The following is a 53,660-nucleotide window of genomic DNA, read 5'->3' as shown; positions in this document are numbered from 1 at the left end:
CCGGTCTACAGCGCCAAGGCGATGAAGGGGCTGATCGCCCTGGCGCGGAAGGGCGCGTTCAGGGGCGAGACGGTGGTGTTCCTGCACACCGGCGGGGCGCAGGGGCTGTTCGGCTATGAGAGCGTGGTGGGGGCCGGGCTGTAGGGGGCCGCCGCGGACCGGAGGATCAGGCCGCGACTGTCGTGCTCTGCGGGTCCGGCGCCCCCAGAGCCTCATTGATGGCTGCGAAGAGCGAGGCGGGGGTGATCGGCTTGGTCAGGTGGCCGTCGGCGCCGGCCTGCCGTCCGGCCCGGACGTGCTCCGGAAGGGCGTTGGCGGTGAGCATCACGATCGGAGTGCGAGGGGCCCCGAGCCGGGCTTCGGCGGCGCGGATTTCGGCGGTGGCGGTCAGGCCGTCCATCACCGGCATCTGCATGTCCATAAGGATCAGGTCGTAGCCCCCGAGGCCGTGGGCGCGCACCGCCTCCAGTCCGTTGTCGACCGCGGTGATCTGTATGCCGGCCCCGGCGAGGATGATCTCGACCACCTTCCGGTTGGTGGGATGATCGTCGGCGATCAGCAGGCGGAGCGCCGGGGCGAGCGCGGAGCCCGCAGGGTCGTCGGCGGCCGTCGGCGCGGCGGCCGTCGCCTCGTCCGCCGGGGGCAGGGCGAGGGTGAACCGGAACTCGGAGCCCTGGCCCGGCGTGCTGTCGCAATCGAGGAGGCCGCCCATCATGTCGGCCAGTTGCTTGCAGATGGCGAGGCCCAGGCCGCTGCCCCCGAAGCGGCGGGTGATGGATCCGTCGGCCTGCTGGAAGCGGTCGAACAGCCGGTCACGGAAGGACGTCTCGAAGCCGACGCCGGTGTCGGACACGATGAACCGCAGCCGGCACTCGTCGTCGAGTTCCAGACGCAGATGAACGTCGCCGGCGTCGGTGAATTTCACCGCATTCGAAAGCAGGTTGAGGATCACCTGCCGAACCCGGATGGCGTCACCAAGCCAGACGCGATCCGCCGCCGGATCCACCGCGACGGTGAGGCGGACGCCCTTTTCCTCGGCCTTGGCGCGGCAGAGCCTTCCGGCGTTGCGTGTCAGCTCGCCGGCATGGAACGGAACGGCCTCGATTTCCAGCTGGCCCGCCTCGACCTTGGCGATATCGAGAATGTCAGACAGCAGCCGCTCCAGCATTTCGCCGGACGCGCAGATCAGCGCCGCCGCCTCCTTCTCGCGCGGCGGCAGATCGGCCTTCTCGAGCACATGCGCCATGGCCAGGACGCCGTTCAGCGGGGTGCGGATTTCGTGGCTCATATTGGCCAGGAACTCGCTCTTGGCGAGGCTGGCGGCCTCGGCTTCGCGCTGCTTCTCGACCAGGGCGAGGGTAGCCTTCTCCAACTCGCGGTGAGACTTCCACGCATTGGCTCCGGAACTGGCCGCATAGACCAGGACCAGCATCAGGGAGCCGAACAGGCCCACCGTTTCGGTCAGGGTGGCGCCGGTGAAGGATAGATAGAGCAACACGGTCGCCGGAGGGGCGCCGGCGGCGATCATCTGCACCAGCGAGCGGTGGCATCCCCGGACCACATAGATCAGCGTTCCGCCCAGCAAGGCCACGGCGACGGCCTTGGTGTGATCCCCCGGCGAAAACCACCATAGCGCTCCGACGGTCGCCCAAGCGCTGGACGAGACGGCGGTCGCCAGCAGACGCAGACTCCGGAAGAGCACGGGCCGCCGGGCCTGGTTGCGGGGGTCTGTCGCGAACCAGAGCGTGATGTCGCCGCTCGCGAAGGCGGCGGCCCAGGCCAGCATGGCCGGGAAGGGAATGGCCGTCAGACCCGTGGCGAACACCATGATGCAGATGGCGGCGCGGGCAGGCGCCTGACGGCGCGTCTGAACCGCCGTGCGATCGAACGCCGCGTCGAACCCCCACAGGCCCTGTTTCATTCGCCAACCCCAAATAGCCCGCACATCAAATACTTGCAGCGATGAAGCGCGAGTTAATCAGGAGTTGTGCAGGAGGCGGGGCGGCCCTGTGTGCCCGTCTTCCGGCCCGGTTATCCCGCCCCGGCCGCGATCTGCATCATCACCAGGCCGGTGAACCAGGCCGCCGCCGTGCCGATGATGTAGCCGACCACGGCCAGCAGGACGCCGACCGGCGCCAGCGACGGGTGGAAGGCGGCGGCGGCGACGGGGGCGCTGGCGGCGCCGCCGATGTTGGCCATGGAGCCGACGCCGAGGAAGAAGCTGGGCGCGCGGATCAGGAAGGCCATGCCGAACATCAGGGCTACGTGGACCAGCATCCAGACGCCGCCGATCAGGAAGTAGACGGGGCTGTCGAGGATGGCGCCGATGTTCATGTTCAGGCCGACGGTGGCGACCAGCACATAGACGAAGACCGAGCCGACCTTGGCCGCGCCGGGACCCTGCAGCCTGCGCGCCGGGGTGAAGGACAGGACCACGCCGATGACGGTGGCGATCAGCACCAGCCAGAAGAAGCTGGAGTCGAACGACAGCCGCTGGGCCCACGGGTAGCTCTCGCCGAACCAGACGGCCAGGGGGTCGGCGATGGCGTGGGCCAGGCCGACCGACCCGAAGGCCACGGCGACGATGAAGATCAGATCCTTGAGCGAGGGGATGCGGGCGTTCTCGAGCTCATAGGCCTCGGCCTTGTCGCGCACCCGGTCGACGGCGGTGGTGTCGGCGCGGAACAATTTGTCCATGCGGGCCTGGTTGGCGGCGATCCACAGGACGACGGCCATCCAGATGTTGGCGACGACGACGTCGACGGCGATCCAGATCGAGAAGGTGTCCGGGCCGGCCTCGAAGATCTCGTACAGGGCGGCCTGGTTGGCGGAGCCGCCGATCCAGCTGCCGGCGACCGTGGCCATGCCGCGCCAGATGGCCTCGGGCCCGGCGCCCATCAGGTCGGGGGCGATCCAGCTGGTCAGCAGCAGGGCCACCGGGCCGCCGATCATCACTCCGACCGTGCCGGTGAAGAACATGATCAGCGCCTTGGGGCCCAGTCCCATCACCGCCGGCAGGTCGGCCGAGACGGTGAGCAGCACGAGGGCGGCGGGCAGCAGGAAGCGCGAGGCGATGAAATAGAGGCGCGAGGTCTCGGGATCGACCACGCCGAAGGTGGTCAGCAGCGACGGCAGGAAATAGCACAGCAGCAGGGCCGGGATGACGGTGAAGAACCGCTTCACCCAGGGGTGCGACAGGTTCGAGGCCCAGAACACCCCGCCGAGGATGACGACGAGCAGGCCGAGGACGACGGCGTCGTTGGTGATCAGGGCCGTCGCGGCCTCGGCTTCGGTCGGCATTGGCGTCCCTTGGTGGTTTCGGCGCATAAGGGCGGCTGAACGTCCGGTTGGCAAGGCGTCGATCGGAGACGGAGGCGAGATGGCCAGACGAACCCTGGGTGTATTGGGCGGCATGGGACCGGCGGCGACGACCGCCTTCCTGGCGCGGGTGCAGGCTCTGACGCCGGCCGAAAAGGACGCGGACCACATCCGCATCCTCGCCGACATCAATCCGCAGGTGCCGGACCGGCAGCGGGCGGCCGACGCGGCCGAGGCCGTGCTGGGACAGATGGCGATGCGGCTGCGCGACGCCGGGGCCCAGGTGCTGGCCATGCCCTGCAACACGGCCCACGCCCTGACCGCGAGCATCCGCAAGGTCGGCCTGCCCTTCATCGACATGATCGAGGAGACGACGGTGGCCGCCACGGCCGGCGGGGCCAGGAAGGTCGGGGTGCTGGCCACCCCGGGCGGCGAGGCGCTGTACACCCGCGCCTTGCAGGCACGGGGCGTGAAGATCCTGCGGCTGACGGGACCGGACCGCGAGGCGGTGATGGGCTGCATCAACGCGGTCAAGGCCGGCGACCTCGGGGAGGCGCGACGGGTGGAGATGCGGCGGCTGGCGGCGGCCCTGGTCGGGGCCGGGGCCGAGGTGGTCATCGCCGGCTGCACCGAGGTGCCGCTGTTGCTGACGGCGGACGAGGTGTCGGTTCCGCTGGTGGATTCGGCCGAGGTGCTGGCGGCGGCGTGCGTGAAGGCGTGCCGGTGACCAAAGCGTAAGTTGAGCGGCGCGCCGGGGCGGGGCAGGAATACGGCTCCAGACCGGAGACGCCCGATGCGCACCCTCGCCGCCGCCCTGATCCTCGCCCTCCTGCCGGGCGCCGCCCTGGCACAGGAGGCGCCGACCTATCCGCTGCGTCTGCCGAGTTCCGGGGGCGAGGTGATCATCCCGTCGCGGGGCGGGCAGTACGCCCATGATGAGGTCGGCTACGCCCCGGCCCGGCGGGCGGGGGATACGCTCTACGTCTCGGGCGCGATCGTGTTTCGGGCCGAGGGCGAGGGGACCGATGAGGCGGCCTTCGAGGCCCAGGTGCGGCGGACGCTGACGAACCTGAACCGGACGCTGGAAGCGGCCGGGGCGAGCATGGACGACGTGGCTCTGATCAACAGTTTCCACGTCTGGGAGGGCCCGGACTTCGCCGGGTCGCGCAACGATCAGATCGAGGTGATCTCACGGGTCTGGCGCGAGTTCGCGGACGGGCCCCGCCCGGCGTGGACCGCGGTGGGAACGACCGGGCTGCTGGGGACCGGCGGGATCGTCGAGATCCAGCTGACCGCGCACGCGCCGGCGCGGGCCGACTGACAGGCCGACTGACGGGCCGCTTGCGGGCGGGCGCGGCGCGCGGCAGTGATGCCGGGTGAACAAGCAAGCTCTCATCATCGATTGCGATCCCGGCGTGGACGACGCCGTGGCGCTGATGCTCGCCTTCGGCGCGGGCGCGTTCGACCTGCTGGCCATCACCGCCGTGGGCGGCAATGTGCCGGTGCAGAAGACGGCGCGGAATGCGCGGATGCTGCGCCAGATCGCGGGGCGCGAGGATGTGCCGGTGTTCATGGGCGCGGACCGGCCGCTGCGGCGCGAACCGGCGGGGGCGGGCGAGTTCCACGGGGCCGAGGGCCTGGGCGACCTGACGCCGTTCGAGCCGGAGACTCCGTGTGCGGAGGGTCACGCCGTGGACGCCCTCATCGATCTGGTGATGGCGCGGCCGGAGCGGTCGGTCGCGATGGCCGTGCTGGGACCGATGACCAATCTGGCGCTGGCGCTGCGGCGGGAGCCGGGGTTGGCGGAGCGGCTGGGGCCGGTGGCGGTCATGGGCGGGGCGCGGTCCGAGGGCGGCAACATCACCGCCTCGGCGGAGTTCAACATCTGGGCCGATCCCGACGCGGCGGCCGAGGTGCTGGCCAGCGGCTGCGACGTGGTGCTGTTCGGACTCGACGCCACCCATCAGGTGCGGGCGACGGAGGACCGGATCGCCGCCGTCGAGGCGATCGGGACGGCGATGGCCGATACGGCCGCGTCGATGATGCGCTTCTCGCAGCGGATCGAGCGCGAGATCGTCGGCTGGGACGCGCCGCCGGTGCACGATCCGTGTCCGGTCGCGTGGCTGTTGCAGCCGGCGTTGTTCGAGCTGGCGCCGTGCCGGATCCGGGTGGAGACGCAGAGCGACCTGACCCGCGGGCACACGGCCGTGGAGTTCCGCGACGCCGTGGCCGGCGGCCTGCCGCACCGCTGGGCGACGGCGGCCGACTCGGACGGTGTGTTCGCCCTGATCGCCGCCGCCGTGGGGCCCGGCCGGACAATCTGACGCAGCCCGCTACGGTCAAGGTTTGCGCCCGCGCAAGGCCCGGGCCGCGCCGCGCGCCCATGAGCCGTCCCGACGCTTTCACCGGCCGCATGTCGCCGCCGGACGGCGTCGTGGAAGACGACGATGAAACGGAAACTCACCCTGGCCGCCGCCGCCCTGGCGATGACGCTGGCGAGCGGCGCCGCCGGCGGCGCCATGGCCCAGAGCACGGACTGGCAGGTCGCGCGCAAGGGCGATCTGATCGTGACCGGCCGGATCACCCAGGTGTCGAGCGACGCCGACGACGCCATCACCACTGCGGCCGGCGCGGCCTCGGGCCTGAACGTCGAGGTCGGCGACGACATCATGCCGACGCTGGGCTTCACCTATTTCCTGACCGACCACATCGCGGTCGAGGCCATCCTCGGCGCCACGCAGCATGAAATCCGGGCCCAGGGCGGCGCCACCGACGTGGCCGTGCACGAGACCTGGGTGCTGCCGCCGGTGGTGACCCTGCAGTACCGGCCGATGCCGGAAGCGCGCGTCAGCCCCTATGTCGGCGCGGGCGTGAACTACATGCTGTTCTTCGACGGCGAGGACAAGAACGGCTTCACGGTCGAGCTGGAGGACGGCTTCGGCTACGCCCTGCAGGCCGGGGCGGACGTCGCCCTGACGGGTCCGTGGACGCTGAACCTGGACGTCAAGAAAGTGTGGTTCGACACCGAGGCGACGATCAACGGCGGCACGCTGAAGAGCGATGTGGGCCTCGACCCGTGGGTCGTGTCGCTGGGCGTGGGACGCAAGTTCTAGGGGCGTAAATTCCAGGCCTCTGACGGGGCGAGTGGCGGCGGGGTCGCGGCCGGGGCTATATGCTCCGGTCGGGCCGCGCCGTGCGGCCGCTCGCGGGAGCGCGCCTTGAGGATCACCGTCGTCGGTTCGATCAATCTGGATCTGGTCGCCAGCGCGCCGCATCTTCCGCGCGCGGGCGAGACCGTGACCGGGGCGACGCTGGCGCGGCATCCGGGCGGCAAGGGCGCCAACCAGGCGCTGGCGGCGCGGCGGCTGGGAGCCGAGGTCTGTCTGGTGGGCCGGGTCGGCGACGACGCCATGGCCGGCGAGGCGATCGCCCTGCTGGACGCCGGCGGGGTCGACCTGTCCGAGGTCGATGTCGATCCGGCGGCGCCGACCGGCGTGGCCCTGATCGCCGTCGACCCGTCGGGGGAGAACCAGATCGTCGTGGCGGCGGGGGCGAACCACTTCGTGACCCCCGAACAGCTGCCGGCGCGGATCGAGGCGCCGCTGATCGTTCAGCTGGAGCTGCCGGTCGAGACGGTCGAGGCGGCGGTGGGGCGGGCGACGGATTTCGTCTGCGTCAACCTGGCCCCGGCGGCGCCGGTGTCGGACCAGTTGCTGCGCCGGGCCGATCTGATCGTGGTCAATGAGACCGAGGCGGCCTTCTATGGCGACCTGCTGCACCATGGCGGCGGCCGCGTGGTGACGACCCTCGGTTCGAGAGGCGCGGTGATGCACCAGCGCGGGGCCGAGATCGCGCGCGCTGCGCCGCCGAAGGTCCGGGCGGTCGACGCCACGGGGGCGGGCGACGCCTTCGTCGCCGCCATCTGCGTCGCCCTGCTGGAGGGGATGGAGCCGGAGGCGGCGCTGGGGTTCGCCTGCGCGGCCGGGGCGCTGGCCGCGACGCGGCCAGGGGCGCAGCCGTCGTTGCCGACGCGGAGCGAGGTTGAGGCGATCATTACAGGGTCGTAACTATGGCTCGCCGCATCGGCTGATAGGGTCCCGGTCCGCTGTTCAGTTGCTGACCGAGGGACCACCCGAATGACCCGCACCGCCGCGCTTCTGGGGGCCTCGCTGCTGGCCCTCGCCCCGTTCGCCGCCGGGCCGTCCCTGGCCCAGGACGCCGCCTCGATCAGCGTGCCGCCGCTGGAATACACCCATCGCGAACTGGCCAACGGGCTGGACGTCTACGCCATGCCGGACCCGAGCGCGGGCACGGTGACGGTGACCCTGTGGTACGACGTCGGCGGCAAGGACGACCCGCAGGGTCGCAGCGGCTTCGCCCATCTGTTCGAGCACATCCTGAGCCGGAAGACGGTCAACCTGCCGTACGGCCAGATCTCGACCATGGTCGAGAACGCGGGCGGCAGCCGCAACGCCTCCACCGGGCAGGACTTCACCAACTATTACGAGACCGTGCCGCCGCAGTATCTGGAGCGGATGCTGTGGACCCATGCCGAGCGGATGGCGCGGCCGGTGGTCGACCAGGCGGTGTTCGACGCCGAGCGCTCGATCGTCAAGGAAGAGCTGCGCCAGCGCGTGCTGGCCCCGCCATACGGCCGCTTCCAGCGCTTCGTGATCGGCGACAACAGCTTCGACGAGAGCATCTATCGCCGCAGCGTGATCGGTTCGATCGAGGAGCTGGACTCGGCGGTGATCGAGGACGCCCGGGCCTTCCACGAAGCCTATTACCGTCCGGCCACGGCGACGATGATCGTGTCGGGCAATTTCGATCCGGCCGAGCTGAACCGGCTGGTCGACCAGTATTTCGCCGACATCCGCAATCCCGACCGCCCGGTGCCTGTGTTCGAGCGGCCGGTGGAGACGCCGCGGACGGCGCCGCGGATGGTCGAGGCCTATGCGCCGAACGTGCCGCTGCCAGCCGTCGGGGTCATCTATCCGGGCGTGCCGGCCAACCATCCGGACGCCGCGGCGCTGGAGGTGATGTCGGGCATCCTGTCGCGGGGCGAGAGCTCGCGGCTGCACCAGGCGCTGGTCTATCGCACCGAGCTGGCCGCCAACGCCGGTCTCGGCGTCGGCAGCAACGAGGAGGACGGCACGATCGTCGCCACGGCGACCGTGGCGCGCGGCAAGGCCATCGCCGACGTCGAGGCGGCGCTGAACGCCGAACTGGCGCGGATGCGGGACGAGCCGGTGACGGCGGCCGAATTGGCGGAGGCCAAGATGGAGATCGTGGCCGGCGAGCTGCGCCAGCGCGAGACGGCTTCGGGGCGGGCCTTCATCCTCGGCCAGGCCATCGTCAGCGAGAACGATCCGAAGGCGCCGGACGAGAATCTGGCCGCCATCCAGGCGGTGACCGCGGCCGACGTGCAGCGGGTGGCGCGGACGTATCTGAACGACCAGGCCCGGGTGTCGCTGCGCTATCAGGACGAGAGCGCCCGGCCGGAAGGCGTGCCGGAGGACAGCTGGCGCAACCCGGCCCCGGTCCCGACCTTCCTGACCGTGCCGCCGGCGGTGCTGCCGCCGAACGAACTGCTGCCCGAGGGCCAGCGCATGGCCCCGCCGGCGCTGGGCGAGGCGCGGGCCGTCGTCGCCCCCTCGGTCGCCGAGCGCGTCCTGCCCAACGGGCTGCGGATCATCGCCGCGAAATCGACAGACCTGCCGATCATGAACGCCCAGCTCGTGCTCGGAGGAGGGGCGGCGGCCGATCCGGCCGACCGGCCGGGGCTGGCGACGATGACGGCGGCCCTCGCCACCCAGGGGGCGGGCGGCCGCTCGGCCCCCGAGATCGCCCGGACGCTGGAGGCGCTGGGCGCCAACGTCGGCGGCAGCGCCGGCGCCGACGCCACCCAGATGTTCGTGTCCGCCCCCATCGCCGCGGCGACCGAGGTGGGCGCCGTGCTGGCCGACGTCGTGCAGCGCCCCGACTTCGTCGAGGCCGAAGTGGCGCGCAGCCGCACCCAGGCGGTCAACGGACTTCGCGTCAACCTGAGCCAGCCGGGCCCGCTGGCCTCGTTGGTGCTGAACCGGCTGGTCTATGGCGCGGCCCCCTATGGCGCGCCGAGCTCGGGCACGCCGGAGTCGGTGGAGGCGATCACCCGCGAGGAGATCGTGGCCTTCCATCAGCGCTGGTGGCGGCCAGACAACGCCACGGTGATCGTCACCGGCGGCATGGAGCCGGAGGCGGCCTTCGCCTGGGCGGAACAGGTGCTGGGCGGCTGGGACCGGCCCTCGACTCCGAAGCCGACGGTCGGCGAGCGCGCCGGGGCGCCGACAGGTCCCCGCGTGGTGGTGGTCGATATGCCGGGCGCGGGGCAGGCGGCTGTGACGGCGGCGGTGCGCGCGCCGCGCCGGGCCGACGACGCCTACTATCCGCTGGCTGTGGCCAATGCGGTCATGGGACAGGGCCAGAACGGGCGGCTGTTCCAGGAGGTCCGGGCCAAGCGCGGGCTGAGCTATGGGGCCTATTCCACGCTGGGCGCCCGGGCCGAGGGCGGGGCCCTGATCGCCTCGACCCAGACCAAGAACGAGAGCGCCGCCGAGGTGGTCGGCCTGGTGCTGGCCGAGTTCGACCGGCTGGCGCGCGAGCCGGTCGACGACCAGGCCGTGACCGACCGCGAGACCTTCATCACCGGCGGCTTCCTGCGCTCGCTGGAGACCACCGGCGGACTGGGCGGCCTGCTGGCCGGCGCGGTGGTCGATGGCCTGCCGCTGTCGGAGATCGAGACCTATCCGGAGAAGATCGCCGCCACCACGCCCGACAGCCTGCGCGAGGCGGCGGGGATTGTCAGCGCCGAGGACGCCATCGTGGTGGTGGTCGGCCAGGCGGATATGTTCATCGACGCCCTGCGCGCGGCCCATCCGGACGTGGTGGTGATCCCGGCGGCCGAGCTGGACCTGAACAGCCCGACGTTGGGGCTGATGCAGGTGCGGACGGCGGAGTAGGCGCTTTCCTCCCCATTGCTGCGCAATGGGGAGGGCAGGCCGGAAGGGGCCTGTCCCGGGTTGATCAGCGTCCGCGGAACTTCGCGATGGCGTCCACCGTCTTGCGGACCTCGGCCTCGATGGCGGTCCAGGCGCCGGACTTCACGGCCGCGTCGGCGATCAGTTTCGAGCCCATGCCCGCGGCGACGATGCCGGAGCCGAACCATTTGGCGATCGAGGCCTCGTCGGGGTCGACGCCGCCCGTAGGCATGATCTTGGTCCACGGCATCGGGCCGAGCACGGCCTTGACGAAGTCGGGGCCGCCGACGCTGGCCCCGGGGAACAGTTTGACGATCTCGCAGCCCAGCTCATGGGCCTGGCCGATCTCGGTGACCGAGCCGCAGCCGGGGAAGTACGCGGCCATGCGCCGGTTGCAGACGCGGGCGACCTCGGGAACGAGGCAGGGGCTGACCACGAAACGGGCGCCGCGGTTGAGGTAGAGGGCGGCCGTGCCGGCGTCGATGACCGAGCCGATGCCGAGGATGACGTCCGGGTCGGTCCTCTGCAGTTCGCGGGCGATGTCCCCGAACAGGTCGACGGCGAAGTCGCCGCGGTTGGTGAACTCGATGGCCTTCGCCCCGCCGCGGGCGCAGGCGCGGATGACCTCAAGGCAGACGTCGGCGTCCGGGTGGTAGAAGACGGGCGCCACGCCCTGACTCTCGAGGGCGGTGAGGACGGCGAGGCGGTCGTGACGCATGGAAGTCTCCCTGATCGGTCCTGACTCGGCCCGGCGGCCGGGCGCGTCAAGTCGGCGGGCTTCAAACCGTGTGACCGGCCGCGGAACCGGAGCGGCCGACGGGACTTCTTCCGTCCATGATCGGCGCCGTGTTGACACTTTTCCTGAACCCCGCGCCGCAGGAAGCGTCCGCGCCGGCCCCGCCGACGGAACCCGACATCAGTCTTTCGATCACCGCGCGGGCGGACGAGGTGCGCTGGCGCCAGGTCGGCTCGGTCTCCGTCCGGGCGTGGAGCGAACCGGCCGGGACGGTGGTCGAGGAAAACCTGACGACCGGCCTGCCCCGACCGATTCCGGGGCAGCGAACCTTTCGCGATGTCGAATGGCGGCTGCGGGGCGAGGCGACGATCGCCGCGCCCGCGCCGCGGGTCGAGGTCGAGGCCGGCGCGCCGCCGGCGACACAACAAACCCCCGAGGGAGACCCTGAATGAAGTGCTTGCTGACGGGCGGCGCCGCCGCCGCAGTCCTGTTCGCCGCCGGCGCGGCGGCGGCCCAGTCGTCCCCGTCCGGTCAGGTCCCGCCGGTGGAGCCGGTCTCCAGCCAGGCGTACGCCGCACCGCCCTCCACCGATCCGTCAGCGGAGCCGGACGTGCTGCTCGACGTGCCGAACCTGTCGGTCGAGGAGATCACCATCGAGGTGGAGAACCTCGAGGCGCGCCTGGCGCTGGAGGCGCGGCTGGCCAATTTGCTGTTCCTCAAGGCCGGCGCCGACGTGTCGGTGGACAAGGTCAAGATCACCATCAAGGGCGTCGAGGCCCAGGTGCTGCTGAAGGTGCGGCTCGACAATGTGCGGCAGATCATCGACCGGACGCTGACCACCATCGACCGCAATCCCGAGATTCTGGAACGGCTGCTGACCACGGTCGACAACACGGTCGGAACGGTGGGCGATGTCGCCAACACGACGCTGCAGCCGGGCGGGGTGGTGGACAATACGGTCGGGACTGTGGGCGAGGTGGCCGGACAGGCCGTCGAACCGCGGCGCTGACCGCCCAAGGCTACGACCCGCGGCGGGGCGGCGGAGCGATCCCTACCCCCGCCGTTCCAATCCTGTTTTCCGGGACCCATCTTCTACCGCTCGGGGTTCGTCGGGGATTGACATCGTCTGCCCAAAATATGAAAGTGAATTCACTTTCATAGAAAGGCCGCTGTCATGAGCGCCCCCTCCGTTTCTTCCGCCGTCAAGGCCCCACGGTCCGGCCTCCGCCGTCAGGCCGTCTTCCAGGCGGCGGCGATGGCTGCTTTTGTCTTCGCCCTCTCGTTCCCGCTGTCGCCGAGCGACGTCGTTGGCGCGGGCTACGGTCCGAAGCTGGCCCTGCTCGGCCGCATGGCGCTGCTGGTCGCGGTGGCGGCCTGGATGCTACGCGCCGCCGGACGGCACTGGTCGGACGTCGGCCTGCGCGCGCCGCCCCGGTGGTGGTCGATCCCCGTCGCCGTGGTCGTCGGCTATCTGGCCCTGGGCGCCGTGGCGGGGGCGATGCAGATGGCGATCCTGCCGGCCCTCGGCCTGTCGGGGCCGGACCTGTCGGCCTTCGCCGCCCTGAGAGGCGACCTGCCGGAATACCTTTTCTGGGCCCTGCCGGTGGCCCTTGGCTCGGCCGCCGTCGGCGAGGAACTGGTGGCGCGGGGCTTCCTGACCGACCGCATTGCGGCCGTCCTGGGAGGAGCCGCGCCGAACGGGGTCGTGCTCTTCGCCGCAGTGATCCTTCAGGGCGCGCTGTTCGGCGCCTGCCACGCGTATCAGGGTCTGGGCGGCGCGCTGCTGACCGGGGCGGTGGGCATGGTCATCGGCCTGGTCTGGCTGTGGAGCGGCCGCAATCTGTGGGCCGCGATCATCCTGCACGGACTGGTGGACTTCGTTAGTATGACGGCCTTCTACACCGGAGCCGTCGGAGGGGCCTCTTGACCATCGAGCCGGAAGGCCCGCGCCCGCCGCAGCAGAAGCGGAGCGAGGCGACCCTCGCCCGCATCCTCGGGGCGGCCAGGACCCTGCTGGCGACGCGCGACCTTGACGACATCACGGTCGAGGACATCGCGCGCGAGGCGGGGGTGTCGGTCGGCGCGCTCTACACCCGCTTCAAGGGCAAGGACGAGCTGCTGACCCATCTGCTGGACGCGACCCAGCGCGAGCAGGTGGGGCGGCTGGCGGAAGTTCTGGCGGCGGAGCGATGGGCCGGGGTTGACCTTGCCGGGCGGCTGGACTGGCTGGTGGAGACGCTGCAGGCGAGCGCGCGGGCGAATCCCGGGCTGATCCGGGCGGTCTTCGGACGGCTGCTGTCGCAGTCCGCCGAACTGAACGCCGGGCCGGCGGCGCTGAATGCGCGCAGCGTGGCGCTGATCGCCGACTGGCTGCTGGCGTCCGCGGACGGGGTGACGGCGCCGGAGCCGGAGACCGCCGCGGCGGTCACGACCGCCTGGCTGTCCTATTCGGTGCACATGGCGATGCTGTATCCGTTCGCCTTCCCGGGACAGGATGGCGAGGCGGTGACGTGCGAGCTGCGGCGCGCGGCGCTGGCGGCGCTGAGACCGGGCGTCGGCGGATAGTTCAGCGCAGGCCGGCGAGCTCGACGATGCGCTTCACCAGCGCGCTGTCCTTGTCGAACAGCGGGTCCAGCACGGTGAAATGGTTGAGGCCGGGGAGGGCTTCGTAGCGGGTCTCGACGCCGCGGGCGCCCCAGAGGTCGGCCATCATCTTCGACTGGCGCAGGAACTCCGGGCTTTCGTCAGCGCCGACGAGGCAGTCCAGCACCGTGCCGCCGGGGGTCGATCCGTCCGGGACGGGCCAGTGGATCGGCGACAGGGCGGCGGCCTCGGCTTCGTCGAGGCGCAGGGCGACGTTCAGCGAGGTCGGGATCAGGGGGGCGAGGTCGAAGACGCCGCTGATCGCCACGGCGGCCGAGGCGCGGCCTTCGCTGAGCATGCACGCGGCCATGTGGCCGCCGGCGGAATGGCCGAAGACGACCGGGCGGGCGCCGGTGCGCTGGCGGACGGCGTCTACAGCGGCGCGGACCTGACGCAGTATGTGGCCGAGGCGGACGGCGGGGGCGAGGTCGTAGGAGGGGATGGCGAGGCTGACGCCGTGGGCCGCCAACGCCGGGGCGAGGCCGGAGAACCAGCTGCGGTCCAGCGCCTGCCAGTAGCCACCGTGCAGGAAGACCGCGACCGGCGCCCGGTCCCCGGCGGAGAAGAGGTCCATGATCTCGCGCTCGCCGGGACCGTAGGCGATCTCGAGCGGCGGATGAGCGGAGCGGGCCGCCTCGGCGGCGCTCCGCCAGCGCAGCATGACCGCCTGATGGTCGGGCACGCGGGCGCGGTTGTTGTATTCGGCCTCGAGATCGATCGCCGCTTCGCCCTTACCCGCCACGCTGTCATCCGCTAGAGGAAGCCCTCGAACCTGAGGGACCGCCGCCATGATGACCGCCATCTTCGTCTTCATCAAATGCGAGCTGGGCCACGCCAACGACGTGGCGGCGGATATGGTCGACAATGTCGAATACGTCTCGGAGGTCTATTCGACCTCGGGCCAGTACGACCTGCTGGCCAAGTTCCAGCTGCCGAAGGACATGGACATCGGCTCCTTCGTGACGAAGTCGGTGCAGACGCGGCCGCATATCCGCGACACCTTCACGGTGATCACCTTCTCGCCGTTCCTGCCGACGAAATAGGCGGGGCCGGCAGCCCCTCCACCGCTGCGCGGTCCCCCTCCCCATGAAATGGGGAGGAGACGCTGACGCTACGTCACCGCTGAATCGCTGCTAACGTCGTCGGGACGGAGGCGCTGATGACCGATCTCGAGACTTTCCGCGCGGAGACGCGGGCGTGGCTGGAGGCGAACTGCCCGGCCGAGTGCCGCGGGCCTGTGGCCAGCGACGAGGACAGGGTGTGGGGCGGGCGCAATGCGGTCTTTCCGACGCCAGCGCACAAGACCTGGCTGGAGACCATGGGCGCGCGCGGCTGGACCGCGCCGGAATGGCCGAAAGCGTATGGCGGCGGCGGGCTGAGCCGCGAGGAGGCCAAGGTGCTGGCCTCGGAGATGCGCCGGATCGACGCCCAGGCGCCGCTGGCCAGCTTCGGGGTCTGGATGCTGGGGCCGGCGCTGCTGGCCTTCGGCACCGAGGAACAGAAGCAGCGCTTCCTGCCGGAGATCGTCCGCGGCGAAATCCGCTGGTGCCAGGGCTATTCCGAGCCGGGCGCGGGGTCGGACCTGGCCTCGATCCAGACCCGGGCGGAAGACAAGGGCGACCACTGGATCGTCAACGGCCAGAAGGTCTGGACCTCCTACGCAGACAAGGCCGACTGGATCTTCTGCCTGGTGCGGACCGATCCGGAGGCGCCCAAGCATCTGGGCATCTCCTTCGTGCTGTTCGACATGGCCACGCCGGGCGTCAGCACGCGGCCGATCACCCTGATCAGCGGCAAGAGCCCGTTCTGCGAGACCTTCTTCGACGATGTGCGGGTCGAGAAGGCCAATCTGGTCGGGACGCTGAACCGCGGCTGGGACGTGGCCAAGGCGCTGCTGGCGCACGAGCGGACCATGATCGGGGCCATGGGCGAGATCGCCGGGGGGCGGCCGGTGGGGCAGGTGGCGAGCGGGTCGATCGGGCTGGACGAGGATGGGCGGCTGGACGAACCGATGCTCCGGGCCCGGATCGCGGAGCTGGAGGTCGATGCGGCGGCGTTCAAACTGGCGCTGGAGCGGACCGGCGACCTGGCCAAGGCCGGGCAGGCCCATCCGGCCATCGCCTCGATGCTGAAATACTACGGCTCGGAGCTGAACAAGCGGCGCCATGAGCTGCTGATGGCGGCGGGCGGGTCAGAGGCGCTGGAGTGGGAGGGCGAGCGGTCGCGCGACGGCGCGACGGCCCGCGACTGGCTGCGGACCAAGGCCAATTCGATCGAGGGCGGGACCAGCGAGGTCCAGCTGAACATCATCGCCAAACACCTGCTGCAGCTGCCGGGAGCCTGACGGATGCCGCTGATCCTGACCGAAGAGCAGACCATGCTGAAGGAGGCCGCCGACGGCTTCCTCAACGAGAAGGCGCCGATCGCGCATCTGAGGAAGCTGCGCGACAGCCGCGATCCTGACGGGGTGTCGCGCGAACTGTGGCGGGCGTTCGGCGAGATGGGGTTCGCGGGCGTGATCATTCCGGAGGCGCACGGCGGCTCGGGCCTGGGCGCGGTCGAGGCCGGGGTGATGGCCGAGTCGCTGGGGCGGACGCTGACGCCGTCGCCGTTCCTGGGCTCGGGCGTGCTGGCGGCGAAGGTGTTGGTCGAGGGCGGGTCGGAGGCGCAGCAGGCGGCGTGGCTGCCGAAGATCGCGGCCGGCGAGGCGATCCTGTCTCTGGCCGTGGACGAGGGGCCCAAGCACGCGCCGGCGCGGATGACGACGACGGCGGAGCGGTCGGGCAACGGCTTCAAGCTCAATGGGGCCAAGGGCTTCGTGCTGGATGGCCATGTGGCGGACGCCCTGATCGTGGCGGCGCGGACCGAGGGCGGGATCGGCCTGTTCCTCATCGATCCGTCCACGGACGGTGTGGCGGTCGAGCGGACGGTGATGGTCGATGCGCACAATGCGGCGCGGGTGACGCTGAGCGATGTCGAGGTCGATGCGGATGCGTTGATCGGGTCGGTCGAGGCCGGCGAGGCGCTGCTGGAGGGGGCGCTGAACCTCGGCCGGGCCTGCGCGGCGGCGTCGCTGACCGGGGCCGGCGATCAGGCCTTTCAGACGACGCTGGCGTATCTGCGGACGCGGAAGCAGTTCGGCAAGCTGATCGGCGAGTTCCAGGCGCTGCAGCACCGGGCGGCGCATCTGTTCAGCGAGATAGAGATCGCCCGGGCGGCGGTCATGGGCGCGCTGCAGGCGCTGGACCTGGGCAAGGAGAGCGCGCCGCTGGCGGTGTCGGTGGCCAAGGCCAAGGCCGGGCGCGTGGCCGAACTGGCGGTGCAGGAGGCGGTGCAGATGCACGGCGGCGTCGGCATGACCGACGAGTTCGACGTCGGCCTGTTCATGAAGCGGGTGCGGGTGCTGAACGAACTGCTGGGCGACGCCGGCTTCCATCAGGAGCGGATGGCGCGGGCCCAAGGGTTCTGATCTCACTCCGGTATTTCCCCGGGGTGGCGAGGCCGGACAGCGAACGCTAAACCATCGGCAGGGAGACACGCCAATGACGACGCGAACCAACGCGCCTGCCTATATGCCGGGGTTCGGCAACCATTTCTCGACCGAAGCCGTGCCGGGGGCGCTGCCGGAGGGACGGAATTCGCCGCAGCGGACGCCGATGGGGCTTTACGCCGAGCAGCTGTCAGGGACGGCGTTCACGGCGCCGCGCAGCGAGAATCGGCGGTCGTGGCTTTATCGGCTGAAGCCGTCGGCGCAGCATCCGGCCTACAAGCCTTTCCCGCAGGGACGGATGCGGTCCGGGCCGTTCACCGAGGCGCCGCCGTCGCCGAACCGGATGCGCTGGGACCCGCTGCCCATGCCGACGGCGCCGACGGACTGGGTCGAGGGGCTGGTCACCTATGGCGGGACGGGGGATCCGGAGGCGCTCTCGGGCATCGGCATCCACCTGTATGCGGCCAATCGGTCGATGGGCGACCGGGTCTTCTACTGCGCCGACGGTGAGTTGCTGATCGTCCCGCAGGCGGGACAACAGGCTTTTGTCACGGAAATGGGACGCATCGACGCCCGGCCGGGCGAAGTCGTGGTCATTCCGCGCGGCGTAAGGTTCAAGGTCGAGTGCGACGGCCCGATCCGCGGTTATGTCTGCGAGAACTACGGCGCGATCTTCCGCCTGCCGGACCTGGGGCCGATCGGGGCCAACGGCCTGGCCAATCCGCGGGATTTCGAGACGCCGGTCGCGGCGTTCGAGGACGTCGACCGGCAGACGGAATGCGTGCAGAAATTCGGCGGACGGTTGTGGACCACGACCTTCGACCACAGCCCGCTGGATGTGGTCGGCTGGCACGGCAACTACGCGCCGTGCAAATACGACACGGCGAAGTTCAATACGATCGGGACGGTCAGCTATGACCATCCGGACCCGTCGATCTTCACCGTCCTGACCTCGCCCAGCGATACGCCGGGGACGGCCAACTGCGATTTTGTGATCTTCCCGCCGCGCTGGATGGTGGCCGAGGACACCTTCCGCCCGCCGTGGTTCCACCGCAACGTGATGAGCGAGTTCATGGGGCTGGTGACCGGCGAGTACGACGCCAAGGAGGGCGGGTTCGCGCCGGGCGGCGCATCGCTGCACAATTGCATGAGCGGGCACGGTCCCGATCAGGCCAGCTATGACAAGGCGGTTTCGGCCGATCTGAAGCCGGTCAAGATCGAGAACACCCTGGCCTTCATGTTCGAGACGCGGTTGCCGATCCGCACCACGGAATGGGCGCAAACCTCGCCGACCATGCAACTGGACTACGACGACGTCTGGACCGGGTTCGAGAAGGGACGCGTGGAATGAAGCGCTTCGTGATGCTGGCGGCCCTGTTCGCCGCCGCCTGCCAGCCGATGCCGGCGGAGGACGGCAGGACCGATCTGGCGCAGGCGGCGCCGTCCGCCCAGGCGCCGGCGGCCCAGACCCCGGCCGACGCGGTGCGGGACTGCGCGGCGCGGGGCGGCAAGATGCTGCCGCAGGGCCGGATGCAGACGATGCAGTGCGTGGTCTCCTACACCGACGCCGGGCGGCGCTGCACCGACGGCGACGACTGCCAGGGCGATTGCCGGGTCGGGGACGCCGGGGCTGCGCCGCGCGCGGGCGCCGCCGCCGTCGGCCAGTGCCAGGCCAGCAGCGGCCGGTTCGGCTGCTACACGACGGTGGAGGACGGCAAGGCCGAAGCCACGATCTGTGTCGACTGAGCTGATGCATCCGGCGATGGACGGCGGCGTTTCCGCCTCATGACCCTGGCCGAGATCGCCGCCCTGCTGGGCCTGAACCTGGGCCTGACGCTGGCGGCCATGACGGGTCTGTGGGCCCTGTCGCGACGGCTGGGGGGGATCGGCTTCATTGACGCGGTCTGGCCGCTGGCCTTGGCGGCGCCGGCCGCGCTGACCTTTCTGCTCGCCGAGGGCGATCCGGTCCGCAGGGGGTTGCTGCTGTGGCTGGTGGCGATCTGGGCGGCCCCGCAGGCGTGGCGGCGTCTGTCCCGATCGGTACGCACCGGGGCGGACGCGCGCTACGCCGCCGTGGCCGGGCCGGTCGCCGCGGAGCGGGGATGGAGCCGGGAGCGAACCCGGCTGCTGCTGTTCTTCCTGCCCCAGGGCGCCCTGGCCTGGCTGGCCTCGCTGCCGGTGCAGCTGGGACAGGTCGACGTTCCGCCGCCGGTGGGATGGCTCGGCTGGAGCGGCGCCGTGCTGGCCGTGGCGGGCATCGGCCTTGAGGGGTTTGGCAGTCTGCGGGCGGCCGCGCCCGGCCGGCATGACGTCGGCGGCGGCCTCGGCCCATGGTTGCGGCGTCCCGACTATCTGGGCGATCTGGCGGTCTGGTGGGGGCTGTTTCTGATCGCGGCCGAGACCGGGACGGGGCGATGGTCCGTGATCGGACCGCTGTTCCTGACCGTGGCCATGGCGCAGTGGGCAAGGACGGAAAACCCCCGCCGCGTGAGCGACGGGGGCTGACCGTTCGAAAGGATCGCGCCGGGGTCATGAGCCCCGGCGGTGGTCCGTCTTACTGACCCGGGTTCGCCGTCGAAGGCGAGGTGTTCGGGGTGTTCTCGGTCGTCATGCCGCCGTCAGCGTTGCCGGCTTCCTGCTCGATCATGTCCGCCTTCTCGTTGAGGGCGGTTTCCTGAGCTTCGGTCGGGGCGGCGGCCGCCTGTTCTTCCAGGGCGTCGGCCTGGGTCTCGGCGGCCTTGTCGGCCTGGCTTTCGCAGGCGGCGACGCCGGCGAGGGCGAAGGTGGCGGCGGCGGCGATGATCAGTTTACGCATGGTGGGTTCCTTCCACAGTGGAACCCCGATAATGCGCCGCTTCGAAATTGGTTCACGCCCGCGTGACCTTGTCGTGAGAATCTTGCTCAGCCGGCTTCGGCGAAGGCCACCCGGGCGGCGCCCAGCAGGGCGGCGTGCTTGTGCAGGATCACGTGAGTCGGGATGGCGGCCATGTAATCGGTGAACCGGCCCTTGCGCTCAAACCGCTCGCGAAAGGGGCTGGCCTGAAGGAATGGCAGGATGCGGGGGGCGATGCCCCCAGCGATATAGACGCCGCCGCGCGCGCCGGTGGTCAGGGCGATGTCGCCGGCCACCGCGCCGAGGATGGCGCAGAAGCGGGCGAGGGTGGCGCCGCAGGCGCTGCGCGGATCGGCCAGGGCCGCCTCGGTGATCTCGGCGGGATCGTCGATATGGGTCTCGCGCCCGTCGATCTCGGCCAGGGCGCGGTGCATGTTGAGCAGGCCGGGGCCGCAGATCAGCCGCTCGATGGAGACGCGGTCGTAGCGGCGGCGGAGGATGCGCAGAATCTCGTCCTCGATCGGATCGCCCGGGGCGAAACAGGCGTGGCCGCCCTCGGACGGCATGGCCATCTCGCGGCCGTGGAAGTCGCGGATCAGGGCCGAGACGCCGAAGCCGGTGCCGGGGCCAAGCACGGCGATGGCCGACTCCGGATCGCCCTCTTCCGGCCCGCCGAGCGAAGCGAGCTCGTCGCGCGGCACCACCCCGGCGCCCCAGGCCAGGGCCTCGAAATCATTGATCAGGCGGACCGGATTCAGCCCGAGCGTGCCGAGTTCCGCCTCCGACACCCGCCAGGGCGAATTGGTCAGGTCGATGGCGCCGTCGGTGACCGGCCCGGCCACGGCGATGACGCCCGAGGTCGGCTTGATCTCGCAGCTGTCGACGAAGGCCTTCACCCCCCCGAGGAAGGTCGGGTGCTCGGCGCCCTTGAAGCTCTGGTGCTGTTCCAGCACCGGCTTGCCGTTGATCATATGAGCGATGGCGAAGCGGGCGTTGGTGCCGCCGACGTCGCCAACCAGCAGGGTCTTGTCCCAGGCGATGGTCATCAGGTGGTCTCCTCGGGGCGGGACATCAGGCGTCGACCGCGCGGTCGACGAAGTTCGGGTCGGGCTGACCGTCGTTCCACGTCGATCCGCCAAGGGGACCGGCGAAGCAGATCGACGCGCCTTCCTCGGCGGTGGAGACCACGTGGCGGAAGGCGCCGAACAGCTCGCGGCCATAGCCCCAGGCCGAGCCGCCGGCGTGTTCCGCGGTGCGCGCGGCCGCGGGTCGGGTGGAGAGGTCGACGCCGACGGTGGTCAGGACGCCGGAGTCGGCGTCCAGACGGATGATGTCGCCGTCGCGGACGCGGGCCAGCATGCCCCCGGCCAGGGCCTCGGGCGAGACGTGGATGGCCGCGGGAGTCTTGCCCGAGGCGCCGGACATGCGGCCATCGGTGACGAAGGCGACCCTGAAGCCCTTGTCCTGCAGCACGCCGAGAGCCGGGGACAGGCTGTGCAATTCGGGCATGCCGTTGGCCTTCGGCCCCTGGAAGCGCAGCACGACGATGACGTCGCGGTCCAGCTTGCCGTCCTTGAAGGCCTGCAGGGCGTCTTCCTGGGTTTCGAACACGGCCGCGGGGGCCTCGACGATCCGGTTCTCCGGCTTGACCGCCGAGACCTTGATGACGGCGCGGCCGAGATCGCCCTGCACGAGGCGCAGACCGCCCTCGCGGTCGAACGGATCGGAGGCCGGGCGGAGAATGTCCGTGTCCAGACTTTCGCTGACGCCGTCGCGCCAGACCAGTTCGCCGTCGACCAGCGAGGGCTCCTGGAAATAATGGTGGATGCCGGGGCCCATGACGGTGTGGACGTCGGCGTGGATGTTTCCGGCCTCGGCCAGCTGGCGGGCGACGAAGGCGACGCCGCCGGCGGCCTGGAAGGCGTTCACGTCGGCCGAGCCGTTGGGATAGACCCGGGCCAGCAGCGGGGTGACCGAGCTGAGCTGGTCCATGTCGGTCCAGTCGATGATCACCCCGGCGGCGCGGGCCATCGCCACCAGATGGATGGCGTGGTTGGTCGAACCGCCGGTGGCCAGCAGGGCGACGATCATGTTGACGATCGACTTCTCGGAGACGACGTCGGCCATGCGGCCCTCGCCCGAGCGGGCCAGTTCGACGGCGCGTTTGGCGGCGGCCGCCGTCAGGGCGTCGCGCAGGCCAGTCTCCGGGTGGACGAAGGCGGTCGAGGGCAGGTGCAGGCCGCCCAGCTCCATCATCATCTGGTTGGAGTTGGCGGTGCCGTAGAAGGTGCAGGTGCCGGGCGAGTGGTAGGAGCCGATCTCGCTCTCCAGCAGCGTCTTCCGGTCGACCTGGTTCTGGGCGTAGAGGGCCCGGACGCGGGCTTTCTCCGCGTTCGGAATGCCGCTGGGCATGGGACCGGCGGGGGCGAAGATCACCGGCAGGTGGCCGAAGGCCAGCGAGCCCATGAACAGGCCGGGCACGATCTTGTCGCAGACGCCGAGGGCGATGACGGAGTCGAAGGCGTCGTGGCTGAGGGCCACGCCGGTCGACATGGCGATGACGTCGCGGCTGAACAGCGACAGCTCCATACCGGGACGGCCCTGGGTGACGCCGTCGCACATGGCGGGGGTTCCGCCGGCGACCTGGGCCGTGGCGCCGACTTCGCGGGCGGCCTCGCGGATCACGGCGGGGAAGCGTTCGAACGGCTGATGCGCCGAGAGCATGTCGTTGTAGGCGGTGACGATGCCGACGTTGGGCTGTTGGCCGCCCATGGCGGTCAGCTTGTCGGCGATGGTCTGGCCGGCGAAGGCGTGGGCCCAGTTGGCGCAGGAGAGCTTGGCGCGGGCGACGCCGGAGGCCGCGGCGGCGTCCATGCGGCGCAGGTAGTCGGCGCGGGTTGCCCGGGAGCGCTCGACGATGCGGGCGGTGACCTCGGCGACGACGGGGTTGAGAGCGGGCATCAGGCGGCCTCCGTCCAGACGACTTCGAGCGCGACCTTGTGGGCGATCAGGGCGGCGATGGGTTGGGTCGAGGGATCACCGGCCGCCTCGCGCTCGAACACGGCGCGCTTGGCGGCGCCGGTGATGGCGAGGACGACCCGCCGCGCGCCGATCAGATACGGCAGGTTGATCGACAGGCGCTCGAGGCTGGGCGCCGCGCCGTCGCGACCGGGGGGCACCCCCAAGACGGTCGGCGGCAGGGTCGGGGAGAGCAGGGTCTTCAGGGTCGGGCTGTTGGGGAACATGGAGCAGATATGGCCGTCCTCGCCCATGCCGAGAAGGACCGCGTCCAGCCGCCCGCCCTCGGCCGCGAGGGCATGGCCGGCGAGGGCGGCGGCGCGGTCGACCGTGACGGACGGCTGATAGAGGGGCACGAAGCGGGCGGCGGCGGCCGGGCCGGTCAACAGGGTCCGCTTCAGCAGGGCGGCGTTGGACTCGGGCGAAGTCTCGGGGACGTAGCGTTCGTCGATGAGGGTGACGGCGATCCTGCTCCAGTCGAGTGGAGCGGTCGAAAGCCGGGCGTAGATGGGTGAGGGGGTCGAACCGCCGGAGCCGGCGAAAACCGCCTTGCCGGTTTCGACGAGGGCCTCACCCAGGGTCCCGGACAGGCGGGCGGCGCAGACGTCCGCCCAGGCGGCGGCGTCGGGGAAGGTGCGGATCTCAACCATGACCGCTGTTCCATTGGCGCCCGGTGCGATCCAGCAGGGTGTCGGCCTCGGCCGGACCCCAGCTTCCGGCTGCGTATTCTTTCGGCTTGAAGGCCGCGCCCCGCCAGGCCTCGGAGACCTCGTCGACCCATTTCCACGCCTGCTCCGCCTCGTCGCGGCGGACGAACAGGGTGGAGTCGCCGGAGAGGGCGTCGAGCAGCAGCCGCTCATAGGCGATGCGGCGGCGCGGCGGCTTGGCGTCCTTGTCGTTCTGGCCCCACGACAGGCTCATGCGGATCGGCTGCAGCTGCATGCGCTGGTCCAGACCAGGCTTCTTGTTCATCACCGACAGGGAGATGTCCTCGTCGGGCTGGAGTTCGATGACGAGGCGGTTGGCCTCGATGGCGCCGCGGTCGCCGTGGTCGAAGATGGAGTGCGGCACCGGTTTGAACTGGATGACGATCTCGGTGCGCTTTTCCGGCAGCCGCTTGCCGGTGCGCATGAAGAAGGGCACGCCGGCCCAGCGCCAGTTGTCGATGTCGGCGCGGACGGCGACGAAGGTCTCGGTGTCGGACGCCGCGCCGCGTTCGTCGTCATAGCCGCGCACCGCCTCGCCCTCGACGGTCCCGGCGACGTACTGGCCGCGCACCGTGACCCGTTCGGCTTCCTCGGGCGTGATCGGGCGCAGTGAGCGCAGGACCTTGACCTTCTCGTTGCGGACCGAGTCCGGATCAAGATCCGAGGGCGGCTCCATGGCCACGAGGCAGAGCAGCTGGAGCATGTGGTTCTGGAGCATGTCCCGCAATGCTCCGTACTCGTCGTAATACGGCCAGCGATCGCCGACGCCGACGGTTTCACCGACGGTGATCTGCACATGGTCGATGCTGAGGTTGTTCCACAGCGGCTCGAAGATGGTGTTGCCGAAGCGCAGGGCGATCAGGTTCTGGACCGTCTCCTTGCCGAGGTAGTGGTCGATGCGGAAAACCTGGTGCTCGGAGAAGGCGTCGGCGACGGCGTCGTCGATCTGGCGGAAGGTCTCGAGATCGCGGCCGACCGGCTTCTCCAGAACCACCCGGTCCTCGGCCTCGGCGAGGCCGGCCGCGCGCATGGCGGTGACGATGCGGGCGTAAAGAGAGGGCGACACGGCGAGGAAGGAGGTGCAGGCCCCGTCGCCGACCTTGTCCTTGAGCGGCTTCAGACTTTCGGCCGAGGTGGCGTCGACCGCCAGGTAGTCGAGCCGCGCCTCCATCCGCGCCCAGGCGGTGTCGGTCCAGGCGTCGTCGGCGCGAGCCTTGGCCTCGACCGACTGGCGCACCTTGGCGACATATTCGTCGCGGCTCTCATCCGAGCGGGCCGCGCCGATGATTTTGAGCCCGTCGGGCAGCAGGCCGTCGTGCTCGAGAAAGTAGAGCGAGGGCAGAAGCATCCTCATGGCGAGGTCGCCGCCGCCGCCGAACAGCACCAGGGCCGCCATGCGCTCTCCTCAGGTTACGGTCCCAGCTTGACCGGGGATTGGTCTGGCCGCTTCCGCGCGCTGCGCCAAGACGTCGAGGACGTCCTGAAACACCATGTGACGGGCGCGCAGCAGCACCAGCAGATGATAGACCAAATCCGCGGCCTCCGAGGCGAGTTCCGAATCCGGCCCGGCGGCGCCGGCCAGGGCGGTCTCGACGCCCTCCTCGCCGACCTTCTGGGCGGCGCGTTTGGGGCCCTCGGCGAGCAGCCGGGCGGTCCAGCTTTCGGCCAGGTCGGCCGCGGCGCGTTGGGCGATGGTCTGCTCGAGACGGGCAAGCCGTCCAAGGCCGGGCGCGTCCTCCTCGCCGAAGCAGCTGACGCGGTTCAGGTGACAGGCGTTTCCGACCGGACGGACCTTGAGCACCAGGGCGTCGGCGTCGCAGTCGGGGGTGATGGAGACGAGGTGCAGCCGGTCGCCGGACGTCTCGCCCTTGCGCCAGCGGCCGCCGCGCGAGCGCGAGAAGAAGGTCGCCTCGCCGGATGCGATCGTCTCATCGAGGGCGGCGCGGTCCATATAGGCGACGGTCAGGACCTGAAGGGTGGCGGCGTCCTGGACGACGACGGGGAGCAGGCCGTCTCCCTTGGCGAAGTCGAGTTGGTCGGGATCGATCATGGTCTCACCTCAACGCCCGAACCGGCGAGAAAGGCCTTCAGGTCGGGAATGGTCAGGGATCCGGTGTGGAAGACGCTGGCGGCGAGCGCGCCGGAGACGCGGGCCTGCTGGAACACATCGCGGAAATGGGCGGCTTCGCCGGCGCCGCCCGAGGCGACCAGCGGAATGGTCAGACGCTCGCGGGCGGCGGTCAGCTGGGCGATGTCGTAGCCGCGGCGGACGCCGTCTTCGTCCATGCAGTTGAGGACGATCTCGCCGGCGCCGAGGGACTGCGCCTCGACGATCCAGTCGAGGGTGCGGCGGCCGGCGCCGCGGCTGGCCGTGGGGTCGCCGGTGTACTGGTGGACGAACCAGTCATGGCCGGCGCGCTTCGAGTCGACGCCGACGACGACGCACTGGGCGCCGAAGCGATCCGCCATTTCGGCGATCAGGTCGGGCCGCTCGAGGGCGGGGGAGTTGATCGAGACCTTGTCGGCGCCGTGGTCGAGGCAGCGGCCAGCCTGTTCCACCGAGCGGATGCCGCCGGCGACGCTGAAGGGGATGTCGAGCAGGCGTGCGATGTCCCTGACCCAGCCGTAGTCGAGGGTGCGTCCCTCAGGCGAGGCGGCGATGTCGTAGAAGACCAGTTCGTCGGCGCCCTGGTCGCGGTAGCGGGCGGCGAGCTCGGCGGCGTCGCCCATGTCGACATGGCCCTCGAAGCGGACGCCCTTGACCACCCGGCCGTCCTTGACGTCGAGACAGGGGATGATGCGGCGGGCGGTCATGCGGCGAGGGCCTCGGCCACGGTGAAGCGGCCTTCGTAGAGGGCCCGGCCGACGATGGCGCCGTCGCAGCCGATGTCGCGGGCGGCGGCGAGGTCCGGGAGGCTGGAGACGCCGCCGGAGGCCTGGACGCGGAGGTCCGGCCGGCGGCGGACGATCTGCGCCAGCAAGTCGAGGTTGGGGCCGGTCAGGGCGCCGTCGCGGCCGACATCGGTGACCAGCAGGTGTTCGGCCGACCCGGGCGGGTAGCGGTCGAGGGCGGCCCACAGGTCGATGGCGGCGGCCTCGGTCCAGCCCTTGAGCGCCGGGACCCAGCGGTCGCCGTCAGCCTTGACGTCGATGGCGAGGGTCAGGCGGTCCGCCCCGAAGTCGTCGAGCCAACCGGAGACCGTGTCGGGGTCGGATACGGCGAGGGAACCGACCACGACGCGGCTGACGCCGGCGTCGAGCAGGCGCTGGACGTCGTCAGTGGAACGGACGCCGCCGCCGGACTGGATGCGGATGTCGATGGCGGCGGCCAGTTCGCCGATCAGGGCGTGTTGCATGGCGCGGCCGGCCTCGGCGCCGTCGAGGTCGACGATGTGGGCCCAGGTTGCGCCGGCGGCGGCGAAGGCGGCGAGGCGGGCGGCGGGCGCGTCGTCATAGTGGGTCACGGCGTCGAAACGGCCGTGCATCAGCCGGACGCAGACGCCGGCGCGCAGGTCGATGGCCGGGTAGACGATCATGCGGGCAGCTCCAGGAAGTTGCGCAGGATGCGAGCGCCGGCGGCGGCCGATCGTTCGGGGTGAAACTGGCAGCCCCAGCGGTTGGCGCTGCGCACCACGGCCGGAACCGGGCCGCCGTACTCGGCGCGGGCGAGGGTCGCCTCGCCGTCGGGGCAGACGTAGCTGTGTACGAAATAGGCCCAGGCGCTGTCGTCGAGGCCTTCGAGCAGGGGGTCGGGGCGGACGATCGAGAGGCGCGACCATCCCATATGCGGCACCGGGCGGTCCGGAGCGGGCTCCATGCTGCGCACCCGGCCGGGGATGAGGCCGAGCAGGGGGACGCCGCCGCCCTCGTCGCTGGCCTCGAACAGGAGTTGCTGGCCAAGGCAGACGCCGAGCAGGGGCCGGGGGAAGGCGCGGATGGGTTCGCCCAGTCCGAGTTCGGACAGCCGCGCCATGGCGTAGCCGGCGGCTCCGACGCCGGGCAGGATCAGGCGTTCGGCCTCGGCGAGCTCGGCCGGGTCGGCGGTCAGGCGGACGGTCGCACCCAGCCGCTCCAGCGCGAACTGGACCGAGGCGACATTGCCGGCGCCGTAGGCGAGGACGGTGACGGTGGTCACAACACCCCCTTGGTGCTGGGGACGGCGTCGCCCTCGACGCGGATGGCCTGGCGCAGGGCGCGGCCGAAGGCCTTGTAGACGGCCTCGGTCTTGTGGTGGTCGTCGTCGCCGGTGACGGTGACGTGGATGGCGGCGCCGAGGTGTTCGGCCAACGAGCGGAAGACGTGCGCGGTCAGGTCGGTGCGGTAGTCGCCGATGAAGGGGGTGTCGAAGGACCCTTCGAACACCGGATAGGGGCGGCCGGACAGGTCGATGGACACGGCCGCGTTGGCCTCGTCCATGGGCAGGACGAAGCCGTAGCGGGCGATGCCGCGACGCTCGCCCAGCGCCTGCTTCAGAGCCTGGCCGAGGGCGATGGCCGAGTCCTCGATGGTGTGGTGCGGGTCGGTGTGCAGGTCGCCCTCGCACGACAGGCGCAGGGAGAAGCCGCCGTGGGCCGCGATCTGCTCCAGCATGTGGTCGAAGAAGCCGACGCCGGTGGTGATGGAGACGGGGCCGGCCGCGTCGAGGTCGACGGCGCAGACGATGCGGGTCTCCCTGGTGTCGCGGACGGCCTCGCCGGTGCGGTGCGGCCGGGCCGGGGTCGGGGCGAGGTCGAGGGCGGCGAGCAGGCGGTCGTTGACCTCGGCCCGGGCGGAGACGGGCAGGCGCAGGCGCTCGCCGGCGCGCTCGGCGGCGACCGCATAGCGGGTCATGCCGACGAGGACAGCGTCTGGATCGGACGGCCGGGCCATGATGACGGGACCGAAGCCGGGCTCGACGACCATGGCCCGGGACAGGGCCTTGACCAGCCGCTCGCGCTCGGCGCGGACAAGGGCGATGCGCTGGCCGGTTTCCATCATGCGCGACGGATCGAGCGCCTGCAGGGCCAGCCGGATGGAGACTTCCGGCAGGGCCCAGGGCTCCAACACCGAGGCGAGACGGGCGAGGGTTTCGGCCTGGGCGAGGGCGGCGCCGACGCGGGCGCCGGCGAGGCCATAGCCCAGAGACAGGCTGCGCAGCACCACGAGGTTGGCGTGGGCGTCGATGACGGTGGCCGCCGACGGGGCGTCCGTGAACTCGGCGAGGCCCTCGTCGATGACCAGCAGGGCGGGGGCCACGCGCGCCGCCATCTCGGCGACCGCCTCGGGCGAGCCGAGGGCGCGCAGGATCACCGCGCCGGGGCCCGCGTCCGCGGCGGGGCGGGCGTAGAGGGCGGCGAGAGCGCGGTACGGCTCGGCGTCGGGGGCCTGGACCGTCAGCCCGTCACGGGCGGCGAGGCGGAAGACCAGCTCCAGCCCGTGGGTCAGGCCGCGCACGGGCAGCACACGGTCGGCAGGCACGCCGTAGACCTCGGCCATGCGGGCGGCGAGGGCGCGGGGCTGGGCCGGATAGCGGTCGAGGCCGTCGCCGCCGGAAACCAGCGGAGCGAAGGGGGCGGGCAGGTTGGTGATCATCGGGCCCTCAGGTCGGCGGCGCGGGCGTGGGCCTCAAGGCCTTCGAGGCGGGCGAGGCGGGCGGTGACCGGGGCGAGCTCGCGGGCCCCGGCCTCGGAGACGGACTGGACCGACATCGAGGTCATGAAGCTGGCGGTGGTGATCCCGCCGATGGTGCGGGCGGCGCCGTCGGTCGGCAGGACGTGGCTGGGGCCGGCGGCGTAGTCGCCGAGCGTCTCGGCGGCGAAAGCGCCGACGAAGACGGCGCCGGCGGCGGTGATGCGCTCGACCATGGCCTCGGCGTCGACGGTCTGCAGGGCGAGGTGTTCGGGCCCGTAGAGGTTGGCGACCTCGCAGGCCTCGGCCATGTCGCGCACGCGGATGGCGCGGCCCTCGGCCAGGGAGGCGCGGGCGATGTCAGCGCGGGGCAGGGTCTGCAACTGGCGCTCGACCTCGGCGAGGATGGCCGTGATGTTGGCGCGGCTCTCGGAGACGAGGATGACCTGGGCGTCGGCGTCGTGTTCCGCCTGGCTGAGCAGGTCGGCGGCGGCGATCTCGGGGTCGGCGTCACGGTCGGCGATGACCAGCAGTTCGGAGGGGCCGGCGGGCATGTCGACCGCAGGGCCGCGCGGCCGGGCGGACGCCTGTTTCTTGGCCTCGGCGACGAAGGCGTTGCCCGGGCCGAACAGCTTGTCGCAGGCCGGGATCTCGCCGTCGTCGAGCACGGCGCCGAAGGTCAGGGCGGCGATGGCCTGGGCCCCGCCGATCAGCCAGAGGGCGTCGAGCCCCGCCTCGGCGGCGGCGTAGATCATAGCCGGGTGAACGCCGCCATCCCTCGCGGGCGGGGTGACCACGACGCGTTCGCGCACCCCGGCGACCGTGGCCGGGATGGCCTGCATCAACAGGGAGGAGAACAGCGGCGCGGTGCCGCCGGGCACATAGATTCCGGCCGCGCCGATAGGCCGCCAGACGAGGCGGGAGCGGACGCCCGGGGTGGTCTCGAAGAAGGGGGTGTCTTCCGGGCGAGTGGCTTCATGGAAGACGCGCACATTCTCGGCGGCGATGCGCAGCGAACGGGTGGCTGTCGGCGGCAGGGCGTCGCGGGCGGCGGCGACGGCTTCGGGCGTGATCGCGATGCGGCGGGGGGCGAAGCCGTCGAACTTCAGGCTCCAGTCGGCGACGGCGGCGCCGCCGCGCGCCTGCACGTCGTCGAGGATTTCGCGCACGATGTCGCTGACCCGGGTCTCGCCACGGCTCGTGGGGCGGGCGAGGGCGGCGAGGCGGCCGGGGGCGTCGAGGGAGGACCAGTCGATCAGCCGCATCACATCATCTTCTCGATCGGCAGGACGAGGATGGCCGAGGCCCCGGCGGCCTTGAGCTTCTCCAGCGTCTCCCAGAAGACGGCCTCCTGGCAGACGGCGTGGACGGCGACGGCGTCGTCGCGGCCGGACAGGGGCATGACCGTGGGCGATCCGGCGCCAGGCAGGATGGCGGTGATCTGGTCCAGAGCCGAGCGCGGGGCGTTGAGCATGACGTATTTGGCGCCCTGAGAGGAAACGACGCCGGACATGCGCTCGATGATGCTGTCGAGCAGGTGCTGCAGGGCGGGCTCGGGGGCGGTCGGCGAGCGGATCAGCACCGCCTGGCTTTCCAGCACCGTCTCGCGCGCGCCGAGGCCGTTGGCCTCCAGCGTCGCGCCGGTGGAGACCAGGTCGCAGATGGCCGAGGCCAGTTTCAGCCGGGGGGCCACCTCGACCGCGCCGCGCATGGTGACGATGTCGGCCTTGATATTCCGCTCGTCGAGCCAGCGGCGCAGGATCTTCGGATAGGAGGTGGCGACGCGCAGGCCCTCCAGCGACGCCGGTCCGTCATAGGCCAGGGTCGGGGGGACGGCGATCTTCAGGGTGCAGCGGCCGAAGCCGAGCGGCATGATCACCTCAGCGACCGGGCCGCCGTTGCGCGCCTCCTCGAGCACGTTCTCGCCGACGATGCCGAGGTCGCAGACGCCGTCGGCGACGAAGGTCGGGATGTCGTCGTCGCGCACCCGCAGCAGGTCGATCGGATAGTTCTCCACCCGATAGAGCAGGTCGTTATTGCCCTTGACCACGCGCAGGCCTGCATCGCGGACGAGGTCGAGGCTGCGGTCGGACAGGCGGCCGGATTTCTGGACGGCGATGCGCAGCCGGCCCTGGACGGTACTCATGGTTCTACTCAGCTTTTGATACGGTCGAGGACGAGGCGGTAGCCCTGGTGCGGCATCTCCCTGAGGAACCGGGCGACACGCACGACCGTGGTCGGGCTGGCCTGGGCCTCGGCGGCGATCTCGCGGTAGGACTTGCCGCCCGCGTCGAGGAGGCGGGCCACCTCCCAGCGCTCGGCGAAGGCGCGCAGTTCCGCCGGCGTGCAAAGGTCGGCGAGGAAGGCGTCGACCTCGTCGCGCGTCTTCAGCGACAGCAGGGCGTCGTAGAGGGCGACGCGGCTGCGCGCCGTGGCGGCGGCGTTGCGGGGAAGGGTGTCGGTCATGGCGTGTTCCACTATGCTGTAACAGTGGAACGGTCAAGGGGGAGTTCGCCATGCCCCTCGACCCTCGCCTCCCGCCCCTCTATCTCCCTGTCCATGACCAAGGTTCTGATCATCGGCGCGGGGCATGCGGGCGGAACGGCGGCGGCCCTGCTGCGGCAATACGGGCATGAGGGGGCGATCGTGCTGGCGGGCGAGGAGACCGCGCCGCCGTATCAGCGGCCGCCGCTGTCCAAGGCGTGGTTGAAGGGCGAGGCGGATCTGGAGGCCCTGCTGCTGCGGCCCGAGGAATTCTATGCCGAGCATGACATCGCGCTGCGGCTCGGCGTGACGGCGACGGCGATCAATGCGGCCGGGAAGACGGTGACCTTCGCCGACGGAACGGTCGAACCCTATGACGCCCTGATCCTGGCGACCGGGTCGACAGCGCGGAAGTTGGCCATTCCGGGGGCGGACCGTCCCGACCTGCTGGAGCTGCGCACGCTGGCGGATGCGGAGAGGTTGAAGGCCGCGCTGGGGCCCGGCAAGCGGCTGGCGGTGGTTGGCGGCGGCTACGTCGGGCTGGAGGCCGCGGCCTCGGCGCGGGCGCTGGGCGCGGAGGCCGTCGTCATCGAACGAATGGACCGGGTGCTGGCGCGGGTGGCGTCCCGAACCCTGTCGGACTTCTTCACCCGGTATCATCGGGAACACGGCGTCGAGGTGCTGACCTCGGCCGAGGTCACGGCGTTCGAGGCCGGCGGCGTGCGGCTGGGGGACGGTCGGCTGATCGAGGCGGATGCGACCCTGGTCGGCGTCGGGGCGCTGGCGCGCGATCAGCTGGCGCGCGCGACGGGCCTGGTCTGCGAGAACGGCGTCGTCGTCGACGAGGCGGCGCGGACTTCCGACCCGGCGATCTGGGCGATCGGGGACGTGACCTGGCGGCCTGTTCCCGTGCAGGGCGGCCGGATGCACCGACTGGAAAGCGTTCCGAACGCGCTGGAACAGGCCAAGCAGGCGGCGGCGGCGATCACCGGGCGACCGGCGCCGACCCCCGAGGTCCCGTGGTTCTGGTCAGATCAGTATGACGTCAAGCTGCAGATCGCCGGCCTGCCTGAGAACGCGGATCGTCAGGTGCTGCGGGGCGACCCGGCGACGGCGGCCTTCGCCGTCTTCCATCTGGCCGGCGACCGGATCTTCTGCGTCGAGGCGGTCAATGCTCCGGCCGAGTTCATGGCGGGGCGGCAGATGATCGGACGGGGCACGCCGGTGGACGCGGCCCGGCTGGCGGATCCGACGGTGACGATGAAGACGGTGGCGGCGGGCTGAGGCTCAGGCGGCGACGACGGCCGCCTTGCGCGCCGGCCCGTCGAGCCGCTCGAGCAGGGCGGCGAAGGTGACCGGGCGGCCGATCAGATAGCCTTGGGCCATGTCGCAGCCCATGCCCCGAAGAAGGGCGAGGGCGGTGGGGGTCTCGACCCCCTCGGCGGTGACCTTCATGCCGAGGCCGTGGGCGAGGTCGATGGTCGATTTGACCAGCAGGGCGTCGCGGGCGGAGTCGTCGAGACCGAGGATGAAGCTCTTGTCGATCTTCAGCTCGTCGGCGCGGATTTGCTTCAGGTAGGTCAGCGACGACAGGCCCGAGCCGTAGTCGTCCAGCGACACGGAGATCCCGGCCTCGGCGAACCGGTCGAGGAGGCGCAGTGCGACCTCCGGATTGGCGACGACGGCGGTTTCGGTGATCTCGAAACAGAGGCGGGCCCCCGAGGTCTTGACGGCGGCGAGGGCGAAATCGGCGAAGCTCTCGTCCGACAGCAGACGCGCGGACACGTTCACCGAGACCGTCAGATCGTGACCCGCGCGACGGAGTTCGGCCTGGTCGTGGATGGCCTGATGAATGACCCATTCGGTGAGCGGGCGGATGTGGCCCGTCTCCTCGGCCATGCCCACGAACAGATCCGGCGAGACGCAGCCGCGCCGCGGATGGGTCCAGCGCGCCAGCGCCTCGACCGCCCGGACGCCCTCGGCGCGGAAATCGTATTTCGGCTGGTAGTTCAGGGAGAACTCGCCGTTGTCGAGGGCCGCCATCAGCTCGCTGATCAGCGAAAGATTGCCGGCGGGATCGCCGTAGCGCAGTGCGTCGAACACCACGGCGCGGCGGTGGGCGGCCCGGGCCTGGTCGACGGCGATGGAGGCCCGGTCGACGGGCGAGGCCACGTTGCGGTTGGCTTGTCCGGTGCGGGCGACGCCGGCGGTCAGGGCGATATCGACCGGCGCGCCGTTGAGGATCACCGGGGCCTGGGCCGCTTCGCAGAGGCGGGCGGCCATCTGGACGACTTCCTCGTCGTCTTCCGCCGAAAGGACCAGACCGAGAACCCCGGCGCCGACCCGCGCCACCTGCCCCCTTCCGGTCAGGCCGGAGAGGCGGTGGCCGACTGTGGTCAGCAGCCCCGCCATGGAATCGTAGCCGATGGCGTTACGCAGGACCTCGAAGCGGTCGATGCCGAACAGGACGACGTAGACCGGTGAACTTCCGGCGGCGAGCCGCTCCAGCGACAGGCGATTGCCAAGGCCCGTTTCCTGATCGTGCAGCGCCATGTGGGTCAGGCGCGCGTCGTGGTCGAGCGGGTTCGTCCGGCCGGAGACCGGCGATAGCAGCGCCGACAGGTACGCGAACGGACTGCGCATGCTTCAGCGTCTAGCGCATTCTCATGAAGCGGGCGTAAATCCCGAGGATCAACCCACACGGGCGGTGCGGTCTCTCAGTAGACATCCCGACGGTAGCGCCCGGCCTCTGCGAGCGTCACCAGGCGGTCCGCGCCGAGCGCCTGTTCCAGGGCCGCGTGGACGCCTTGGGACATGCCTTCGAGGCTGCCGCAGACGAGGACGGTGGCGCCGCGTTCGACCCAGTCGACCAGCTCGCCGGCGTGCTGCGCGATCAGGGCCTGTACGTAGCGGCCGTCCCCTGGATCGCGGGAAAAGACGCGATCCAGCCGCGACAGGACGCCCGAGGCGCAGGCCGCGCGGAGTTCTTCGTCGAGGAAGGCGTCGTGGGCCGAGGTGCGCTCGCCGAACATCAGCCATGAGCCGCCGTGCCCGGCGGCGGCGCGGGCGCGCCAGTGAGCCCGCAGGCCCGCGAGGCCCGTGCCGGCGCCGATCAGGATCAGCGGAACTTCGGGGGTGGGGCCGTGGAAGCCGCTGTTGACGCGGATGCGCATGTCGATCGGGTCGCCGACAGCGAGTTCGCGGGTCAGCCAGCCTGAGGCCAGGCCGGGGGTCCCGTCGGCGCGCACGCTCCGGCGGACGATCAACTCGACGCGACCGTCCGACGGCAGGGACGCGACGGAGTATTCCCGGCTGGCGGGGGCGACGCCGTCGACAGCCGGCAGGCCGATCTCGGCGATGTCGCCGGCGGCCCAGTGCGCGGCATGGTCGATCGGTTCGAAGGCCAGCAGCCAGGCCTCGCCGCCGGGACTGCCGGGGTTCAGGTGGGTGCGGGCGACCAGACGCCAGCGGTCCCAGGCGGGCGGGGTCCAGTCGGCTTCGATCGCGCGGCCGGTGACGGCGCCGAGCTGATGCCGCCAGTGGCGGATGGCGCCGGCGTCGCCGTCGTCCACCTCGATCCGGTCAAACAGGGCCGTGGCCCTGGAGCTGCGCAGCCACAGGTCCAGCGCCCGTCCGAAGCCGCAGAAATCGGCGTAGGTCCGGTCGCCCAGGGCGAGCAGCCCATAGGACAGGCCGGACAGGTCCGCAGGGCCTGTCATGTGTTTGCGGGCGAACCCCGACATGGCGTCCGGGCCGTCGCCCTCGCCGGTGGTGGAGGCGATGATGAGAACCCGTCCCGCGGTCTTCAGCGCGTCCGGGTCGAGGTCACCGAGCCGGGCGACGCGGGAGGGAAGGCCTGCCTCCGACAGGGAGGCGGCGGTCATCCAGGCCAGTTCCTCGGCCTGACCGGTCTGGCTGGCGAAGGCGATCAGGAGGGCGTCGCCGCCTTCCGCCGGGGCATGGGCGGAGGCGCGGTCGGCGGTGGCGCGGCGCGCCCGGGCGCGCCTCCAGCCGACGGCGGCGACGACCGCGAGCCAGAGGGCGACGGCGACAGCCGCCCACAACCAGCGAACCGGATCGGCTGTCACGCGCCCTCGGACAACATGGCGGCGAAGGCGGGGGTGACGATCTCGGTCAGTTCGTCCTCGCCGCGCAGGACGAAGGCGGCGGCGATATTCATGGCCCCGGCGAAGTCGGGTCCCTCCTGCGGCCCCATGACGGTCAGGGCCGTGGCCATGGCGTCGGCGTACATGGCCGTGTCGGCGAACACGGTGACGGAGGCGACGCCGTTGTCGACCGGGCGGCCGGTGCGGCCGTCGATGGTGTGGCTGTAGGCCTGGCCATAGACCTCGTAGTTGCGCACCCAGTCGCCCGAGGTGGCGACGGCGATGTCGAACAGGGCGGCGACCGTCCGGGGCCCGGGCGCGCCGGGCGCCTGCTGCAGCTCGGCCCACCACGGACGGGCGTCGGGCTTGACCCCGGCGCCGCGCAGCTCGCCGCCGATTTCGACGAGATGGTGGGTGGCCCCCATGGCGGTCAGGCGTTCCGAGACCTTGTCGACCGCGTGGCCCTTGGCGATGCCGGACAGGTCCAGCTTGACCCCGCCCAGCTGCTGCACCGCGCGGGCCTCGCGATTGAGCCGCAACCGGCCCCAACCGCTCAGGGCGCGGGCGGCGGCGATTTCATCCTCGAACGGCACGGTGGGGGCCTTGCCGAAGGCGTCCAGTGGACGCGGTCCGGGCGGGCCGAAGCCCCACAGGTCGACCAGGGCGCCCAGGGTCGGATCGACCGCGCCGTTGGTGTCGTCGGCGAGGTCGAGGGCGGCGTGGAGTAGCGACCAGAACGGCTCGGATACGGCCCAGAAGCCCGAGGGCGCCGCGTTGAGACGCGACAGTTCCGACCTGGGCTCCCAGTGGCTGAACAGGAGGATGATCCGGTCCAGCTCATCCTCGATCGCGGACTGGAGGGCGGCGCGATCGAGACCCGGGGGCGGCGCGAGGCGGACCGTCCAGGTGGTGCCCATGGTCTCCCCCGCGAAGTCCCAGATCAGGTCCGAAGGCGGGCGCGAGGGAACCCGGCCATGGGTGGGGATCAGCACGCGGTTGTTCTCGCGTGGTTCGCCCCCGCCGATCCTTACGGGCGGCGGGACGGAACGGTTCGGCGCTGAGAGGCGATCGGTCAGGGCAGGACTTCCATGACGGCCACATACTGGGCGTTGGCGGCGATGGTCTCGCCCCGGGCGGGAGTGCGGACCGTGGCGTTCAGCCAGTACATGCCGGGCTCGGGCCAGGTGACGGTGAAGGCGCCGTCCGGACCGGTGGTCACGGTCATCTCTTCCGGATTGTCGCGGTAGCGGGCGCCGCCGCGGGCGACGGTGACCTCGACGTTCGAGGCCGCGACGCCGTCGAGCGAGAGCTTGAAGGTCGCCGCCTCGCCCGCGACCAGGTCGTTGGGGTGGGTGACAGGGATCAGGACCAGGCCGTCGGCCGGATTGGTGAAGACGGAGTCGGTCGGGGCGCCGAGGGTGACGAAGGTCTCGATGCGGCTGGAGGTGCGGGTGGCGACGACGTCGGTCGCTCCGGCCGGAATGGCGCCCGGGAGGTCGGCGGCCTGACCGCGCCAGCGCTTCTCTTCACCGTCTTCCTTGTAGGTGGCCATGACGCCGCCCATGACGTTGGCGATCTTCCAGGTGCCGGGTTGGGTCAGGTGTAAATCGAACGACGAACGGTAGCGGGCGCGGATCATGTTCTCCGGCTGGGCGGTCGAGCCGTCCGGCGCGGTGATGACGAGGCCGGCCAGGTTCATGGCGGCGTGGTCGGGGATGAAGACGCCGTTCGACATGCCGGCATCGAAGCCGACCCAGGCGTCGGTTCCGGACAGGACGGTCGAGGTCGGAGCCAACCAGGCGCGGTGGGCCTGGGCCGACATGGGCAGGGCCAGGGTCGCGAGCGCGGCGAGGATGGCGAGGGATTTCTTCATGTCGGATCGATCCTTAGCGGGTGACGGTGACGCTGACCGCGCCGAGTTCGGTGGAGCCGGAGGCGCGGGCGGTGTTGGCCGCGCCCCAGCGGAAGGGCACGCGGACGGATTCGCGGCCGCCCAGTTCGCGGGCCGCCTCGACGACCAGGACGTAGTCGCCGGCGGGGAGGGCTGACAGGCGGGCGCCGGGGACGGCCACCGTGTGGCGGCCGGGGGCCTTGGTGGCGCTGGAGACGCCGTCGGCAGGCAGGGTCAGCGACCGGCCGCCGCGGCGCCACCAGGTGCGCATGTCCTTGAGCCAGTCCTTGCCCTCGGCCACGCTCGAGACTTCGTACCAGACGGCGAGGGTCCGCACCGCGGTGTTGTCCGGCCGCTCGATCCAGACCGCGACATAGGGGCGGTGGTAGGCGGCGACGGACAGGCGCGGAATTTCAACCGAGACGGTCAGGTCGCCGGCGAGGGCCGGCGCCGCGGCGACGCCGGCGGCAAGGGCGGTGGCGGCGAAGGTGAGCTTACGCATGGGGCACTCGGGTCAGTGAATGAACAGCAGGGCGATCACGGCGGGGATCAGCAGACCGAGGCCGAGCAAGGGCCAGGTGGAGGGTCGCTGGCGGGCGTGCATCCAGCTCAGGGCGAATCCGGTCACGGCGAAGACCACGCAGGCCACGGCGAAGATGTCGATGAACCAGTACCAGACCGGGCCGGTGTTGCGGCCCTTGTGCAGGTCGTTGAGCCAGGCGACCCAGCCACGCGTGGTGCGCTCGCGCAGGGCCTCGCCGGTGGCGCGGTCGATCGTCAGCCAGCCGTCGCCCCCGGGCTCGGCCAGGGCGATATAGATCTCGTCGGCGGTGGTTTCGGTAGGCCGGCCGGCGATGCGGACCTTGAAAGCGTCGGCGGCCCAGCGGGCGATCGCGTCGGGGACGGGATCGGTGGTCTCTTCGGGGAAGGCGGTTAGCCGCTCCGCGAGGGGCGCGGGCAGGGTTGCGGTCTGTTCGACGGTGGCCGGATCGGCGGGAATCTGGGCGGCGTGATTGAGAGTGACGCCGGTGACGGCGAACAGCAGCAGGCCGGTCAGGCTGAGGGCGGCCGAAATCCAGTGCCACTGATGCAGCTGCTTGAGCCAGAACGAGCGGCTGGCGTTGAGGGCTTTCGAGGGCCTGGGAGGCGCGGCGGCGTCGGTCACCGGCGGCTTGTGCCGAACTTGCGAACGATTTGCAATAGAGGGTTCAAAGGAGATCAGCGTGACAGCCTGACGCCGAGGCTCAGGGTGCGCGGCGGTCCGAATCCGGCGACGCCGGTTCCCGTTTCCGAGACCTCGACGTCGGCGTCGAACAGATTGTCCGCAGCAAGCCAGACGGTGGTCGAGGGCGTCAGGGCCCAGTCGGCGCGCAGGTCCAGGGTGGCGGCGGCTTCGAGCACCCGGCTGTTGAGGTCGTCCTCGAAACGGCGGCTTTCCCAGCGTAGGTCGGCGTCGAGATCGAGGCGATCAGATAGCCGCCATTCCAGCCCGGCCGAGGCGCTCCAGATCGGGGCCTGGGCGGGACGAAGACCGGTCAGTTGCGGGGCCATCGCGCCGCCGTCGAGGCGGGCGTCGGTGACGGACAGGGCGGCGCGGACGGACAGGCCGGGAGCGAGGTCCATGCGACCGTCCAGCTCGATCCCCGCGGCCTCGATGGTTCCCGCATTCATCCGCTGGCGCAGTACGCCGCCGGCGGGAACGAAGCCGGCGCGGGGGAAGAGCCCTGGGCCCTCGCCGATGGTGACGTTGACGATGGCGTCCCCGATCTCGTTCCAGAAGAGGGTCGCCGCCAGCGCGGCCCGGTCGTCGGTCCAGGACCAGCCGGCCTCGACGCCGGCGAGGCGCTCGGGCTCCAGCGCGGCGTTGGCCTCGGTCAGGTCGTTGCCGACCCGGAAGGGCCGGTGCAGTTCGTTCAGGGTGGCCGGCCGGAAGCCGCTGTAGGCGGCGAGGCGCAGCGCCTGTCCGGCGGCCCAGACTCCCGACATGTCGCGCCGCGCGGCGAGGCGGGCGCTGATCACCTCGCCCGAGCGGTCGGGGTCGGTCTCGTCCAGGGTGGGCAGACCCGTGGCGAGGTCACGTTCGAGGCGGCGACCGTTCTCGCTGCGCCAGCCGTCGTAGCGCGCGCCGCCCGCGACCAGCCAAAGGCCGGAGCTCCATGAAGCCTCGCCATAGAGACCGGCGACGGAGGTTTCTCCGCCGGCGATCCGGCTGCGGGTGAAGCCGGCCCCGAGATTGCGGAAGCGCTCGCGGGTCTCGCCATCGTTGAAGCGGGCGTCGGCGCCCAGCTCCCATTCGACGCGGGCGATGCCGCTGACGATCACCTGCCGCAGGGCGGCGTTGACGCCCCAGCCGGTCGCGGGAGTTTCGTACTGGTCGTTGGCGGGGGTCGTCGAGGCGCGGTCGGCGGCGACGGCGACCGAGGTGTTGGCCAGATCGCTCTCGCGCCGCCAGACCTGGAGCCTCCAGCCCGGGCGGTCGGCGAGGGGCTGTAGGGCCACGGCGGCCGACAGGGCGTGGCCGCCGGCGGTGGCGCGGGCCCCGTCGAGGCCGGAGCCGCGTTCTTCCTCGAAGGCGGAGGCGCGGAGCGAGAGCGCGGCCTCGCCCAAGGGGAGGTCGGCGCGCAAGGCCGCGCTGCGCACCTCGAGATCGAGCGCCGTGTCCGCAGGGCCCGCCCCGGACCCCCGCACGGGGACATAACCGTCGCTGGTCTCATAGAGGCCGGAGGCGACGAGGCGGGCGGGGCCGAGGTCCATCGCGCCAGAGCCGGCGAGCCGGACGCCGCCACGCTCGCTGAGGGAGGCGTCCAGAACAGCGCCGCCGTCACGTTCGCGCAGCTGAATGACCCCGGTCAAGGCCCCGGCGCCGTAGGGACCCGCGCCCGAGCCCCGCACGATGTCGAGGCCTGACAGGCTTTCGGTCGGGACCTGCGACCAGATCACCCAGCCGCCGAAAGGATCGTTCAGAGGGACGCCGTCCAGAGTCACGAGAGTGCGGCCGGCGCCGGAGGGGGCGATGGCGCGCAGGCTGATACCCTGGGTGGTCGGATTGGCCGCGAGGCTGGACGTGCGGCGGAACAGCGACACGGCCGGGACGGAGGCGAGGGCTTCGTCCAGCCGTTGCTGATCGCGCAGATCGTCCTCGCCGAGCCGGACGACCGAAAAGGCCGCCTCGCCGGCGGCCGGCGGCAGGCGTGCGCCGGTGACGACGATTTCGGGCAGGGCGGCCGGGGGCGGAAGCTGGATCATCGCCGCCCCCTTAGAGCGGGCCGGCGGCCGTCGCTCAAGCGGCGTGATCGAGAGGGTCGGGCTCGCGGCTGAGCACGCGGCGGATGGCGTTGAGCAGGGCGTCGGGGTGGATCGGCTTTTGGGCCACCCCATTCATGCCGGCGGCCAGATATTCGACCTCGTCGCGGGGATCGGCGTTGGCCGTAAGGGCGAGGATCGGCAGGCGGGCCATGGCGCCGCCGAGGGCGCGAATGGCCCGGGTGGCGGCCACGCCATCCATCACCGGCATCTTCACATCCATCAGCACCAGATCGAAGGCGCCGTCCTGGACACGGGCCACCGCCTCGCGCCCGTCTTCTGCGACTACGGACGTGCAGCCGAACAGTTCCAGCACCTTGCCGGCGACGAAACGGTTGGCGGCGTTGTCGTCCACGATCAGCACATGCAGGGTCTCATGGGCCGTCGGCGCCGCCATGGTGGTTGCGGCCTGACGCATCTCGGCGCCCGCGCACGGCAGGGCGAGGCTGAACCGGAAGCGGGCCCCGCCCCGGGGCGAGCGCTCCACCACGATGTCGCCGTCCATGCGTTCGACGATCTGGCGGCAGATCGCCAGGCCGAGGCCCGCTCCGGCGCCCTGACGTCCGGCCCGGCCGGTGTTGAAGGGTTCGAAGATGGTTTCGGCCAGGCCCTCGTCTATGCCCGGGCCGGTGTCGTCGACGGTGGCGGTGACCGCGACGGCGCCGTCGCGGGGGCCGCTGGCGATATGGACGTGGACGCCGCCGGCGACGGTGAATTTCAGGGCGTTGCCGATCAGATTGTTGAACAGCTGCTTCAGACGGACCTCGTCGCCGGCCACCCAGTCATGGCCCGTCGTGTCATGGGTCACCGTCAGGGCCAGGCCCTTTTCCTGGGCGCGGGGACTCCACAGCGCCCGCAGGTCGGCGGCGACCGCGTCGAGATGGACCGGCGCGGTTTCAAGCGCCAGCTGGCCGGCCTCGGCCCGGGACATGTCGAGGGCGTCGGTGAGGAGTCGCAGCAGGCTCTGGCCGGAGTCGAGAATGGTCCGGACGTAGGGCCGCATGTCGTCCTGCGTCAGTTCGCGCTCCATCAGGGCGGCGACGCCCAGCACGCCGTTCAGAGGCGTGCGGATCTCATGGCTCATCACGGCCAGAAACTCGGACTTGGCGCGACTCGAGGCCCGGGCTTCGGCCTCGGCGCGGGACAGGTCGCGGGCGAGCGCGCCCATCGCCTCGGCGCGGCGTTGGTGGATGACGCTGCCGGCCCGCAGCAGGTGCACCCCCGCGCCCACCCCGACGTAGTGGCCGCCGGCGGCGACGATGAAGCCGTTCAGCAGGGCCCCGAGGTTGGCGGCGTCGACCGACTGGAACAGACTTTCGGCGTCGGCGTCGGCCTCGAGGATGCGGGGGTTGGCGTCCATGAAGGTCGCCGCCGGCCGCCGCGCGTAGAGGGCGCGACCGAATTCGGCGGCCATCTTTAGGGTGAAGGCATTCCGCTCGATCAGCCCCACGGGTCGCCCCTCGCCGTCGACCACGGCGATCACGAGGGTGTCGGGCTCATCCTGGAACCGGTCGAAGACCTGGGCCCCGGGCGTGTCCGGCCCTATCGGCGCCGCAGCGCTCGCGAAATCCCCGATCCTGGCCATGCCCGTCCTCTGCCAACTGCGGGGGAGCGGATACGGGGTCCGGACTTAACGCCAGCTTTGCCGTTCGTGAAACTTTTGCGAGATTGTCTTGTATATCAATCCGTAAGCGGAGCTAAAGGCGGCCGAGGAGCGTCGCCGCGAAGGTCGAGAGGGTGTCGTCGCGGGCGCCCATGACGACGATGCGGTCGCCGGGGCGCGCCAGGTCGATGAGGCGGTCGCCGCAGGCCTCGCGCGTGGGCAGGGCCTCGGCGTGGCAGCCGGCGGCGCGGATGCCCGACGCGATGTCCTCGCTGCCGACGCTGCGGTCGGTCGTGCCGCCGTAGTAGACGGGCTCGGGCATCAGCAGGATGTCGTCCTCGCGCAGCAGGCCCGCGAAGCCGTCGATGAACTCCTGCTTCATCAGCTTCAGCGGACCGAAGCCGTGCGGCTGGAACAGGATCAGCAGCCGGCCGTCGAAGGCGTGCAGGGTCTTGAGGGTGGCGGCGATCTTGTCGGGATTATGGGCGAAGTCGTCGATGACCGTGACGCCATTGGCGGTCCCGACCACTTCCATGCGGCGGCGGATGCCGGAGAAGGTCTCCAGCGCCGCCACGGCCTGGTCCAGCGGTACGCCGACGGCGCGGACGGCGCCGAGAGCGGCGAGGGCGTTGGCGACGTTGTGGGCGCCGGGAACCGGCAGGGTCACCGGGACGTCGGCCCCGCTCGCGAGGTCTTTCAGCCGGAAGCGCATTCCCGTCGGCAGCGGCTCAAGGTCGTGAGCGGAGAGATCGGCGCTCTCATTGCCGAGCGCGAAGGTGACAACCGCGTCGCCGCGCCCGCTCTCGACCATGCTTTGGGCCAGAGCCGCCGTCTCGGGGTTGTCGAGGTTGAGCACGGCGGTCGCCGCGCGGACGGTGAAGCCGCCGAACAGGACACGCAGCTCCTCCATCGACTTGTGGTCCAGCGAGATGTTGGAGACAACGGCGACGGTCGGGTCGTAGCGGGCGATGGAGCCGTCGGATTCGTCGACCTCGGAGACGAACAGGTCGCGCCCGCCGATCAGGGCGCTGGCGAACGGATGGTCGGCGTCGGCGAAATTCTTCATCACCGCGCCGTTCATGACGGTGGGCTCCCGGCCAGCCGAATGCAGGATCCAGGCGATCATGCCGGTGATGGTCGACTTGCCGCTGGTGCCGGCGACGCCGATCGAGGCCGGGGCGGCGTTGAACAGCTGGCTGAGCAGTTCGGGTCGGGTGACGATGCGGGCGCCGGCCCGCTTCGCGGCGCCTATGTCGGGCACCGTGTCCTCGATGGCGCCGGTGGCGACCACGGTCTGGGTCGGGCGGGTGACGCCGGAGCCGTCCTGGGGGTGAAGCGTGACGCCGTGCGCCTCGAGCCAGGCGAATTTCTCCGGCGTGCGGCCCTGGTCGCGAGAGCGGTCGGAGCCTTCGATGCGCCCGCCCTGGGCCTGGACGATCATGGCCAGGGGCAGCATGCCCGAGCCGCCGATCCCGCAGAAGAAATAGTCGTCGTTCGCCATGCGCCGTGACTAGGCGGGTTCAGGGCGGCGGGGAAGGGGGTGATGGGTGACGACTTCCAGAAGCCGGTGCGGCCCCCTAAACTGGTGCGTAGGAGGGGCCCTCACAGATGACGCCGTCGCCAAGTCCATCGACAACCAGCCGAGTGCTCGACATCGTGTTCGGCAAGCGCGCGACGCCTGAGGAACAGGCCGCCCGGCCGCCTCAATGGGTCCGGCTCACCACCACATTGGTCCTTGTGATCGTGATGGTCGCCTTCGCCTATACCCTCGTCGGGAAATACGGCTGGTTGAGCCTGCCGTGGACACCCGCCTACTGGCCCGATTCCATCGTGTTCTACGGGCTCATGATGGTGACGGTCAGTGCGAGCCGGGCGGTTGAACGGCGATACGCCCGGCGCGATGGTCGCGAGGAACGTTCGCTCCAATGAAGATCGGCATCGTCAACGCCAGTTCGCGCTTCAATCGGGAGCGGGCGGACGCCGTGCACGACTGGTTCGCGGCCCATGTGCCGGACGGCTCGATCGATGTGGTCTTCCACCCGGCCAGCTTCGGCAAGCACGGGCATTTCGGCGGCGACGACGCCAGCCGGGCGGCGGCGTTCGTGGAATACGCCAACGACCCGCGGCTGGACGCGGTGTGGTTCGCGCGGGGCGGCTACGGGTCGTGCCGCATCGCCGAGGCTGTGCTGCCGCGATTGACGGATGTGGCGCGGCGGAAGCGGTACCTCGGCTATTCGGACGCGGGGACGCTGTTGGCCGGGCTTTACAAGGCCGGGTTTCCGCATGTGGCGCACGGGCCGATGGCCTCGGATGCGGTGCGCAACGATGCGACGGCGTGGCGGGCGCTGAACTGGCTGAAGCGGGGCGACCCGGCATCGTGGGAGCCGTCGCTGCACGAGGACGCACGGCCCGCAGTCGCCTTCAACCTGAGCATCCTCGACGCCCTCGTCGGCACCGCGCTGGAGCCCGACATGTCCGGCCATGTGCTGATGCTGGAGGAGGTGTCCGAGCCGCTGTACCGGGTCGACCGGATGATGTTCCACCTGACCGGCCAGGCCTCGATCCGCAAGGTCGCCGGCATCCGCCTGGGACGGGTGTCGGACATCGTCGAGAACGATCCGGAATTCGGCCTGACCCCCGAGGAGATCGTCCGCTACTGGTGTCAGCGGTCGGGCATTCCCTATCTCGGCGCGGCGGACATCGGGCATGACCGCGACAACAAGATCGTGCCGTTCGGAGCCCGGTAGGTCCGCGACAGCGGCGACGCTGGCGTCCCGGCCGGGGGCGGCCCATGTTCGAGGCGCATGAACCGTCGCCACCTTCTCCTTCGCGCCGCAGGACTGGCCGCCGTCGTGGGCGGCGCGTGGTGGGCGCGCGAGACCCTGTTCTGGCCGGCGCCGGATCTCGCCTTCGCCGAAGGCGAAGCGACGCCCTGGCTGCGCTATGCGCGGCGGGCCAATGTCCCGACCGTGAACGTGCGGATCGAGGGCCGCGAGGTCATCGCCCTGATCGACACGGGGGCGCAGTATTCCGTCATCGATCGCCGGCTGTTCGAGGCTCTTCCGGCCCGGCGCCGCTCGCTGTTCGACATGCCGCTGGTCGCCTATGGCGTCGGCGGCGGAAGCCAGATGGGCCGGGGCGCCGCGGTCGACGTGACCCTGCCCGGCCTGGCCATCGGGGCGTTGCGGGCGGCAATTCTCGATCTGGGGCCCCTGGCCTCGGAGAGCGGGCTGAATACGCCGCTGATCCTCGGGCGGGACGTTCTGGAGCATCTGGTCCTGGCGCTGGACCCGGCGCGGCGACATGTCCGGCTGATCGCCCGCGAAGCCTTCGTGCGGCCGCCCGACCTGGCCCCGGCGGAGGTCCGGCGTTCCGGCGGCGGGCTGATCGCCGAGGTGACGGTCGAGGGCGTGGCGGTCAGGGCCGTGGTCGACACCGGGGCCTCATCCCTTCTGGCGCTGGACAAGGCGACGGCGCAGACCGCGGGCCTGCTGGACGGCCGACCGCAGGAGACCGGGAGCAGCCTCGTCCTCGGCGGGGCAATGCAGGCCGCCGTTCTGGAAGCCCGCACCGTGACCTTCGCCGACCACCTGTACCGGCAGGTTCAGGTCGGGGTCTTCGACCAGCCGCCGCTGCCCCACTTCCCCGGAGGGCTGCTCGGCATGGAGGCTTTCGCCGACCGGAGGGTCGCGTTCGATCTCGGGGCCGGCGAACTGCACGTGTCGCAGCCGCTGGACCTGACGGTGGGCTGAGCCGTCAGAGCGCGGAGAAGGTGTCGCAAGCCGCCGGGTCGCCCGCCTGATAGCCTCGCCGCAGCCATTCCCTCCGCTGGGCAGACGAGCCGTGGGTGAAGCCTTCAGGCACGACGCGGCCGCCCTGTCGGCGTTGCAGGGTGTCGTCGCCGATGGCCGAGGCGGTGCGCAGGCCTTCCTCGAGATCGCCGGCCTCAAGCGCCACGGCGCCGTTCGAGACGGCTGCGGCGTTGGCGGCCCAGACGCCCGCGTAGCAGTCGGCCTGAAGCTCGAGGGCCACCGAATACTGGTTGGCCTCGGCCTCTCCCGATGCGCGCTGCTGGGCCTGCCGCACCTGTTGTGAGGCTCCGGTCAGCGTCTGGACGTGGTGGCCATATTCGTGGGCGATGACATAGGCGCGGGCGAAGTCGGCGGATGAAGCGCCGAGCTGGCTTTCCATCTGCCGCCAGAATGACAGGTCCAGATAAACGCGCTGGTCGGTGGGGCAGTAGAACGGCCCCATGGCAGACTGACCGAAGCCGCAGCCGGTCGAGGTGCCCTGTTCATAGAGGATGACGGTCGGGGGCTGATAGCCCTCCAGCTTGGTCTTCCAGACGTCGTCAACGTTCGTGCCGATCACATCGACGAAGGCGCCGGCCTGATCCTCGGGGCTGCCCTGGGCGCCCTGTTCGGAACTGCCGACCCCGCCCAGCTGGCTGGTGATCTGCTGGGTCGTCTGCGGGTCTATGCCGAACACGAAGTAGCCGATGGCCGCCAGAACGAGGGCGCCGATGCCCCCGCCAGCGATGCCGACACCGCCCATGCCGCGACGGTCCTCAATGTTGCCGCCGCGTCGTCCGCCCTGCCACCGCATGATCCGTTTCCTCGTCCCTCAGATTACAGCCAAGCAGGAACGCGGCCGTCGGGGAAGGGATGCAGGGGTGATGCTAGTTGGCGGGACGATCCAGCCAGGCGTCGATCTGGGTGACGCCCGCGGCGGCGGCCCGGCTCCGTCGGGTGGCGGAGTCCCGCAGGACCCGCTCTTCCTCCGGCGAGCGGAGGGACCGGTATGCGGGCGGCTGGATCGGTTCCGGCTGGCGCGCCGCCTCGATCTCGAGCCGGTTCAGCCGGGTCTCGAACTGGAGTTGGCGGGCGAAGGCCTCGCGCTGGTCCGCCCGGGCGCGCAGACGATCGACTTCGTAGCGATGCAGCTCGGCCTGATAGCGATGGGGATCGACGCCCGGCGAGACATAGGGCGGGACGGTCTGTGCCTCGGCCGTAGCGGCGAGGGCGGCAAGGGCGAGCGACAGGGGGATCAGCGCGCGGGTCATGATCTCAAGATGGTTCCGCGCCGCCTCGTCGGCAAGCGGAGCCGCAACGCTACCGGCTCCGGACCGAGTCCGACACCTCAGCATCGCTGGAGCGCCCAGACCCGGGTGCGTTTGACGGCGGAGTCCTCCAGCTCGCGGGTGGTCGGCACCTCGTATTCGGCCAGCAGGTCGAGGCCGGATTTGGGGAAGTAGGTCCGCAAGGGGTCGCCGACGAGCACCCGCGCGCCGCGGTCGGCGGCCGAGGTGAGCCAGGCCAGGACCCGTTCAGCCATGGGCTTTTCATAGAAGACGTCGCCGGCGCAGATCACCTCGACGTCGGGCGGCGGCCAATCGAGCAGATCGGCTTCCGTGAAGTCCAGACTGACCCCGTTGGCGCCGGCGTTCAGGGCCACGGCTGCGGCGCAGAAGGGATCAATGTCGGCGCACAGGACCGAGGCCGCGCCCGCCTTCATCGCCGCGACGCCGACCATGCCTGAACCCGCCGCGAAGTCGAGAACCCGTTTGCCGGCGACCTCGTCCGGATGGTCGAGCAGCCAACGCGCGAGGCCCTGGCCGCCGGCCCAGGCGAAGGCCCAGAAGGGCGGGGGCAGGCCGATTTCGCCCAGCTCCTCCTCGGTCAGCCGCCAGATGGGCGTGACTTCGTCGGCCAGCCACAGCTCGATCTCAGGCGCATGAGGCACAGCTTGCAGCCGGGTGTTGGCGAGGATGAAGGCGGTCGGGTCGGTGATCGGGCTCATGGTCGCCTGACCGTGTGAGCGCGCGTCAGCGCGATCCTGGTCAGCCCGCCTCGATCCAGGGGGTCGACAGCAGATAGCCCGAGGCGAAGGCGATGAAGAGGATCTGGGTCACGAGGACGATGAACAGCCAGTGCTGTCTGACGAATGAGACGATCCGCACGCGATCCTCCGGGGCGAGCGGACCTGAACCGCCGAACGCGGAAAAGGTTCAGGGGCGGGTCCGCCTTTGCGGACTTCATCGGGACGCCGCGGCCTTGAGCACCTCGACGTAGCCGTTCGCCATCTCCATGCGCGCGCCCTGCGGCTTGCGGCGCACGGCCCGATGCAAGGCCGGAAGTTTCCAGCAAGGCACGTGCATGAACAGGTGATGTTCGGCGTGGAAATTGACCCAGTAGGGGGCGATGAAGGCGCGCTCCCACCACGAGGCGCGGGTGGTGCGGGCGGCGCGGAAGGCGTCGTCGGCCGAACCCTCGACGCAGGCGTGCTCGGCGATGTTGCGCAGCCGGGTGACCATCGGGAACCAGGTCGCGAGCGGCAGTAGCCACAGGGCGAACCAGACCCACCAGACCCCGGCGAGGGCGGCGACGGCGAACAGGCCCCCGTTGAACAGCAGGAAGGGCGCGACGCTGCGGCCGGTCACGACGGCGCCCTCGGCGATGTCTTCGTCGCGCTGGCTGGCGAAGGCCTTGAAGAGGAAGAGGACGCGCTGCTTGAAGAAGGTCTGGCCGGTCAGGTCGCGGACGATCTTGCGGCGCAGCGAGGCGCGGGTGACCGGGAAGGGGGCGGACAGGACAAGGTCCGGGTCCTCGGGCTGCTGGGCGTATTTGTGGTGGCTGAGATGGTAGGGGCGGTAGAGGGCGAGCGAGGCCCCGACCGGGACGGCGCACAGCCAGTGACCGAGGAAGTCGTTGAGGCGGCGGTCGGGCGACAGGCCGCCATGCGCCGCCTCGTGCATCAGGATGGCGAGGCCCAGCTGGCGCGTGCCGATGACGGCGACGCAGAGCGGGATAAGGATCGGCCAGAGCACTCCGGCGACGGCCGCCAGCAGGATCACGCTCCAGCAGTGGAGGACCAGCAGGGGGCCGATCCAGGCGCGGCGCGTCTGGAAGGGGGCCCACTCCTCGGGCGTGAACAGGTCGGTCGGGCGGGCGCGGGGCGCAGCGGGCATGGGAAGCAGGATACGCCCGGGACCCGTGTCCTGAAAGCGGCGGGACGGCTCGCCGCAGTTGTCAGGCAAGGCTGACGAAAAGTCAGGTTGACATGACAAAACGTCGATGTAAGGTAAGCATGACATCAGGTCAGGAGGACTTGTCATGCTCGGCATTGCGAAAACACAGACTTCGGCCAGCCGGCGCTACGTCGTACGAACCGTGGCCTTCATGAGCGGCTATGTCGCCATCAACGTCGCCGCCATCTTCGGTGCCTTCGACGACATCGAGTCCCCGGTCGCGGCCTGGGCGCTTGCGTTGGCGGTCTCGGCCCCGGTGGTCGGACAGATCTGGGCGACCCTGTCGCTGATGCGGGAGTCCGACGAGTTCGTCCGCGCGGTCACCGCCAAACAGTTCATTCTCGCGGCGGGTCTGGCCATGGCCATCGCCAGCGTCTGGGGGTTCGGAGAAAGCTACGCCGACGCCCAGCACATCCCGGCCTGGATCATCTATCCGCTGTTCTGGGCCTGCTTTGGCTTCGCGGCGCCGTTCGTCAGGTCGAGCCGATGAAGAACCGTCTGAAACTGCTGCGCGTCGAGCGCGGTTGGACGCAGGAACAGCTCGGTCAGGCGCTGGGCGTGTCGCGGCAGGCCGTGAACGCGCTGGAGACCGAGAAACATGACCCGTCGCTGGACCTCGCCTATCGCATCGCCGTGCTGTTCGCCCGGCCGGTCGAAGAGGTTTTCGAGAACCCCCACGCCTGACGCTGTCAGGCTCGTTCAAAGGACATTTCCGATGCTGCATCTTCGTCACTTCGTGGCGCGCTCGACCCTGCGCGCAGTCTGCCTCGCCTCTGCGTCATTATTGGTCGCAGGCGCCTCGGCCCTGGCCGTCCGGGCGGAGGCGGCGCCGGTCGCTGTCGCGGCCCGGGACGCCTTCGTTTCGGACCGGCTGTCGGTCGAGGTGCTGGGCAGTGGGCCGGACGTCGTCCTGATCCCGGGCTACGCCTCCTCGCGGGAGGTGTGGCGGGCGGAGGCGACCCGGCTGGCGGCGACGCGCCGGGTGCATCTGGTGCAGCTGGCCGGGTTCGCGGGCGAGCCGTGGACGCATGGGGACGGGCCGTTCCTCGAGCCGATGATCGGCGAGCTGGCCCGCTATGTCCGCGAGAGCGGTCTGGAGCGGCCGGCGGTGATCGGCCATTCGATGGGCGGGCTGACGGCGCTGCTGCTGGCCCAGGGCCATCCCGATCTGGTCGGCAAGGTGATGAGCGTCGACAGCCTGCCGTTCTTCAGCGCCCTGTTCGGGCCGACGGCGACGGCGGAGAGCGCCCGGCCGTTCGCGGACCAGGCGGCGGCGGCCATCCTCGCCGCGGACGAGGCGGGCTTCGGGGCGCAGCAGGGGCAGACTGCGATCGGCCTGGCCCGGGATCCGGCGACGCGGGAGGCCATGGTCGCATGGTCGATAGCCTCGGACCGGCAGGCGCTGGCGACGGCGATCCGCGAGGTGATGACCACCGACGCCCGGCCCGGGCTGGCGGCGATGACGACGCCGGTGTGGGCGCTCTACGCCTCGGACGCCGACGGCGGGGCGCCGGCGGCGATGGCCGACGGGATGTGGGGCCGGGAGTATGCGGGCCTGCCGGGGGTCAGGCTGATCCGGGTCGACGGCTCGCGGCATTTCATCATGGCCGACCAGCCGGCGCGGTTCGCCGAACTGGTCGATCAGTTCCTGGCGGACTAGCCCGCCGGCGCCGCGACGGGAGTGACGTCCCCCGTCTTCGCGAGCTGACCGCCGAACTCGCCGGCGTAGGCGGTGGCCAGCAGGGAGCGGAAGACGGCGGCGGGAATGGCGATCTCGTAGCCGCCTTCGACATAGGGCCCGGCCTGATAGGGGCCGATCAGGAAGGTCAGGCCGGCGGCCTTGCCCGAGGCGTCGCCGGGAGTCAGGACGAAGGCGGTGGCGGAGACGCGGGGGCAGGCGAAGGGCTTGCTGTCGAAGGTCAGCATGGCGCCGTCGGGGACGCGGGCGCGCTTGGCGGTGTTGAGGGCCGAGCACAGGGCCTGGTCGAGCGTGGTCAGGTCGGCCCCCTTCCGGAACAGGTCGGCGAGGCCGATCTGGCGCTTCAGCGCCTTGTCCCAGAGGATGCCGCTGGTCAGGGTGTTGGGGTGGGCGCCGCCGGTCTCGAACGAGGTGCGCTTGAGGCTGAACAGCTTGCTGGTCTCGGCGGCGGCGGTGACGGTGACGGTGTTGCCGAACCGGGGCTGGTCGGGATCCGATCCGGCCTCGGTGAGGTCGCTCTGCGCGCCCTCGGAGAACTGGCGCAGCTTGCGGACTTCCTCGGCGTAGAGACGGGCGTGCAGGTCGGGCTGGGCCTTGATCGCGTCGGGCAGGACCAGCTTCACATCGGCGTAGGCGGACTTCGATTCATAGCCCATCGGCGCGGCGGCGTCGGCCTGGGTGACCAGCGCTCCGGTCTCGTCCGGACCCGCGGCCGGCGCTTCCGAATCCCGCTCGCGGTTGCAGGCGGCGAGGGTCGCGGCCAGGGCGGCGGTCAGGAGGAGGAAGCGGAGAGGGCGGGCCATGCGGGTGTCCTTCAAAGCGGAAGCTGAACCGAGCCGAGAATGATGGCGAGAAGCAGGATCAGGCCGGCGTCACGATTGGACCTGAACAGTCTGAGCGCAAGGGCGGGATCGTCGGGGCGGACGTCGCGGGTCTGGCGCAGCAGATGGGCGGCCCACGGCAGCAGGGCGACGTAGAACAGCGGGCCGAGGCCGGCGGCGGCGCCGGCGGCGAGGGTCAGAAGGACGGTGAGGAGATAGAAGACGCCGACGCCGCGGTGGACGTTTGCGCCGAGGCGGCGGGCCGAGGATTTGACCCCGACCATGGCGTCGTCCTCGATGTCCTGCAGGGCGTAGATGGTGTCGTAGCCGAGGGTCCAGAAGACGCCGCCGAGGTAGAGGAGGAGGGCGGGGACGGCGAGGTGGCCCTGCGCTCCGACCGCCATGCCCACGGCGTACCACTCCCCGGTCGCGACGAGAGACTGGCCATAGACCCGGAGCAGGAACGGCAGTCCGCCGGCGGCCGCCGCGAACCCCATCAGGGCGCCCCAGTTGAAGGTGAGGCCGAGCCAGGCCTGGGGCCACCAGGTAATGCGCTTCATGAAGGGGTAGGCGGCGACGAGGACGAGGGAGGCGACGCCGAGCAGGACGGCGGTCAGGTTGAGGGTCAGCAGGATCAGCAGGCTGACCAGACTGCAGCCGACGACGAAGGCCCAGGCCTGTTTCACCGAGATGCGGCCCGAGGGGATGGGGCGCAGGGCGGTGCGGGCGACCCTGGCGTCGATGTCGCGATCGACGATGTCGTTGAAGGCGCAGCCGGCGGCGCGCATCAGACAGGCGCCGATCGCGAAGCCGAGGAACAGCCAGGCGTCGTAGACGTCGGGCGTCTGGCGATACTGGCTGAGCGCCAGGGAGACGCCCTGCCAGCCGGGCAGGAGCAGCAGCCAGATGCCGATCGGACGGTCGAAACGGCCGAGCCTGAGCCACGGCTTGAGGCCTTCCGGCGCGTGGCGGTCCACCCAGTTCGAACCAGCGTCGGGAAGCGGGGCGGAGGTCATGGAAAAGTCCTAGCCCTTCTCCCCTTGCGGGAGAAGGTGGGGCCCGAAGGCCGACGGATGAGGGGTGGCGCCCGTGTCAGATCATCAGCCATTGCTACGCCAATCCCTCGTCGCCCGCGCGACCCCTCATCTGACCTCGCTCCGCTCGGCCACCTTCTCCCGCAAGGGGAGAAGGCATGAGTCTGCGCCGCCTGTGTCCAGACGGTTGGGGAGGGCGCGGGACAGCCGGGCCTCGCCCGGTTGTGAATGTGATTACCGTTTCGACGAGACAGGCTGCCCCGCGCGGCCGTTTTCCACACGCCCTCCGACTGGCGGCCCTGCGTCCGGGCCTTTGACGGA

Annotated in this window: 55 protein-coding genes and 1 pseudogene; 24 read left to right on the top strand and 32 right to left on the bottom strand. The window is 70.9% G+C overall.

Translation table 11 applies throughout. From position 1 onward, the window contains the following. A pseudogene (locus V6M45_RS06140) lies at positions 1-144 on the top strand (D-cysteine desulfhydrase); the annotation flags it as partial. Between the two features lie 22 nt (positions 145-166). On the opposite strand, the gene V6M45_RS06135 reads toward V6M45_RS06140, so the two are convergent. Next, a complete protein-coding gene (locus V6M45_RS06135; protein WP_332654758.1) occupies positions 167-1,921 on the bottom strand; it encodes an ATP-binding protein in 1,755 nt (584 codons plus the stop codon). A 110-nt stretch (positions 1,922-2,031) separates the two neighbouring features. Continuing rightward, on the bottom strand, positions 2,032-3,300 hold the full coding sequence (locus V6M45_RS06130) for a DUF819 family protein (RefSeq protein ID WP_332654757.1): 1,269 nt from the start codon (positions 3,298-3,300) through the stop codon (positions 2,032-2,034). A 79-nt stretch (positions 3,301-3,379) separates the two neighbouring features. Here V6M45_RS06130 and V6M45_RS06125 point away from each other — a divergent pair, with 79 nt between their 5' ends. The 6 genes from V6M45_RS06125 to V6M45_RS06100 all read left to right on the top strand — a co-directional run bounded on the left by V6M45_RS06125 (position 3,380) and on the right by V6M45_RS06100 (position 10,319). Beyond that, the gene (locus tag V6M45_RS06125; RefSeq protein WP_332654756.1) at positions 3,380-4,045 is read left to right on the top strand and encodes an aspartate/glutamate racemase family protein; all 666 of its coding nucleotides are present in this window, start codon (positions 3,380-3,382) and stop codon (positions 4,043-4,045) included. A gap of 66 nt (positions 4,046-4,111) precedes the next feature. Further along, entirely contained in the window at positions 4,112-4,639 is a 528-nt protein-coding gene (locus tag V6M45_RS06120; protein ID WP_332654755.1) for a Rid family hydrolase, read from the top strand. 55 nt (positions 4,640-4,694) lie between these two features. Continuing rightward, positions 4,695-5,642 (top strand): nucleoside hydrolase, encoded by a 948-nt coding sequence (locus tag V6M45_RS06115; protein WP_332654754.1) that lies wholly within the window; start codon positions 4,695-4,697, stop codon positions 5,640-5,642. Positions 5,643-5,765: 123 nt separating this feature from the next. After that, positions 5,766-6,431 carry an OmpW/AlkL family protein gene (locus V6M45_RS06110; RefSeq protein ID WP_332654753.1) on the top strand — a complete coding sequence of 222 codons (666 nt, stop codon included), beginning with the start codon at positions 5,766-5,768 and terminating at the stop codon, positions 6,429-6,431. Positions 6,432-6,536: 105 nt separating this feature from the next. Continuing rightward, entirely contained in the window at positions 6,537-7,385 is an 849-nt protein-coding gene (locus V6M45_RS06105; protein WP_332654752.1) for a ribokinase, read from the top strand. Positions 7,386-7,454: 69 nt separating this feature from the next. Beyond that, positions 7,455-10,319, top strand: a complete 2,865-nt coding sequence (locus V6M45_RS06100; RefSeq protein WP_332654751.1) for a M16 family metallopeptidase — start codon at positions 7,455-7,457, stop codon at positions 10,317-10,319. A 64-nt stretch (positions 10,320-10,383) separates the two neighbouring features. On the opposite strand, the gene V6M45_RS06095 is transcribed toward V6M45_RS06100, so the two are convergent. Further along, positions 10,384-11,055, bottom strand: coding sequence for a bifunctional 4-hydroxy-2-oxoglutarate aldolase/2-dehydro-3-deoxy-phosphogluconate aldolase (locus V6M45_RS06095; protein WP_332654750.1), 672 nt, complete (start codon positions 11,053-11,055; stop codon positions 10,384-10,386). Positions 11,056-11,183: 128 nt separating this feature from the next. Here V6M45_RS06095 and V6M45_RS06090 point away from each other — a divergent pair, with 128 nt between their 5' ends. The 4 genes from V6M45_RS06090 to V6M45_RS06075 all read left to right on the top strand — a co-directional run bounded on the left by V6M45_RS06090 (position 11,184) and on the right by V6M45_RS06075 (position 13,638). Next, positions 11,184-11,525, top strand: a complete 342-nt coding sequence (locus tag V6M45_RS06090) for a hypothetical protein (RefSeq protein WP_332654749.1) — start codon at positions 11,184-11,186, stop codon at positions 11,523-11,525. Continuing rightward, positions 11,522-12,082, top strand: a complete 561-nt coding sequence (locus V6M45_RS06085) for a hypothetical protein (RefSeq protein ID WP_332654748.1) — start codon at positions 11,522-11,524, stop codon at positions 12,080-12,082. Before V6M45_RS06090 ends, V6M45_RS06085 begins: the two co-directional genes overlap by 4 nt. A gap of 165 nt (positions 12,083-12,247) precedes the next feature. Continuing rightward, the gene (locus V6M45_RS06080) at positions 12,248-13,000 is read left to right on the top strand and encodes a CPBP family intramembrane glutamic endopeptidase (RefSeq protein ID WP_332654747.1); all 753 of its coding nucleotides are present in this window, start codon (positions 12,248-12,250) and stop codon (positions 12,998-13,000) included. Further along, complete coding sequence (locus V6M45_RS06075; RefSeq protein WP_332654746.1) at positions 12,997-13,638, top strand: TetR/AcrR family transcriptional regulator; 642 nt, start codon at positions 12,997-12,999, stop codon at positions 13,636-13,638. The genes V6M45_RS06080 and V6M45_RS06075 overlap by 4 nt, the downstream gene beginning before the upstream one ends. Before the next feature lies 1 nt (position 13,639). Here V6M45_RS06075 and V6M45_RS06070 read toward each other — a convergent pair whose 3' ends face one another. Next, the gene (locus V6M45_RS06070) at positions 13,640-14,458 is read right to left on the bottom strand and encodes an alpha/beta hydrolase (RefSeq protein ID WP_332654745.1); all 819 of its coding nucleotides are present in this window, start codon (positions 14,456-14,458) and stop codon (positions 13,640-13,642) included. Between the two features lie 46 nt (positions 14,459-14,504). On the opposite strand from V6M45_RS06070, the gene V6M45_RS06065 reads away from it, so the two are divergent. From V6M45_RS06065 to V6M45_RS06040, 6 genes are all read left to right on the top strand, one after another. Further along, on the top strand, positions 14,505-14,759 hold the full coding sequence (locus V6M45_RS06065) for an Lrp/AsnC ligand binding domain-containing protein (protein ID WP_332654744.1): 255 nt from the start codon (positions 14,505-14,507) through the stop codon (positions 14,757-14,759). Between the two features lie 116 nt (positions 14,760-14,875). Next, the gene (locus V6M45_RS06060; protein WP_332654743.1) at positions 14,876-16,060 is read left to right on the top strand and encodes an acyl-CoA dehydrogenase family protein; all 1,185 of its coding nucleotides are present in this window, start codon (positions 14,876-14,878) and stop codon (positions 16,058-16,060) included. 3 nt (positions 16,061-16,063) lie between these two features. Then, positions 16,064-17,185, top strand: a complete 1,122-nt coding sequence (locus tag V6M45_RS06055; RefSeq protein ID WP_332654742.1) for an acyl-CoA dehydrogenase family protein — start codon at positions 16,064-16,066, stop codon at positions 17,183-17,185. Between the two features lie 73 nt (positions 17,186-17,258). Further along, complete coding sequence (gene hmgA / locus V6M45_RS06050) at positions 17,259-18,557, top strand: homogentisate 1,2-dioxygenase (RefSeq protein WP_332654741.1); 1,299 nt, start codon at positions 17,259-17,261, stop codon at positions 18,555-18,557. Then, positions 18,554-18,952, top strand: a complete 399-nt coding sequence (locus V6M45_RS06045; protein ID WP_332654739.1) for a hypothetical protein — start codon at positions 18,554-18,556, stop codon at positions 18,950-18,952. The genes hmgA and V6M45_RS06045 overlap by 4 nt, the downstream gene beginning before the upstream one ends. A gap of 39 nt (positions 18,953-18,991) precedes the next feature. Beyond that, positions 18,992-19,711 (top strand): DUF1295 domain-containing protein, encoded by a 720-nt coding sequence (locus V6M45_RS06040; RefSeq protein ID WP_332654737.1) that lies wholly within the window; start codon positions 18,992-18,994, stop codon positions 19,709-19,711. A gap of 49 nt (positions 19,712-19,760) precedes the next feature. Here V6M45_RS06040 and V6M45_RS06035 read toward each other — a convergent pair whose 3' ends face one another. The 13 genes from V6M45_RS06035 to V6M45_RS05975 form a co-directional block, all read right to left on the bottom strand. Further along, positions 19,761-20,021 (bottom strand): hypothetical protein, encoded by a 261-nt coding sequence (locus V6M45_RS06035; RefSeq protein WP_332654736.1) that lies wholly within the window; start codon positions 20,019-20,021, stop codon positions 19,761-19,763. 86 nt (positions 20,022-20,107) lie between these two features. Beyond that, the gene (glk, locus tag V6M45_RS06030; RefSeq protein ID WP_332654735.1) at positions 20,108-21,085 is read right to left on the bottom strand and encodes a glucokinase; all 978 of its coding nucleotides are present in this window, start codon (positions 21,083-21,085) and stop codon (positions 20,108-20,110) included. A 25-nt stretch (positions 21,086-21,110) separates the two neighbouring features. Further along, positions 21,111-23,000: a phosphogluconate dehydratase gene (gene edd / locus V6M45_RS06025; protein ID WP_332654733.1), complete on the bottom strand. Its 1,890-nt coding sequence runs from the start codon at positions 22,998-23,000 to the stop codon at positions 21,111-21,113. Further along, a complete protein-coding gene (gene pgl / locus V6M45_RS06020; RefSeq protein ID WP_332654732.1) occupies positions 23,000-23,707 on the bottom strand; it encodes a 6-phosphogluconolactonase in 708 nt (235 codons plus the stop codon). The genes edd and pgl overlap by 1 nt, the downstream gene beginning before the upstream one ends. Next, positions 23,700-25,160, bottom strand: coding sequence for a glucose-6-phosphate dehydrogenase (gene zwf / locus V6M45_RS06015; RefSeq protein ID WP_332654730.1), 1,461 nt, complete (start codon positions 25,158-25,160; stop codon positions 23,700-23,702). Before zwf ends, pgl begins: the two co-directional genes overlap by 8 nt. Positions 25,161-25,169: 9 nt before the next feature. Beyond that, on the bottom strand, positions 25,170-25,814 hold the full coding sequence (gene hisIE, locus V6M45_RS06010; RefSeq protein WP_332654729.1) for a bifunctional phosphoribosyl-AMP cyclohydrolase/phosphoribosyl-ATP diphosphatase HisIE: 645 nt from the start codon (positions 25,812-25,814) through the stop codon (positions 25,170-25,172). Continuing rightward, positions 25,811-26,578: an imidazole glycerol phosphate synthase subunit HisF gene (hisF, locus tag V6M45_RS06005; RefSeq protein ID WP_332654728.1), complete on the bottom strand. Its 768-nt coding sequence runs from the start codon at positions 26,576-26,578 to the stop codon at positions 25,811-25,813. The genes hisIE and hisF overlap by 4 nt, the downstream gene beginning before the upstream one ends. After that, complete coding sequence (gene hisA, locus V6M45_RS06000) at positions 26,575-27,300, bottom strand: 1-(5-phosphoribosyl)-5-[(5-phosphoribosylamino)methylideneamino]imidazole-4-carboxamide isomerase (protein ID WP_332654727.1); 726 nt, start codon at positions 27,298-27,300, stop codon at positions 26,575-26,577. Before hisA ends, hisF begins: the two co-directional genes overlap by 4 nt. Next, positions 27,297-27,899: an imidazole glycerol phosphate synthase subunit HisH gene (hisH, locus tag V6M45_RS05995; RefSeq protein WP_332654726.1), complete on the bottom strand. Its 603-nt coding sequence runs from the start codon at positions 27,897-27,899 to the stop codon at positions 27,297-27,299. Before hisH ends, hisA begins: the two co-directional genes overlap by 4 nt. Further along, positions 27,896-29,335 (bottom strand): imidazoleglycerol-phosphate dehydratase HisB, encoded by a 1,440-nt coding sequence (hisB, locus tag V6M45_RS05990; protein ID WP_332654725.1) that lies wholly within the window; start codon positions 29,333-29,335, stop codon positions 27,896-27,898. Before hisB ends, hisH begins: the two co-directional genes overlap by 4 nt. Further along, positions 29,332-30,636 carry a histidinol dehydrogenase gene (gene hisD, locus V6M45_RS05985; protein WP_332654724.1) on the bottom strand — a complete coding sequence of 435 codons (1,305 nt, stop codon included), beginning with the start codon at positions 30,634-30,636 and terminating at the stop codon, positions 29,332-29,334. Before hisD ends, hisB begins: the two co-directional genes overlap by 4 nt. After that, positions 30,636-31,517 (bottom strand): ATP phosphoribosyltransferase, encoded by an 882-nt coding sequence (gene hisG / locus V6M45_RS05980; RefSeq protein WP_332654723.1) that lies wholly within the window; start codon positions 31,515-31,517, stop codon positions 30,636-30,638. The genes hisD and hisG overlap by 1 nt, the downstream gene beginning before the upstream one ends. Before the next feature lie 8 nt (positions 31,518-31,525). After that, positions 31,526-31,837 carry a YerC/YecD family TrpR-related protein gene (locus V6M45_RS05975; RefSeq protein WP_332654722.1) on the bottom strand — a complete coding sequence of 104 codons (312 nt, stop codon included), beginning with the start codon at positions 31,835-31,837 and terminating at the stop codon, positions 31,526-31,528. Between the two features lie 93 nt (positions 31,838-31,930). Here V6M45_RS05975 and V6M45_RS05970 point away from each other — a divergent pair, with 93 nt between their 5' ends. Further along, positions 31,931-33,139, top strand: coding sequence for an NAD(P)/FAD-dependent oxidoreductase (locus V6M45_RS05970; RefSeq protein WP_332654721.1), 1,209 nt, complete (start codon positions 31,931-31,933; stop codon positions 33,137-33,139). A 3-nt stretch (positions 33,140-33,142) separates the two neighbouring features. Here the strand turns inward: V6M45_RS05970 and V6M45_RS05965 are convergent, their stop codons facing one another. From V6M45_RS05965 to V6M45_RS05925, 9 genes are all read right to left on the bottom strand, one after another. Then, positions 33,143-34,498, bottom strand: a complete 1,356-nt coding sequence (locus V6M45_RS05965) for a putative bifunctional diguanylate cyclase/phosphodiesterase (RefSeq protein ID WP_332654720.1) — start codon at positions 34,496-34,498, stop codon at positions 33,143-33,145. A 74-nt stretch (positions 34,499-34,572) separates the two neighbouring features. Beyond that, positions 34,573-35,943 (bottom strand): sulfite reductase subunit alpha, encoded by a 1,371-nt coding sequence (locus tag V6M45_RS05960; RefSeq protein WP_332654719.1) that lies wholly within the window; start codon positions 35,941-35,943, stop codon positions 34,573-34,575. Continuing rightward, entirely contained in the window at positions 35,940-36,953 is a 1,014-nt protein-coding gene (locus V6M45_RS05955) for an FAD:protein FMN transferase (protein ID WP_332654718.1), read from the bottom strand. The genes V6M45_RS05960 and V6M45_RS05955 overlap by 4 nt, the downstream gene beginning before the upstream one ends. An 80-nt stretch (positions 36,954-37,033) precedes the next feature. Further along, positions 37,034-37,834, bottom strand: a complete 801-nt coding sequence (locus V6M45_RS05950) for a DUF4198 domain-containing protein (RefSeq protein ID WP_332654717.1) — start codon at positions 37,832-37,834, stop codon at positions 37,034-37,036. 13 nt (positions 37,835-37,847) lie between these two features. Next, a complete protein-coding gene (locus tag V6M45_RS05945) occupies positions 37,848-38,354 on the bottom strand; it encodes a DUF2271 domain-containing protein (protein ID WP_332654716.1) in 507 nt (168 codons plus the stop codon). Positions 38,355-38,366: 12 nt separating this feature from the next. Next, positions 38,367-39,017, bottom strand: coding sequence for a PepSY-associated TM helix domain-containing protein (locus tag V6M45_RS05940; protein ID WP_332654715.1), 651 nt, complete (start codon positions 39,015-39,017; stop codon positions 38,367-38,369). Positions 39,018-39,070: 53 nt separating this feature from the next. Beyond that, positions 39,071-41,098, bottom strand: coding sequence for a TonB-dependent receptor (locus V6M45_RS05935; protein WP_332654714.1), 2,028 nt, complete (start codon positions 41,096-41,098; stop codon positions 39,071-39,073). Positions 41,099-41,132: 34 nt separating this feature from the next. Next, positions 41,133-42,740 (bottom strand): ATP-binding protein, encoded by a 1,608-nt coding sequence (locus V6M45_RS05930; RefSeq protein WP_332654712.1) that lies wholly within the window; start codon positions 42,738-42,740, stop codon positions 41,133-41,135. 112 nt (positions 42,741-42,852) lie between these two features. Next, positions 42,853-44,259 carry a UDP-N-acetylmuramate--L-alanine ligase gene (locus V6M45_RS05925; protein ID WP_332654711.1) on the bottom strand — a complete coding sequence of 469 codons (1,407 nt, stop codon included), beginning with the start codon at positions 44,257-44,259 and terminating at the stop codon, positions 42,853-42,855. Between the two features lie 143 nt (positions 44,260-44,402). On the opposite strand from V6M45_RS05925, the gene V6M45_RS05920 reads away from it, so the two are divergent. Genes V6M45_RS05920 through V6M45_RS05910 form a run of 3 tightly spaced genes read left to right on the top strand, consistent with a single transcriptional unit; the run spans position 44,403 to position 46,510 of the window. After that, the gene (locus V6M45_RS05920) at positions 44,403-44,687 is read left to right on the top strand and encodes a hypothetical protein (protein WP_332654710.1); all 285 of its coding nucleotides are present in this window, start codon (positions 44,403-44,405) and stop codon (positions 44,685-44,687) included. Further along, entirely contained in the window at positions 44,684-45,505 is an 822-nt protein-coding gene (locus V6M45_RS05915) for an LD-carboxypeptidase (RefSeq protein WP_332654709.1), read from the top strand. Before V6M45_RS05920 ends, V6M45_RS05915 begins: the two co-directional genes overlap by 4 nt. Positions 45,506-45,562: 57 nt before the next feature. Continuing rightward, positions 45,563-46,510 (top strand): retropepsin-like aspartic protease, encoded by a 948-nt coding sequence (locus V6M45_RS05910; protein WP_332654708.1) that lies wholly within the window; start codon positions 45,563-45,565, stop codon positions 46,508-46,510. A gap of 4 nt (positions 46,511-46,514) precedes the next feature. Here the strand turns inward: V6M45_RS05910 and ypfJ are convergent, their stop codons facing one another. The 4 genes from ypfJ to V6M45_RS05890 form a co-directional block, all read right to left on the bottom strand. Further along, the gene (gene ypfJ, locus V6M45_RS05905) at positions 46,515-47,363 is read right to left on the bottom strand and encodes a KPN_02809 family neutral zinc metallopeptidase (RefSeq protein ID WP_332654707.1); all 849 of its coding nucleotides are present in this window, start codon (positions 47,361-47,363) and stop codon (positions 46,515-46,517) included. A gap of 73 nt (positions 47,364-47,436) precedes the next feature. Next, positions 47,437-47,820, bottom strand: coding sequence for a hypothetical protein (locus V6M45_RS05900; RefSeq protein WP_332654706.1), 384 nt, complete (start codon positions 47,818-47,820; stop codon positions 47,437-47,439). 77 nt (positions 47,821-47,897) lie between these two features. Then, on the bottom strand, positions 47,898-48,557 hold the full coding sequence (locus V6M45_RS05895) for a class I SAM-dependent methyltransferase (protein ID WP_332654704.1): 660 nt from the start codon (positions 48,555-48,557) through the stop codon (positions 47,898-47,900). A 235-nt stretch (positions 48,558-48,792) separates the two neighbouring features. Further along, positions 48,793-49,725 carry a fatty acid desaturase family protein gene (locus V6M45_RS05890; RefSeq protein WP_332654703.1) on the bottom strand — a complete coding sequence of 311 codons (933 nt, stop codon included), beginning with the start codon at positions 49,723-49,725 and terminating at the stop codon, positions 48,793-48,795. Positions 49,726-49,870: 145 nt separating this feature from the next. On the opposite strand from V6M45_RS05890, the gene V6M45_RS05885 reads away from it, so the two are divergent. Genes V6M45_RS05885 through V6M45_RS05875 form a run of 3 tightly spaced genes read left to right on the top strand, consistent with a single transcriptional unit; the run spans position 49,871 to position 51,445 of the window. Continuing rightward, the gene (locus V6M45_RS05885; protein WP_332654702.1) at positions 49,871-50,275 is read left to right on the top strand and encodes a hypothetical protein; all 405 of its coding nucleotides are present in this window, start codon (positions 49,871-49,873) and stop codon (positions 50,273-50,275) included. Beyond that, positions 50,272-50,469, top strand: coding sequence for a helix-turn-helix transcriptional regulator (locus tag V6M45_RS05880; protein ID WP_300292393.1), 198 nt, complete (start codon positions 50,272-50,274; stop codon positions 50,467-50,469). The genes V6M45_RS05885 and V6M45_RS05880 overlap by 4 nt, the downstream gene beginning before the upstream one ends. Before the next feature lie 31 nt (positions 50,470-50,500). Further along, positions 50,501-51,445, top strand: coding sequence for an alpha/beta fold hydrolase (locus tag V6M45_RS05875; RefSeq protein WP_332654701.1), 945 nt, complete (start codon positions 50,501-50,503; stop codon positions 51,443-51,445). On the opposite strand, the gene V6M45_RS05870 is transcribed toward V6M45_RS05875, so the two are convergent. Next, complete coding sequence (locus V6M45_RS05870; protein WP_332654700.1) at positions 51,442-52,287, bottom strand: RsiV family protein; 846 nt, start codon at positions 52,285-52,287, stop codon at positions 51,442-51,444. The two genes, V6M45_RS05875 and V6M45_RS05870, sit on opposite strands and share 4 nt — an antisense overlap. A gap of 11 nt (positions 52,288-52,298) precedes the next feature. Next, on the bottom strand, positions 52,299-53,321 hold the full coding sequence (locus V6M45_RS05865) for a UbiA family prenyltransferase (protein ID WP_332654699.1): 1,023 nt from the start codon (positions 53,319-53,321) through the stop codon (positions 52,299-52,301). Between the last annotated feature and the right edge of the window lie 339 nt (positions 53,322-53,660).

Origin of the sequence: Brevundimonas sp., assembly GCF_036676055.1 — a bacterium.
Classification (GTDB): Bacteria; Pseudomonadota; Alphaproteobacteria; order Caulobacterales; family Caulobacteraceae; genus Brevundimonas.
Note: the sequence above shows the minus strand (reverse complement) of the source record. Positions and strands in the feature narration are given on the sequence as shown.

Coding starts and splice junctions, on each gene's coding strand:
- hisD (WP_332654724.1), bottom strand. CDS start 30,636: ATGCGGCTGATCGACTGGTCCTCCCTCGACGCCCCCGGCCGCCTCGCC.
- V6M45_RS05950 (WP_332654717.1), bottom strand. CDS start 37,834: ATGAAGAAATCCCTCGCCATCCTCGCCGCGCTCGCGACCCTGGCCCTG.
- V6M45_RS05885 (WP_332654702.1), top strand. CDS start 49,871: ATGCTCGGCATTGCGAAAACACAGACTTCGGCCAGCCGGCGCTACGTC.
- V6M45_RS05875 (WP_332654701.1), top strand. CDS start 50,501: ATGCTGCATCTTCGTCACTTCGTGGCGCGCTCGACCCTGCGCGCAGTC.
- V6M45_RS05925 (WP_332654711.1), bottom strand. CDS start 44,259: ATGGCGAACGACGACTATTTCTTCTGCGGGATCGGCGGCTCGGGCATG.
- V6M45_RS05865 (WP_332654699.1), bottom strand. CDS start 53,321: ATGACCTCCGCCCCGCTTCCCGACGCTGGTTCGAACTGGGTGGACCGC.
- V6M45_RS06135 (WP_332654758.1), bottom strand. CDS start 1,921: ATGAAACAGGGCCTGTGGGGGTTCGACGCGGCGTTCGATCGCACGGCG.
- hisG (WP_332654723.1), bottom strand. CDS start 31,517: ATGAGTACCGTCCAGGGCCGGCTGCGCATCGCCGTCCAGAAATCCGGC.
- V6M45_RS05895 (WP_332654704.1), bottom strand. CDS start 48,557: ATGAGCCCGATCACCGACCCGACCGCCTTCATCCTCGCCAACACCCGG.
- pgl (WP_332654732.1), bottom strand. CDS start 23,707: ATGGTTGAGATCCGCACCTTCCCCGACGCCGCCGCCTGGGCGGACGTC.
- V6M45_RS06065 (WP_332654744.1), top strand. CDS start 14,505: ATGATGACCGCCATCTTCGTCTTCATCAAATGCGAGCTGGGCCACGCC.
- hisA (WP_332654727.1), bottom strand. CDS start 27,300: ATGATCGTCTACCCGGCCATCGACCTGCGCGCCGGCGTCTGCGTCCGG.
- V6M45_RS06110 (WP_332654753.1), top strand. CDS start 5,766: ATGAAACGGAAACTCACCCTGGCCGCCGCCGCCCTGGCGATGACGCTG.
- V6M45_RS06045 (WP_332654739.1), top strand. CDS start 18,554: ATGAAGCGCTTCGTGATGCTGGCGGCCCTGTTCGCCGCCGCCTGCCAG.
- V6M45_RS06125 (WP_332654756.1), top strand. CDS start 3,380: ATGGCCAGACGAACCCTGGGTGTATTGGGCGGCATGGGACCGGCGGCG.
- V6M45_RS05890 (WP_332654703.1), bottom strand. CDS start 49,725: ATGCCCGCTGCGCCCCGCGCCCGCCCGACCGACCTGTTCACGCCCGAG.
- V6M45_RS06100 (WP_332654751.1), top strand. CDS start 7,455: ATGACCCGCACCGCCGCGCTTCTGGGGGCCTCGCTGCTGGCCCTCGCC.
- hisF (WP_332654728.1), bottom strand. CDS start 26,578: ATGACCGCCCGCCGCATCATCCCCTGTCTCGACGTCAAGGACGGCCGG.
- glk (WP_332654735.1), bottom strand. CDS start 21,085: ATGACCATCGCCTGGGACAAGACCCTGCTGGTTGGCGACGTCGGCGGC.
- V6M45_RS05915 (WP_332654709.1), top strand. CDS start 44,684: ATGAAGATCGGCATCGTCAACGCCAGTTCGCGCTTCAATCGGGAGCGG.
- V6M45_RS06060 (WP_332654743.1), top strand. CDS start 14,876: ATGACCGATCTCGAGACTTTCCGCGCGGAGACGCGGGCGTGGCTGGAG.
- hmgA (WP_332654741.1), top strand. CDS start 17,259: ATGACGACGCGAACCAACGCGCCTGCCTATATGCCGGGGTTCGGCAAC.
- V6M45_RS06080 (WP_332654747.1), top strand. CDS start 12,248: ATGAGCGCCCCCTCCGTTTCTTCCGCCGTCAAGGCCCCACGGTCCGGC.
- V6M45_RS05965 (WP_332654720.1), bottom strand. CDS start 34,498: ATGCGCAGTCCGTTCGCGTACCTGTCGGCGCTGCTATCGCCGGTCTCC.
- V6M45_RS06055 (WP_332654742.1), top strand. CDS start 16,064: ATGCCGCTGATCCTGACCGAAGAGCAGACCATGCTGAAGGAGGCCGCC.
- zwf (WP_332654730.1), bottom strand. CDS start 25,160: ATGGCGGCCCTGGTGCTGTTCGGCGGCGGCGGCGACCTCGCCATGAGG.
- V6M45_RS05880 (WP_300292393.1), top strand. CDS start 50,272: ATGAAGAACCGTCTGAAACTGCTGCGCGTCGAGCGCGGTTGGACGCAG.
- V6M45_RS06035 (WP_332654736.1), bottom strand. CDS start 20,021: ATGCGTAAACTGATCATCGCCGCCGCCGCCACCTTCGCCCTCGCCGGC.
- V6M45_RS06085 (WP_332654748.1), top strand. CDS start 11,522: ATGAAGTGCTTGCTGACGGGCGGCGCCGCCGCCGCAGTCCTGTTCGCC.
- V6M45_RS05900 (WP_332654706.1), bottom strand. CDS start 47,820: ATGACCCGCGCGCTGATCCCCCTGTCGCTCGCCCTTGCCGCCCTCGCC.
- hisIE (WP_332654729.1), bottom strand. CDS start 25,814: ATGATCGATCCCGACCAACTCGACTTCGCCAAGGGAGACGGCCTGCTC.
- V6M45_RS06130 (WP_332654757.1), bottom strand. CDS start 3,300: ATGCCGACCGAAGCCGAGGCCGCGACGGCCCTGATCACCAACGACGCC.
- ypfJ (WP_332654707.1), bottom strand. CDS start 47,363: ATGCGGTGGCAGGGCGGACGACGCGGCGGCAACATTGAGGACCGTCGC.
- V6M45_RS05935 (WP_332654714.1), bottom strand. CDS start 41,098: ATGATCCAGCTTCCGCCCCCGGCCGCCCTGCCCGAAATCGTCGTCACC.
- V6M45_RS05975 (WP_332654722.1), bottom strand. CDS start 31,837: ATGACCGACACCCTTCCCCGCAACGCCGCCGCCACGGCGCGCAGCCGC.
- V6M45_RS06040 (WP_332654737.1), top strand. CDS start 18,992: ATGACCCTGGCCGAGATCGCCGCCCTGCTGGGCCTGAACCTGGGCCTG.
- V6M45_RS05945 (WP_332654716.1), bottom strand. CDS start 38,354: ATGCGTAAGCTCACCTTCGCCGCCACCGCCCTTGCCGCCGGCGTCGCC.
- V6M45_RS05870 (WP_332654700.1), bottom strand. CDS start 52,287: ATGGCCCGCCCTCTCCGCTTCCTCCTCCTGACCGCCGCCCTGGCCGCG.
- edd (WP_332654733.1), bottom strand. CDS start 23,000: ATGCCCGCTCTCAACCCCGTCGTCGCCGAGGTCACCGCCCGCATCGTC.
- V6M45_RS05970 (WP_332654721.1), top strand. CDS start 31,931: ATGACCAAGGTTCTGATCATCGGCGCGGGGCATGCGGGCGGAACGGCG.
- V6M45_RS06120 (WP_332654755.1), top strand. CDS start 4,112: ATGCGCACCCTCGCCGCCGCCCTGATCCTCGCCCTCCTGCCGGGCGCC.
- hisB (WP_332654725.1), bottom strand. CDS start 29,335: ATGATCACCAACCTGCCCGCCCCCTTCGCTCCGCTGGTTTCCGGCGGC.
- V6M45_RS05930 (WP_332654712.1), bottom strand. CDS start 42,740: ATGGCCAGGATCGGGGATTTCGCGAGCGCTGCGGCGCCGATAGGGCCG.
- V6M45_RS06095 (WP_332654750.1), bottom strand. CDS start 11,055: ATGCGTCACGACCGCCTCGCCGTCCTCACCGCCCTCGAGAGTCAGGGC.
- V6M45_RS05910 (WP_332654708.1), top strand. CDS start 45,563: ATGAACCGTCGCCACCTTCTCCTTCGCGCCGCAGGACTGGCCGCCGTC.